The following is a 48,335-nucleotide window of genomic DNA, read 5'->3' as shown; positions in this document are numbered from 1 at the left end:
CACAAGTCTTTTGACTTGTGTTTTTTTGTTTTTAAACAGTACACGAAAGAAGTAAAGGGAATACATAAGTAATACAAACACGTTGCCCAAGAATAAATCATATTATATAAGAAATTGATGTATATTTTCCGGAAATTTGTTAAGGAATAGAGGTATATAATATGTTTACTTAAAAAGGGAGGAAAGATTATGAAATTACCAAGTGAAATTTGCATCGTTTGTGAGACAAAAAGAGGAGAAGGAATATATGTATATAATAATTTAATATGTTATGAGTGCGAAAGAAATCTGGTGAATACTGAAACAAATGACCCGAAGTATATACATTATTTAACACAACTGCGAAAATTAGAAGTATCATATTTTTAAATAGGCATTATGCCTATTATTTTTTTTGCCCTAATATCTGTATAATAGATACAGAATGAATAATAAGGAAGAGATGTATATGAATCAAAATCGTATGCCTTTATATGAGGCGTTAATGGAATTTAAAGAAAGGCGACTACTATCTTTTCATGTTCCGGGTCATAAGAATGGTTTAAACTTCCCTAAGAAAGCTTCAGGGGGGTTTAAGGACATATTATCGATTGATGTAACAGAGTTAACAGGATTAGATGATTTACATAGTCCGTTTGAATGTATAGATGAAGCACAGCAATTATTAGCTGAAGTATATGGCGTGCACAAAAGTTATTTTTTAATTAATGGTTCAACAGTTGGAAATTTAGCAATGATTTTATCTTGCTGCGGCGAACATGATATTGTCCTCGTACAAAGAAATTGTCATAAATCAATCATTAATGGTTTGAAATTAGCAGGGGCGAATCCGGTCTTTTTAAACCCATGGATTGATGAAGTACATAACGTACCAGTAGGTGTTCATGATGACATTATTAAGGAGGCAATTACAAAGTATCCAAATGCAAAAGCACTTATTTTAACACATCCTAATTACTATGGTATGGGAATTGATTTAGAGGCAAGTATTGCTTACGCACATGCACATAAAATTCCTGTTCTAGTAGATGAAGCCCATGGGGCACATTTTTGTATAGGGGACCCCTTCCCGAAGTCAGCATTAGTTTATGGTGCGGATATTGTGGTTCATTCCGCACATAAAACATTACCTGCGATGACAATGGGATCTTATTTACATATAAATAGCCGTTTAGTGAGCGAAGAAAAAGTTTCCGCCTATTTAAGTATGCTACAATCTAGTAGCCCATCGTATCCAATTATGGCTTCTCTTGATATAGCACGTTTTGCAATAGCAGTTATAAAGGAAGAGGGTCATGATGAAATTGTTGAGTTTTTACGCCGATTTAAAGAAGGATTGCGATCTATCCCACAAATAGCCATCTTGCAATATCCATCGCAAGATGAATTAAAGGTTACGGTGCAAACTCGCTGTCAGTTATCGGGGTATGAATTACAGTCTGTATTTGAAAAGGTCGGTATATATACGGAAATGGCAGATCCATATAACGTCCTATTTATATTACCGTTACAAGTAAATGAGGGGTATATGAAAGCTATAGAGATAATTCGAGTAGCTTTGCAGCAATATAAGGTAAAAGACAAGACAGCATCAATTCGTTATACTTATAAAGGGGAGATTTCCCCTTTACCGTATACGTATAAACAATTAGAGAGATACGAAACGAAGTTAGTATCTCTAGAAGAAGGCGTTGGTATGATAGCGGCAGAAATGGTGATTCCGTATCCACCTGGAATTCCATTGATCATGTATGGAGAGAGAATTACTCAAGAACATACAAAGCAAATTACTCATTTAGAGAAAACAGGGGCTCGTTTTCAAGGTAGTACGAAATATATGAACGTGTATGATATAGAAAGTAGGTTTTAGGATGAAGGGATTATTTGTAACAATTGAAGGGCCAGAAGGTTCGGGTAAAACAACATTAATTAAAAGTTTATTACCATATTTTGAGCAAAAGGCACAAAAGGTAATGGCGACCAGGGAACCGGGCGGTATTGCAATTTCTGAAGATATTAGAACAATTTTACATAAACAAGAGTATACGATGATGGAGGCACGTACAGAGGCGCTCTTATATGCTGCTGCACGTAGACAACATTTAGTGGAAAAAGTTATGCCGGCACTTGAGGAAAACTATCTTGTACTATGTGATCGTTTTATAGATAGCTCTTTAGCGTATCAAGGGTATGCAAGAGGCTTAGGTATGGATAAAGTATTTGAAATTAATCGTTTCGCAACGGAAGATTGTATGCCTAGTTTAACAATCTATTTAGATATTGAGCCAGAGGTAGGTTTAGCACGAATTGAAAAAGATGCAGGACGTGAAGTAAATCGACTAGACATGGAAGATATCTCTTTCCATAAACGTGTGCGTGAAGGGTATTTACAAGTTGTAGAGCGTTTTTCTAATCGCATTGTATTAGTAAATGCTGATCAACCAATGAAAAAACTTATAGAAGAAGTTGTTCAGATTATAGAAGATAAATTGTTATAATAGAAGGAAAGAATGAAATAAGTGAGGTATGCAGTATGATAAATACGTGGGAGCAGCTTTCTGCTATACAGCCCATCGGTGTCAAAATGTTGATGAATAGCATTGCAAAAGAGCGTATATCCCACGCTTACTTGTTAGAGGGAGGGAAAGGGACTGGGAAGTTCGCCACAGCAATTCAAATGGCAAAAAGTTTCCTCTGTTCACAAAGAAATGGTGTAGAGCCTTGTCATGTATGTACGAATTGTCGCCGAATTGATTCAGGTAACTACCCCAACTTACATATTGTAAAACCAGATGGATTATCTATTAAAAAACAGCAAATTCACGATTTACAAGAAGAGTTTTCAAAAACAGGATTAGAAGCAAATAAAAAAGTATATATTATTGAGCATGCAGATCGTATGACAGCAAATGCAGCGAATACGCTGTTAAAGTTTTTAGAAGAACCAAGTAGTGATACAACAGCTATTTTACTTACTGAACAAAATCATCAGATTTTAAATACAATTTTATCTCGTTGTCAAGTTGTTACATTTAGACCGTTGCCTACAAAATCTTTAATTAAGAGATTAGAGGAAGAGGGTATTACAGTTTCTTTATCTACACTTGCTGCGCAGCTTACAAACAGTTTTGAAGAAGCTTTATTAATGTGTAATGATGAATGGTTTGCACAAGCGAGAGCTTTAGTGATAAAATTATGTGAAGCGCTCGAAAAAGATAAGGCCTCTATTTTTTTTGTACAAGAAAAATGGGGGAAGCACTTTGGAGAGAAAGAACAATTACAGCAAGGCTTAGATATGTTACTCCTTATTTATAAGGATTTATTATATGTTCAACTTGGAGAAGAAGATCGTCTTGTTTTTCATGAGCAGAAAGAGATGTTTGAATCCTTTTCTTATGCTCAGAAGCGCATTGTATCAGCTCTCTTTAATATATTAGAGGCAAAAAATAGAATCAACGCTAATGTAAATGCGCAGCTTGTGTTCGAACAGTTAGTGTTGCGGTTGCAGGAGGGATGACCGTTTTGTATGATGTAGTAGGTGTTCGCTTTAAGAAGGCCGGAAAGGTATATTACTTTGATCCAAATCAGTTCGATATCTCAGAAAATGAGTTTGTAATTGTAGAAACGGTAAGAGGTATTGAATACGGAAAAGTAGTTATTACCAAAAAGCAAGTTGATGAAAACGACGTTGTATTACCGCTTAAAAAAGTTATTCGTATTGCAAATGAAAATGATCGTACCATTGTTGAAGAGAATAGGCATGCTGCGAAAGAAGCATATCAAGTTTGTCAACAAAAGGTAGGAGAACATAATCTTGATATGAAGCTTGTAGATGTAGAGTATACGTTCGATCGTAATAAGATTATTTTTTACTTTACTGCGGATGGTCGGATTGATTTCCGGGAACTAGTGAAAGACTTAGCGGCAATTTTTAGGACAAGAATTGAGCTGAGACAGATAGGTGTTCGTGACGAAGCAAAAATGCTTGGTGGTATTGGTCCATGTGGTCGTATGCTTTGTTGTTCTACTTTCTTAGGAGATTTTGAACCTGTATCCATTAAAATGGCAAAGGATCAAAATTTATCATTAAATCCTGCAAAAATCTCTGGTTTATGTGGTCGCTTAATGTGTTGCTTAAAATATGAGAATGATGAATATGAGGCAGCAAAGGAACAACTTCCTGATTTAGATCAACGTATACAAACACCGCAAGGTACTGGCCGTGTTATCGGATTAAATATTTTAGAAAGATTAATTCAAGTGGAACTAGTAGACAAGGAACGGATAGTAGAATATACGTTAGATGAATTAATTAATAAAGGGGTCGTTTCGAGTCAAACCACAGATTAATGAGGTGGGTGCTTGTGGAGAAAAAGGATATTTTTGCATCGGTTTCTAGTATGGAAGAGCAAATTGGACATTTATACAAACAGTTGGGAGAATTAAAACAACATCTTGCAGAATTATTGGAAGAAAACCAACATATAAAAATGGAAAATGAAAATTTGCGACATCGTTTTGAAGAAGTGCAGAACAAGGAAAAACAAAAAACTCAAAAACGCAAAGAAATGAAGGCGAAGACAGATATTGGTGAAGGCTACGATAACCTAGCGAGACTATATCAAGAAGGTTTTCATATTTGCAATCTACATTATGGAAGTGTACGTAAAGAGGGAGATTGTTTATTCTGTCTGTCATTTTTAAATAAAAAGTGAGATTACCTTTCCAATATAATTGGAAAGGTAATTTTTTATACATGAGAGTAGAATGAAATTTATTTTCACATTAATAGAGGATGAAATAGGGTAGGTTAAGTGTAAGAAAGGGAGCAATATATGAATTTATATGAAGATGAGCGTTTAGATTACTTATTAGCGCAAGATATGAAGATTGTACAAAGTCCATCAGTATTTAATTTTTCTTTGGATGCTGTTTTACTTGCAAATTTTGCTTGGGTGCCAATTCAAAAAGGTAATTTACTTGATTTGTGTACAGGTAACGCAGTTATCCCTCTTTTATTAAGTACAAGGACAAAAGGGAAAATTACAGGTGTAGAAATTCAAGAGCGCTTATATGATATGGGAATAAGAAGCGTTCAATACAATAATTTAGAAGAAAGAATTCATTTAATCCATGGAGATTTGAAAGATATGCCGGAGAAACTTGGACGTCATCAATATGATGTTGTAACATGTAATCCTCCTTATTTTCAAACACCACAAACTTCTGAGAAGAATATCAATGAACATTTAGCGATAGCTCGTCATGAAATTATGTGCACATTAGAGGATGTTGTATATGCAAGTAGCCAGTTAGTGAAACAGGGTGGGAAAGTAGCATTTGTACATCGTCCAGGTCGTTTGCTCGACATCGTCACATTAATGCGTAAATACAAAATCGAACCGAAACGTGTGCGATTTGTTTATCCTAAGGCTGGTAAAGAAGCGAATACATTGTTAATTGAAGGAATTAAGGATGGGAATGCAGATTTAAAAATCTTACCACCTCTTTTTGTATATGAAGAAAACAACGAATATACAAAGGAGCTTCGTTCAATTTTATATGGAGAAGAATAAGCATTGTTTTTATGTGGTGGAGTGTTCTGATGGAAGTTATTATGCTGGATATACAAATCATATAGAAAAACGGATTCAGACCCATAATAGTGGAAAAGGTGCTAGATATACCCGCGCTAGGCTTCCAGTTGGTTTGAAATATGTAGAGGATCATGAGGATAAACGAACGGCTATGCAAGCTGAATATCACTTTAAACAGTTAACGAGGAAACAAAAAGAAGAATATATGCAAAAAGGAGAACGCTATGTGGCAGCAAAAAAGCTTTCAGCAAAATGAAAAGGGAGTTTTATATTTAGTACCGACTCCAATCGGAAATTTAGAGGATATGACATTTCGTGCAATCCGAATTTTAAAAGAGGCAGACATTATTGCTGCGGAAGATACAAGGCAAACGAAGAAACTTTGTAATTACTTTGAAATTGAAACACCAGTTATGAGTTATCATGAGCATAATAAAGGAGTAAGTGGACGGAAAATTTTAGATAAGTTAGAAGAAGGTAAGACTGTAGCCATTGTGAGCGATGCTGGTATGCCATGTATTTCAGATCCTGGTTATGATATCGTTGTAGAGGCTGTAGCAGAACAATATCATGTTATTCCGCTTCCTGGGGCAAATGCGGCTCTTACAGCATTAATTGCATCAGGACTTGAGACAAAACATTTTTATTTCTATGGTTTCCTGCAAAGAAATAAAAAGGGACGTAAGCTTGAATTAGAAAAACTACGCTATATTCCAACTACAATGATGTTTTACGAGGCACCGCATCGTTTAGATGACACTTTAATCTCTATGCAAGAAGTATTAGGAAATAGGGAAATCGTATTATGTCGTGAGCTAACGAAAAAATTTGAAGAGTTTATTCGTGGAACAATTGAAGAAGCGATTGAGTGGACGAAGCAAAATGAAGTTCGTGGTGAGTTTTGTATTTTAGTAGCAGGTTCAACAGAAGAACCTACTCAAGAAGAACAATGGTGGGAAGCTATTTCAGTATATAATCATATTGAACATTATATAAATGAAAAAGGTATGAATTCAAAAGAAGCGATTAAAACAGTTGCTAAAGACCGAGATTTGTCGAAACGTGATGTATATCAAATCTATCATGTTGATAAAAAATAAGCTTCTCATAATTGAGAAGCTTATTTTGCTGTTTCGATATAATCTTGAAGTTCGTTTAAGACCTGTTCAGCGCCTTCTTTACTTAAGATAATTTTACCTTCAGCTAAAGATAGGTTACCATCAGATACTTCACCAGTTACTTGGCAAGTCATGTTTGGTTTATATTTCTTTAAGATGATTTTTTCTTCATCCACGTAGATTTCAAGAGCATCCTTTTCTGCAATACCTAAAGTACGGCGTAATTCGATTGGAATTACTACACGACCTAATTCATCAACTTTACGAACGATACCAGTAGATTTCATAATTCTTTTCCTCCTAAATAAATAGTTTATAAGTTTCGAGTCTATTTTTTTGATTCGTCATTTTTCGACAAAATACCCTATGGACATATGATACCAATCATTTACATTTCCGTCAATTCTTAAATTCTATATTTTTAAAAAAGATTTATAGATTTTTATACTTCTTATATATAATAGAATGTGAGTCATTTCTATAATTGTTTCGTATTATTTTTTATAATATTTATACTTTTCGGAAAAATATTGTATATTTTTTTTGAATATGAGTAATAGATGATAAAGATATCGAGCATTAACTCGTTTTTATCCCGCTATTTGCGAGCAGTAAGACTCCCACTTCAAAATTTAGCCGGAGCAAAGAAGTTAAGTGGGAGATCAACTGCTCGTAAAAGCCCGATTGGTGTGGGCTGATAATCCATGGGGGATGAACCCTCCCCACGGATTAAAGTTTCACTTTATATATGAGTTTTTGATATACTGTTTATAAATACATATGAGGTTATTCGGGAGGTCCAAAACGATGAAAGAGGAAAATAAGTCCTTTTATATTACTACCCCAATTTATTATCCAAGTGGAAAGTTACACATTGGACATGCTTATACGACAGTAGCAGGAGATGCGATGGCACGATATAAGCGTATGCAAGGATACAATGTTCATTATTTAACAGGAACTGATGAGCATGGACAAAAGATCCAAAAGAAAGCAGAAGAACTAAATGTTACACCACAAGCATATGTGGATAACATTGTATCAGGGATTAAAGAACTTTGGGAGAAGATGGATATCTCTTATGATGATTTTATTCGTACAACTGAAGATCGTCATAAAGATGTTGTTGAGAAAATCTTCAAGCAGCTAGTAGATCAAGGTGATATTTATCTTGATGAATATGAAGGTTGGTATTCTGTACAAGATGAAACATTCTATACAGCGCATCAATTAGTAGATCCAATTATGGAAGGTGACAAAGTAGTTGGTGGGAAAAGCCCAGATAGTGGTCACGCTGTAGAACTTGTTCGCGAAGAATCGTATTTCTTTAGAATGGGTAAATATGTAGACCGACTATTAAAGTTCTATGAAGATAACCCTCATTTCATTCAGCCGGAGTCCCGTAAAAATGAAATGATTAATAACTTCATTAAACCAGGATTAGAAGATTTAGCTGTTTCTCGTACTTCATTTGACTGGGGAGTTCGTGTTCCAGGTAACCCAAAACACGTTATTTACGTGTGGGTAGATGCGTTGTCTAATTACATTACTGCACTAGGATATGGAACAGAAAATGAAGAGAAGTATAAAAAATTCTGGCCAGCAGATGTCCATTTAGTTGGGAAAGAAATCGTTCGTTTCCATACAATTTATTGGCCAATTATTTTAATGGCTTTAGATTTACCACTTCCGAAGAAAGTCTTTGCTCATGGCTGGATTTTAATGAAGGATGGAAAAATGAGTAAGTCAAAAGGAAACGTAGTAGATCCAGTTACACTAATTGATCGTTACGGATTAGATGCATTGCGTTACTACTTACTTCGCGAAGTTCCATTTGGATCTGATGGAGTATTCACACCAGAAGGATTTGTTGAACGAATCAACTTTGATTTAGCGAATGATTTAGGGAACTTATTAAATCGTACAGTAGCTATGATTGATAAATACTTTAATGGGGAAATCCCTGCATTTAAAGCAAATGTAACTGAGTTCGATGAAACGCTAGTGACATTTGCCAAAGATACATTGAAAAAAGTAGAAGAGGCAATGGAGAATATGGAGTTCTCTGTAGCGTTAAGTTCCATTTGGCAATTAGTTAGCCGTACGAACAAATATATTGATGAAACGCAGCCATGGGTATTAGCGAAGGATGAGAATGATCGTGAAAAACTTGCGTCTGTAATGGCCCACTTAGCTGAGGTACTTCGTCAAACAGGTATTATGCTTATGCCATTCCTAACAGTAGCACCAAGTAAGATGTTTGCTCAACTTGGGCTTACTGAAGAGGCGCATAAATCTTGGGAAAGCCTATCTACAATTGGATGTATTCCAGCTGGAACAAAAGTAGAAAAAGGAAACCCTATTTTCCCTCGTTTGGATATGGAAGTAGAAGTGGGGTATATTAAAGAACAAATGCAAGGTTCTGCTCCTAAAGTAGAAGAGAAAAAAGCAGAAGAACCAAAGGCAGAAGAAATTACAATTGATGATTTCTTTAAAGTAGAATTACGAGTAGCTGAAGTAATATCTGCTGAACCTGTGAAAAAAGCAGATAAGTTGTTAAAAATTCAGCTTGATTTAGGTACAGAGAAGCGTCAAGTGGTTTCTGGGATTGCTAAATTCTATTCCCCAGAAGAACTAAAAGGTAAAAAGGTTATTTGTGTAACGAATTTAAAACCTGTAAAATTACGTGGTGAATTATCACAAGGTATGATTTTAGCAGGTGAAGAGAATGGCGTATTGTCATTAGCATCGATTGACCAAAATTTACCAAATGGTACAAAAATCAAGTAATTGAGACAAGAAAAGAGATGTTTCACGTGTAACATTGGTGAAGCGTCTTTTTTCTTTTTACATTCCCTTTTTTTGCATTAAAATTGTAGTATTGTTATCGTTAAGTTAGAAAGAGCGTAGTTTTCTATGAGAGAATTGATTTCAATATAAAAGGAGCTATTTATTATGTTGTTTGATACACATTCACATTTAAATGCAGAGCAATTTGAAGAAGATTTACAAGAAGTTATCGCGAGGATGAAAGAAGCGGGAGTTACCTATACAGTTGTTGTTGGATTTGATGAAGTAACGATAAAGAAAGCAATTGAATTAGCAGAGGCTTATGATTTTATTTACGCTGCAGTTGGATGGCATCCCGTTGATGCAATCGACATGAATGAAGAACATTTAGCTTGGTTAGAAGAATTAGCTGCTCACCCTAAAGTAGTTGCCATTGGAGAAATGGGATTAGATTATCACTGGGATAAGTCTCCAAAAGAAATACAGAAGGAAGTATTCCGTAAACAAATTGCATTAGCAAAAAAGGTGAAATTACCGATTATTATACATAACCGCGATGCAACTCAAGATATTGTTGATATCCTAGAGGAAGAGAATGCAGCTGAAGTAGGAGGCATTATGCATTGCTTTAGCGGTAGTGTAGAAGTAGCGCAGCGATGTGTCGATATGAACTTTTTAATTTCATTAGGTGGGCCAGTAACATTTAAAAATGCCAAGAAACCGAAAGAAGTTGCTATGGAGATTCCGTTAGAAAAATTATTGATAGAGACAGATTGTCCATATTTAACACCACACCCATTTCGAGGGAAACGAAATGAACCGAGTTATGTAAAACTGGTAGCAGAAGAAATTGCGAATTTAAAAGGAATTTCTTATGAGGAAGTAGCACAAACAACAACAAAGAATGCCAAAGCCTTATTTGGTGTTGAATAAAAAAGAATGGGGAGTCCCATTCTTTTTTTGTTTTTTGAGAAGAGAGATAATAGAAATGATAAGAACCCACTATTTACTCATAACATAAGTGTAGAAATATTGCGGATAAATTAAGATAGAGATAGAAGTGTTACAATAAGGGGAGTGAACAAAGATTTTTCTCTTCTACTTTTTAAAATGTAAGATTGGGAAAATAATAATGGAAAAGTCGTCATTTTTTTGTTTTACTAAGTAGAGATGAAACGAGTGTGGAGGCAAGCATGAAAATTAAAGAGATTATCGTTGTAGAAGGTAAAGATGATACAGTTGCGATTAAACGTGCTGTTGATGGAGATACAATCGAAACGAACGGTTCAGCAATCGGTGATCATGTTATTGAGCGAGTGAAATTAGCGCAGCAAAAACGAGGCGTTATTATTTTCACAGATCCAGATTATCCTGGAGAGCGTATTCGAAAGATTATTTCTGACAAGGTTCCTGGATGTAAGCATGCTTTTTTACCGAAGGAAGAAGCACTTGCGAAAAGGAAGAAAGGCGTTGGAATCGAACATGCTTCTAATGAGTCGATTCGCCGTGCTTTAGAGAATATACATGAAGAAATGGAAGCTTACACAAGTGAAATTAGTTGGAGTGACCTAGTCGATGCGGGCTTAGTGGGCGGAGAAATGGCAAAGAGTCGCAGAGAAAGAGTGGGTAAGCTATTAAAGATTGGTTATACAAATGCAAAACAGTTACATAAACGTTTACAAATGTTTCAAGTTTCAAAGGAATCATTTGCAGAAGCTTATAAGCAAGTAATACAGGAGGAAAAAAAATGAAGGATATCGCAACACCAAATCGTACGAAAGACATTGTTGAAAAGTATGGATTTTCATTCAAAAAAAGTTTAGGACAAAATTTTTTAATTGATACAAATGTATTAAATCGTATCGTTGATCACGCAGAAATCGGTTCAGAAAGTGGCGCAATTGAAATTGGACCAGGTATCGGTGCGTTAACAGAGCAATTGGCGAAGCGTGCTAAAAAAGTAGTGGCTTTTGAAATTGATCAGAGATTATTACCAATTTTAGACGAGACGTTAGCTCCATATAGCAACGTTACAGTTATAAATAAAGATGTACTAAAAGCAGATGTACATGAAGTGTTTAGTGAGCAATTTGAAGAAGGGCAAGATGTAATGGTAGTAGCTAACTTACCATACTATATTACAACGCCAATTTTATTTAAATTGCTTGAAGAAAAATTACCGGTTCGTGGATTTGTTGTTATGATGCAAAAAGAAGTTGGGGATCGTTTAGCTGCTAAACCAGGAACGAAAGAGTATGGTTCTTTATCAATTGCCATTCAGTATTATACAGAGGTAGAAACAGTTATGACTGTACCGCGTACAGTGTTTGTGCCACAACCAAATGTTGATTCTGCGATTATCCGTCTTCTAAAGCGTCCTAAACCAGTTGTAGAAGTGACAGATGAAACTTTCTTCTTTGAAGTAGTACGAGCAAGTTTCGCACAGCGTCGTAAAACTTTAATGAATAACTTATCAAATAATTTAAATGGTTTCCCGAAAGATAAAGAGCTGTTGGATCGAATTTTAACAGAGGTAGGAATTGATCCGAAGCGAAGAGGCGAAACGCTATCTATCGAAGAGTTTGCAACATTAAGTAATGCATTAATTCTTCATAAATTGTCATAAGAATATGAAAGGGACAGTTCAACTTGAACTGTCCCTTTTGTCACCTTTCCTTTCCTAAATTCATACTTTAAAAACAGGTAAGATGGCCTAACGAGTTTGGAGGTAGGAGAATGGCTTTACATGTTGGAGAATTAGTTGAACGATATTCTCATAATAGGGATATTCTTTTTCGTATTATAGAAATAAAAGGCGATATGGCAATATTATTTGGAGAGGAAATTAGACTTGTGGCGGATGCACCACTTGCAGATTTAGTTAGTATAGATCAACGAGAACATAAAAATAGAGTGAAGCGTGAAAAAGAAACGATGGAGCGTACTTACCGGTTGTTTCAGCAAGATTACGTGTTGATGAAACAAAGACATGAACATAATTCAACTGGTGGATATACAAGTGAAGTGAATTATTTTCAAATGCCAGGGCGTGTATTGCATATAGATGGAGATCCTTTATATTTGCGCAAGTGCTTAGATTTATATAATAAAATAGGCGTTCCTGTTCAAGGTATTCATTGTAAGGAAACGGAGATGCATGAAAAGGTAGTAGATTTAATAGATCATTTTCGCCCAGACATTTTAGTTATTACAGGACATGATGCCTATACAAAGTCAAAAGGAGTTATGGGAGATTTAGCAGCATATAGACATTCTAGACATTTTGTACAGGCTGTTCGAGAAGTGCGGAAAAAGTATCCATCATTAGATCAACTCGTTATTTTTGCTGGGGCTTGTCAATCACACTTTGAGGCGTTGATTCGAGCAGGTGCTAATTTTGCTAGTTCACCGTCTAGAATTAATATTCATGCTCTAGATCCGGTATATGTAGTTGGCAAAGTTAGTTTCACCTCATTTATGGAAAGAGTCAATGTATGGGACGTTGTGCGTAATACAATTACTGGTGAAAAGGGACTAGGAGGAATTGAAACAAGAGGGATTTTACGAACGGGATTACCCTTTCAACATTATGATGAATGAGCAAGGTACATACGTATCTTGCTTTTTTTATGTGGAAATGATTTAAATGAATCTGGATAAAAAGCGACAAGAATGTGCAGACTATACAATGATACTTGTACAATATAGTATTTCTTCTATCTATTCGAACGCATGATGCTTTTATAATGATATTGTCTGTAAATTGCGGTTAATAATTGGGATAGATATATCGTGTTTTAAGTGTTCAATCTAAATTACAGCGAGGTGTAGCAAGGTATATGTCAAAACGTTTAGATGAAATTAAAAGCGAATTAGATCACCATCTTGGACAGCGACTTGTGTTAAAGGCAAATAGCGGAAGAAGAAAAACTGTGGAGCAATCGGGTGTACTTGCAGAAACGTATCGTTCTGTGTTTGTTGTCCAGTTAGATCAGCAAGAAGATGCATTGCAACGTGTATCTTATAGTTATGCAGATGTTTTAACAGAGACAGTAGAGTTAACATTTTACGATGAACCTCATAATGAAGCATTTTATAATTAATGTGTTACTTGTTACATATATTCCCACAAATGAAAAGCTATATTATTTTGCATACTAATTATACCGTAGCAAAATAAGGAGGGACTCTGCATTGAGTAGACGAAGAGGAGTCATGTCAAATCAATTTAAAGAAGAGCTTGCAAAAGAGCTTGGCTTTTATGATGTTGTTCAGAAAGAAGGATGGGGCGGAATTCGTGCGAAAGATGCTGGTAATATGGTGAAACGTGCTATAGAAATTGCAGAACAGCAATTAATGAAGCAAAACCAGTAGTTGTAAGATACTTTCTATGCTGCGGTAGCCGAGGAGAGATTCCTCGGCTTTTTGCACGCTAAAAGGTGCCATCATTTTACATAAGTAGTTTCATTCTGAATGCTTTTCGTTATAATTAGGGAAGTGTCATCGTCTTACTATAAATTTATGGTAAAATAAACGATAAAAGATTGAGTACATAGAGTGGGTGAATAGATTGAAGCTACTAGTGAAAGCACCAGCAAAGATTAATCTGTCGTTAGATGTACTGGGAAAAAGACAAGATGGATATCATGAAGTAAAAATGATTATGACAACAATCGACTTAGCAGATCGTTTAGAGCTAATGGAATTAGCAGAAGACCGTATTGAAATTTTGTCCCATAATCGGTATGTCCCAGACGACCAACGCAACTTAGCTTATCAAGCAGCGAAATTATTAAAAGAGAAGTTTAATGTGAAAAAAGGTGTATCTATTACTATTGAAAAAACGATTCCAGTAGCAGCTGGATTAGCAGGTGGAAGTAGTGATGCAGCAGCGACATTACGCGGCCTTAATAAGTTATGGGATTTAGGGCTTACAATTAAGGAATTAGCAGAGCTTGGCGCAGAAATTGGATCAGATGTATCGTTCTGTGTATATGGCGGAACTGCAATTGCCACTGGAAGAGGAGAAAAAATTGAACATATAAAGACTCCACCTTCTTGTTGGGTTATTTTAGCAAAGCCCCACATCGGTGTATCTACTGCTGATGTGTATGGAAATTTAAAATTAAATCGTGTTACACATCCAAATGTAGATAAAATGGTTGAAGTTATTAATGACGGGGACTATAAAGGAATTTGTGATACTGTTGGCAACATTTTAGAAGATGTGACGTTTGTGATGCATCCTGAGGTTGCACGTATTAAGGCGCAGATGAAACGATTCGGTGCGGATGCCGTATTAATGAGTGGAAGTGGCCCAACTGTATTTGGTCTTGTACACCATGATTCGCGAATGCATCGTATATATAACGGTTTAAAAGGATTTTGCGAACAAGTATATGCAGTTCGTTTATTAGGAGAGCGAGAAACGCTTGAATAAAGACGTATAATACGTTATGATTTGTTTAGAATATTCGTGATTTGAGGTGAGAGTATGAAAATTAGACGAAGTACAAGATTGGTCGATCTGACTTATTACTTGCTACAAAATCCTCGTCAGCTAGTTTCCCTCACTTTTTTTGCTGAAAGGTATCAATCGGCTAAATCTTCCATTAGTGAAGATCTAGTTATTATTAAGCAAACGTTTGAACAACAAGGGGTCGGCACATTACAAACGATACCAGGAGCAGCAGGAGGAGTGAAATATATTCCCTATATAAGTGAAGAAGAGGCGAATCTGATTATTAATGAGCTTTGTAGCTTATTTGAAAAACCAGACCGTATTTTGCCTGGCGGTTACTTATATATGACGGATCTTTTAAGTAATCCTCGCCAAATTAATGGTGCAGGTCGTTTATTTGCTTCTGTTTTTGCTAGGCAACCAATTGATGCGGTTATGACGGTAGCGACAAAAGGAATTCCGCTTGCTTATGCAGTAGCGAACTACTTAGATGTACCGGTAGTAATTGCGAGAAAAGATAATAAGGTAACAGAAGGACCCACTGTTAGTATTAACTATGTATCAGGTTCCTCTAAGCGAATCCAAACGATGACTTTAGCAAAGCGTAGCCTTCCAGAAGGATCCAATGTTTTAATTATTGATGACTTTATGAAAGCTGGCGGAACCATTCAAGGCATGATGAGCATGCTAGAAGAGTTTAAAGCTAATGTTGTTGGAATTGGCGTATTAGTAGAGTCTACGGATATTGAAGAAAGACTTATTAATAACTTTGTATCATTAATTCGTCTGTCAGAAGTTGATGTGAAAGAAAAAGCGATTCAAGTGGAAAAGGGAAATTATTCACTTGCACCATTTGATAAAGGGCTTGTAGAGGCTGAGTAAAAAGGTAAAGCAGATAGCTTTACCTTTTTTTATTCCTATTTATAAATTACAAAATAGATGGACAAACTGCCTTTGGTACACTATTTTTAAAGAGTAAAAATAAATAATAAAAGGGTGAAAAGTATGAAAGTTGTTCAAACAAGCAAAGCACCACAGGCAATCGGACCATATTCACAAGGGATTATTGTAAATAATATGTTCTATAGTTCAGGACAAATTCCGTTAACGGCAAGTGGAGAACTTGTAACAGGAGATGTAACAGTACAAACAGAGCAAGTATTTGAAAATTTACAAGCGGTATTAGCAGAAGCAGGTGCTTCATTTGATACAGTGGTAAAAACAACAGTATTCTTAAAGGATATGGATGATTTTAATGCTGTTAATGAAGTATACGGTTCTTATTTCTCTACTCATAAACCAGCGCGTTCTTGTGTACAAGTAGCAAAATTACCGAAAGATGTTTCTGTTGAAATCGAAGTAATTGCCCTAGTTAAGTAACTCTTTGTAAGCGATAACCTCTACTAATCCTTATATTCAACTAACTTAAAAATTTTTATCTTAAAAATTTTTAAAAAATTAAAGGGAAAATAGAAAATTTGTGGAATTTATACAAATATATCGCTTATTTAGAAAAGGGTGGTGAACACAAGATGGAAGTGACTGACGTAAGATTACGCCGCGTAAACACAGAAGGCCGCATGAGAGCAATTGCCTCTATTACTCTAGACCATGAATTTGTTGTTCATGATATTCGTGTAATTGATGGTAATAATGGATTATTTGTAGCAATGCCAAGTAAACGTACTCCAGATGGAGAATTCCGTGACATTGCACATCCAATTAATTCTAATACACGCTCTAAAATTCAAGATGCGGTTTTAACAGAGTATCATCGTTTAGGCGAGTTAGAAGAGGTTGAGTTTGAAGAAGCAGGCGCTTCGTAAAATTCGAATGAAAAGGGCTTTTGAAAGAAAGTCTTATAATTTTGTAGCAAACTCCTGTAAGCATTTACAGGAGTTTGTTTTTTTTTTGAATAATACACGTTTCTAATTATAAAAATTCATATTTTGAAAAAATAAAGATGAAAAACTTCTAATTTTTTCAAAATCATTTAAAATAGTATAGCTTATTCCTTAAAAAAGATACTAAAGAGTAAAACATCTTATAAGAATTATGGTAAAATTTAATAGTTATAATGTGTTTCTTGAAATATATGATGATTTAGGATAATATCGTTAATGGATAAATAGGTTGCGATGGAGGGTCTATATGTCAAACAGATTTGCAGTGATTCTAGCTGCAGGTAAAGGCACACGTATGAAGTCCAAGCTATACAAAGTGCTGCATCCTGTATGTGGAAAACCAATGGTACAACATGTAGTCAATGAAGTATCTCAATTAGGATTGCAGAAACTTGTAACAGTCGTTGGACATGGTGCTGAAAAGGTACAAGAACAGCTAGGAAATGTAAGTGAGTTTGCATTACAAGCAGAACAACTTGGTACAGCTCATGCTGTCGATCAAGCTGCAAGTGTACTTGCAAATGAAGAAGGAACAACTTTAGTTATTTGTGGTGATACACCTCTAATAACTGCTGAAACGATGGAAGCATTGCTTCAGCAACACGAAGAAGCGGGAGCAATGGCGACGGTACTAACAGCGTACATAGAAGAGCCTGCTGGATATGGCCGTATCGTTCGTAATGAGAATGGTCATGTTGAAAAGATTGTTGAGCATAAGGATGCAAATGAAAAAGAATTAGCTATTAAAGAAATCAATACAGGTACGTATTGTTTTGATAATAAAGCTTTATTTGCTTCACTTTCTAAAGTTTCAAATGATAATGTACAGGGCGAATATTACCTTCCGGACGTTATTGAAATTTTAAAAAATGAGGGTCATATTGTATCAGCTTATCAAACAGAGCACTTCGATGAAACGTTAGGTGTTAACGACAGAGTCGCTCTATCGCAAGCGGAAATTATTATGAAAAATCGTATCAACCGAAAGAACATGGTAAATGGTGTTACAATTATTGATCCAAGTAACACATACATTTCTGCGGATGCAATTATTGGTAGTGATACAGTTCTTCACCCAGGAACGGTTATTGAGGGTAACACTGTAATTGGTTCGGATTGTGAAATTGGACCGCATACAGTAATTCGCGATAGTGAAATTGGAGATCGTACGGTAATTCGTCAATCTACTGTACATGACAGCAAACTTGGTACAGAAGTATCGGTTGGTCCATTTGCACATATTCGCCCAGATTCAGTTATTGGAGATGAAGTGCGCGTTGGAAACTTCGTAGAAATCAAAAAAACTGTTTTTGGTAATAGAAGTAAAGCTTCACACTTAAGTTATATCGGGGATGCACAAGTTGGAGAAGACGTGAATCTTGGTTGTGGTTCAATTACGGTGAACTACGACGGCAAGAATAAATTTAAAACTGTAATTGGTAACGGGGTATTTATTGGATGTAATTCAAATCTTGTTGCTCCTGTAACAGTTGAAGATGGTGCTTATGTGGCAGCAGGCTCTACAATAACAGAGAATGTTCCATCAAAAGCATTATCAGTAGCACGTGCACGTCAAGTTAACAAAGAAGACTATGTTGATCAATTGCTGAATAAGAAAAAATCATAATGTGGAGGGTTAATCTAGATGTCGACTCAATATCTAAATTCTAATTTGAAAGTATTCTCTTTAAACTCTAATAAGGAACTTGCTGAGCAAATCGCAAAGCATATTGGAGTAGGACTAGGAAAATGTTCTGTTGATCGTTTTAGTGATGGAGAAGTTCAAATTAACATTGAAGAAAGTATCCGTGGTTGCGATGTATTCATTATTCAATCTACAAGCTTCCCAGTAAACGAACATATCATGGAATTACTTATTATGATTGATGCATTGAAACGTGCATCTGCAAAAACAATTAATATTGTTATTCCTTACTATGGTTATGCGCGTCAAGACCGTAAAGCGCGTTCTCGTGAACCAATTACATCGAAACTTGTAGCAAACTTGCTTGAAACAGCAGGTGCAACTCGTGTAATCACTCTAGATTTACATGCTCCACAAATTCAAGGATTCTTTGATATCCCGATCGACCACTTAATGGGTGTACCGATTCTTTCAGATTACTTTGAAGCAAAAGGCCTTAAAGATATCGTAATCGTATCTCCTGATCACGGTGGTGTAACGCGTGCTAGAAAAATGGCGGATCGCCTAAAAGCGCCAATCGCTATTATTGATAAGCGTCGTCCTCGTCCGAATGTATCGGAGGTAATGAACATTATCGGTAACATTGAAGGCAAAACAGCAATTTTAATTGATGACATCATTGATACAGCTGGTACAATTACATTAGCGGCAAACGCTCTTGTTGAGAACGGTGCTTCTGAAGTATATGCTTGCTGTACACACCCAGTATTATCTGGCCCAGCAATTGAGCGTATTCAAAATTCGAATATTAAAGAGTTAGTTGTAACGAACTCTATTGTATTACCAGAAGAGAAGAAAATTGATAAAGTACATGAACTTTCAGTTGCTCCATTAATCGGAGAAGCAATCATTCGTGTATACGAAGAAGAATCTGTAAGTGTATTATTCAATTAATTGGATAGAATGAGACGTAACCAAGCTTGGTTACGTCTTTTCGTATCGAAAAAAGAAAGTAGTGGTACAAGAATGAAATTAATAGTAGGACTTGGGAACCCAGGTAGAGAATATGAATTAACAAGGCATAATATTGGATTTATGGCGATCGATGAACTTGCAAAGCGTTGGAGTATTTCTTTGAATGAACAAAAGTTTAAAGGAGTATTTGGCGCTGGCTTTGTTAATGGGGAAAAAGTAATCTTACTAAAGCCACTTACATATATGAATTTATCTGGGGAAAGTATCCGTCCGCTCATGGATTATTATAAAATTGATGTTGAGGACTTCATTGTTATGTACGATGATTTAGATATTCCTGTAGGTAAGTTACGCCTTCGCATGAAAGGTAGTGCGGGTGGACATAATGGTGTGAAATCAACAATTTCGCATTTAGGAACACAAGAATTTCAACGTATCCGTATGGGAATCGATCGTCCGAAAAATGGGATGAAAGTAGTGGATTACGTATTAGGACGTTTTACATCTGAAGAAATATCTGGCGTTAATCAATCCATTGAAAATGCAGCAGATGCATGTGAGGAATGGCTAAATAAACCTTTTCTCCAAATCATGAATACTTTTAATAGTTAAGCGCACAATCTGGAATATTTTATTTTGTTTTATCCCATACTAGTAGCAATTGGATATTTAGGAGGCTAGTATGGAAGGTTATTATTACTGTAGACATTGCGGAAGTAATGTGGGCTCCATTATCGCAGAAAAAGTATATAGCAACGTTTTGTTTCAACTAACAGAGCAAGAAGTAGTGGATATGATTCATTTTCATGAGAATGGAAATATATATATAAAAACGATTTGTGAATCGTGTCAAGAAACGCTCGCATCTTATCCTGAGTATTATGAATATGAAAAATTTCTGCAATAAAATGTTGTCGCTTTGGCATGTCCAAAGCATTTTTCTGTTTTCTTTTTCCGAAATATTTGCATAAAATATAGTAACTTGCTCTTTATGTTGAGAGGAGTTTTGAAAATGATAGGTTTATTAGAGCAATTTTATAAAAATGAAGAAATACAATCGGTTATTAATGGGCTAGAAGATGGGTTGAAAGAACAACTTGTATCGGGTATGGCAACATCCTCTCGTTCATTATTAATGGCAGCTTTATATAAAAAAACAAAGCAATCACAACTTATTGTGACGCACAATTTATACCAAGCACAAAAAGTACATGAAGATTTAGTGGCGTTACTTGGTGAAAAAGATGTTTGGCTATATCCGGTAAATGAATTGATAGCATCGGAAGTTGGTGTTGCAAGTCCAGAATTGAAGGCGCAGCGTATTGAAGTGTTAAATCGCTTAGCGGCGGGAGAGAATGGGATTATTGTAGCGCCAGTTGCAGGGCTGCGTAGGTTTTTACCAATAAAAGAATTATGGAAGCAAAGGCAAATTGAAATCAATCTAGGGCAAGAGATTGATTTAGATGCGCTCTTGCATACCTTACATCATATTGGCTACGAGCGTAAGTCGATGGTAGAAGCTCCAGGAGAGTTTAGTTTGCGCGGGGGAATATTAGATATTTACCCATTAACTGAAGAATTACCATTTCGTATTGAATTCTTTGATACACAGGTTGATTCTATTCGATTATTTGATGTGGAAGAACAGCGCTCTCAAGATAAAAGGGAAAGTGTTCGGTTTGGTCCGGCAACAGAGTTTTTATTTTCACAGGAAGAATTGAAATCGGGAATTAAGCATCTTGAAGAAGGTTTGACTAAGACGATGCAAAAGCTTTCCGATGATAAATTAAAGACTGCTGTACTTGAGACGGTTAGTCATGAAATTGAAATGTTGAAAAACGGACAAAGTATAGAACAAATGTTTAAATATTTATCTATTTTCTATAAAGAACCTGCTAGTCTGATAGATTATTTACCAGAAAACGGTGTTGTAATTTTAGATGAGATTTCCCGTATTCAAGAAACAGCATCACATCTTGAAACCGAAGAAGCGGAATGGTATATCTCACTTCTTGGCGAAGGAACAATTATTCAGGATTTATCTTTCTCCCACTCATTTGAGGAATTTCTTCATAATAAAAAAAGAAGTTTTGTATATTTAACGTTATTCTTACGCCATATAGCACACACACATCCTCAAAACATTGTGAACGTGACATGTAAAACGATGCAAGATTTCCACGGACAGATGCAGTTGTTAAAAACTGAAATTGATAGATGGAATGAAGGGCATTTTACGACCGTTGTGCTTGGAACAGATGAGGAACGCGTAAAAAAACTACAACATATTTTAAGTGATTATGATATTGATGCAGACATTGTAGAGGCCACAGATGTCTTATTGCCTGGAAGGTTACAAATTGCTGTAGGTGATTTACATGCAGGCTTTGAAATGCCGATGCAAAAGTTTGTTGTCATTACTGAAAAGGAGCTTTTTCATAAGAAGGTTAAAAAATCACAACGTAAGCAAAAGTTATCTAACGCTGAACGTATTAAAAGTTATTCGGAATTAAAAGTTGGAGACCATGTAGTTCATGTAAATCATGGTATAGGTAAATTTTTAGGTATTGAGACATTAGAGATTAATGGTGTTCATAAAGATTATTTAAATATTAAATATCAAGGTAATGATAAGTTATACGTTCCAATTGAACAAATTGATCAAGTGCAAAAATACGTAGGGTCTGAAGGTAAGGATCCAAAAGTTTATAAATTAGGCGGAAATGATTGGAAGAAGGTCAAAACGAAAGTTGAAAAATCTGTACAAGACATTGCAGATGACCTAATTAAATTATATGCCGAGCGTGAAGCTTCGAAAGGTTATGCATATACACCAGATACGGCAGAACAACAGGAATTTGAATCCTCTTTCCCATATCAAGAGACAGAGGATCAATTACGTTCTATTGAAGAGATTAAGAAAGATATGGAACGCGGACGTCCGATGGATAGGCTTCTTTGTGGCGACGTAGGATATGGAAAGACTGAAGTAGCTATTCGTGCGGCATTTAAAGCAATTATGGATGAAAAACAAGTTGCGATTTTAGTACCGACAACAATCCTTGCACAACAACACTATGAAACAATTCGAGAGCGTTTTCAAGATTACCCGATTAATATAGGGTTACTAAGTAGATTCCGCACACGAAAACAACAAAATGAAACGATTAAAGGTTTAAAAGATGGAACGGTGGATATTGTAATCGGAACACATCGTATTTTATCTAAAGATGTTACGTATAAAGATTTAGGACTTCTTATTATTGATGAAGAACAAAGATTCGGCGTTACACATAAAGAAAAAATTAAACAATTGAAAGCAAATGTTGACGTGTTAACATTAACGGCAACTCCGATTCCACGTACACTTCATATGTCTATGCTTGGTGTGCGCGATTTATCTGTTATTGAGACACCACCAGAGAATCGTTTCCCAGTACAAACATATGTAGTAGAGTATAATCCAGCGTTAATGAGAGAAGCGATAGAGCGAGAGTTGGCAAGAGGCGGTCAAATTTACTTCCTATATAACCGTGTGGAGGATATTGAAAGAAAAGCAGATGAAATTTCGATGTTAGTTCCAGATGCTCGTGTAACATACGCACATGGGAAAATGAATGAAGGTGAATTAGAGTCTGTTATGCTATCGTTTTTAGAAGGGCAGCATGATGTTCTTGTAAGTACAACAATTATCGAGACGGGTGTAGATATTCCGAATGTAAATACATTAATTGTATTTGATGCAGATCGTATGGGATTATCGCAGTTGTATCAGCTTCGTGGGCGTGTTGGACGTTCTAATCGCGTCGCGTATGCCTACTTTGCATACAAACGTGATAAAGTGTTATCGGAAGTTGCAGAGAGGCGTCTGCAGGCAATTAAAGAGTTTACAGAGCTTGGATCTGGTTTCAAAATTGCGATGAGAGACTTATCAATTCGTGGTGCGGGTAATTTGTTAGGGGCAGAACAACATGGATTTATTGATTCTGTCGGATTTGATCTATATTCTCAAATGTTAAAAGATGCAATTGAGCAACGTAGAGGGACAGATGGAGTTGAAAATACCGTTAATGTTGAAATTGATTTAGAAGTAGACGCATATTTACCGGATGCGTATATTTCAGATAGTAAACAAAAAATTATGATGTATAAACAATTTAGAGGTATTTCTGCAATTGAAGATATTGAAGAGTTGCAGGAAGAGATGATCGACAGATTTGGTGATTATCCACAAGAAGTTGGTTATTTATTACAAATTGCAAACATTAAAGTGTTGGCGATGAAAGAACAAATTGAGTTAATTAAGCAAAATAAGTTTGAAGTAACATTCCTGTTTTCTGAACAAGCGAGCCAAAATATAGATGGTGGAAAATTATTCATGCTAGGAAGTAGTTTTGGTCGTATGATCGGTCTTGGTATGGAGGGGTCACAATTGAAAATTGTGATGAAAACGAATGGATTAGAGACATCGAAATGGTTAACAATTGCTGAAAATTTATTAAAAGGCTTACCAGATGTAAAAAAAGAAGTAATAAATGCCTAATATAAGATAAAAAATACAATTCGACGTGCATAGAAGAACTAATGTGTAAAATACTATGTTTAATAGTTGGTGATTTTTACATGAACAGGTAAATTCACCACTTTGATCATCAGTAGAAAGTGAGGCAGCATAGAATGAAAGCAACTGGAATCGTACGTCGAATTGATGATTTAGGCAGGGTAGTAATCCCAAAGGAAATTCGTAGAACTTTACGTATTCGAGAAGGGGACCCACTAGAAATATTTGTTGATCGCGATGGAGAAGTCATTTTAAAGAAATATTCTCCGATTAGTGAACTAGGTAATTTTGCAAAAGAATATACGGAAGCTTTATATGATAGCTTAGGACATAATGTGCTTGTATGCGATCGTGATTCTATTATCGCAGTAGCAGGCGTATCTAAAAAAGAATACTTAAATAAAAGTGTTGGCGATTTAATTGAGAAGACAATGGAAGAGCGCAAGTCTGTAATTATGACAGATGAAAGTGAAATTTCAATTATTGATGGAGTAACAGAAAAAGTCAGCTCCTATACAATTGGCCCGATTGTTGCGAATGGGGATCCAATTGGGGCTGTTGTTATCTTTTCTAAAGAGGCTATTATAAGTGAAGTAGAGCATAAGTCAGTAAATACAGCTGCAAGCTTTTTAGCGAAACAAATGGAGCAGTAGTGAAGTGTAATTTCTATAAGTAGCAATCTTTCCTAATTATGATATTTCTATTTGAGAAATTAACTATTTGGAGATATAAGCATTGAATGAAGGTAGCGCTTTGCTACCTTTTTTCATTGAGTATTTTTGCTGTTGAAAGAAGTCAGTGAATGTAAGGAATATGAAGGAGAGACAGTTTTTCTTTGTGATATAATACGAGGGGTGAGAATAGAAAAAGGAGTTTTCTTGTATGGAAGCGAAGAAGTACCAAGCCTTTTGGCGTGGGGCTATTATATTAACAATCGCAAGTTTTGTTACAAAGGTATTAAGCGCTTTTTACCGTATTCCATATCAAAATATAGCGGGTGATGTTGGTTTTTATATTTACCAACAAATTTATCCATTTTATGGATTTTGTTTAATTTTAGCCACTTATGGGTTTCCCATTATTATTTCAAAAATGGTCGCAGAAAGATTAGAACGAGGAAAACAAAAAGAAGCAGAAGAAATTATTTGTGTATCTTTTTGGTTTTTATTAGGAATTGGATTTATAGGTTTTTTTACATTATTCTTTGGGGCCGAAACAATTGCATCGGCTATGGGCGATATACATTTAGATAAATTATTACGTGTTATTTCGTTTTCATTCCTACTAATGCCATTTTTATCTGTAGCGAGAGGATATTTTCAAGGATTCAATAATATGATGCCGACGGCTGTTTCGCAAGTAATTGAACAAGCGATTCGTGTTTCTATTATTGTATTTTTATCACTATTCCTTATTGCTCATGGATTTGATTTATATACAGTTGGTGCGGGTGCTATGCTAGGTTCAATTGCAGGCGGGCTTATTGGGATTATCGTACTTTTACTTTATATGCGTCATGATTTCCATGCGATTTTCTTTAAAAGTTGGAAGAGAATTGGAGATAAAAAAAGGATTATTCGAATCCTTTTTTGGCAGGGATTAGCGATTTGTGTTAGTAATTTAGTCCTTATTTTTATACAAATGGCGGATTCTATTTCCTTTTATACTTTGCTTATTCGTGCGGGAGAGCAAGTTGAAAATGCGAAGGTACTAAAAGGTGTTTATGATAGAAGTATCCCGCTTATGCAATTAGGTACTGTTGTGACAACTTCTTTCTCATTGTCACTTATTCCTATTATTACAGCGGCGAAAGAAAGAGGAGATCTTTCATTTATTCAAGAAAAGGTAAAGTTAGCAATGAAAATAACATTTGTTATTGGGTTTGCAGCTGCTATTGGATTAACTTGTATTATTCAACCTACGAATATTATGTTGTTTGAAAATAGTGATGGATCAGATGTGTTATCGATTTTATCTTTATCTATTTTATTTAGTTCATTGTCAATTACAACTGCTTCTATTTTGCAAGGAGTGGGACAAACATTAAAACCAGCAATATTCGTTGTATTTGGAGGTTGTTTGAAGCTAGCTTTAAACTATATATTAATGCCGTATTTTGGTGTGAAGGGAGCTGCAATTGCAACTTTAGTTGCGCTTATTGTAATTGCCTTGCTAAATAGTGTGTTACTTATGCGAGCTGTATCGGAGCCGCTTATTGATAGGCGGAATATGTTAGGTGTGGCTATTAGTGGTATCGGTATGGGGTTTGTATTAATAATCTTTATGCGTATATTGCGAATGTCTGGATTAGTAATTGATACAGGACATAGAGGGATTGCGACGCTTGAAGCGCTGTTAGGTGTAGCTATCGGCGGATTAGCATATATGTTTTTAATTTTAAAATTACGTGTATTTACAAAAGAAGAATTAGGAACCGTTATGAAAAAAGAGAAAAAAGAAGGTTCATTGAAGAAGAGTGGATAGAGGTGACTGGTTGTGAGTGGAATTATTACTATTTTAGGATTAGGTGCTGGTGAGTTAGATCAGTTAACGATGGGCGTATATCGAAAGATAAAAGAAGCGGACCATATGTTTGTTAGAACGAAGGAACACCCAGTTATAGAAGAATTGGAGCAAGAAGGTATAAAGTATACAGCCTTTGATAATGTATATGAGGCACATGATACATTTGAAATCGTATATGAAACAATCGCGAATACATTGCTAGAACAAGCGAAAGGTGCAGAAATTATTTATGCTGTTCCAGGTCATCCGCTTGTAGCAGAAAGAACAGTTCAGCTACTTTTGGAAAAAGGAGAAGTAGCAAATATTGAAGTGCGAATTGAAGGTGGACAAAGTTTCCTTGATCCGATGTTTGCAAGTCTAAAAATTGATCCGATTGAAGGGTTCCAATTAATTGATGCTACATCATTTGAAAGAGGACAATTAGAATTACGTCAACATTTAATCTTTTGCCAAGTGTATGATGCGTTCGTTGCTTCAGATGTGAAACTGATGTTAATGGAGATGTTGCCAGATGATTATGAAGTGTATATCGTAACAGCTGCAGGAACTTCATTTGAGCAAGTAAAAAAGGTACCGTTATACATGTTAGATCATGAAACGGAGTTAAATAATTTAACGAGTGTATATGTACCCCCGGTTAAGGAACGTGCGTCTTTGTATCAGCAGTTTGATGTGCTTAGAGCAATTATTGCGGAACTGCGTGGACCGAATGGTTGCCCGTGGGATAAAAAACAAACTCATCAATCTTTAAAGAAGTACTTAATTGAAGAAGCATATGAAGTGCTAGAAGCAATTGATGAAGAGGATGATGATCATTTAGTAGAAGAACTGGGTGATATATTATTACAAGTTATGCTTCATGCTCAAATTGGAGAGGATGAAGGTTGGTTCTCTATAGATGATATTATTCGGACTTTAGCTGAGAAAATGGTCCGTCGTCATCCGCATGTGTTTGGGAATACGGATGTAAATAATGCTGATGAAGTGATTGCAAATTGGGAAGAAATTAAAAAACAAGAAAAGGGATTCGTGAAAGAATCTGTTTTAGAGGGTATTCCAAAAAGCTTGCCACAGCTAATGCGTGCTTATGAAATTCAGAAGAAAGCTGGAAAGGTTGGATTTGATTGGGTTGATGTGCAGCCGATGATAGAGAAGGCCTTAGAAGAATGGCAAGAATTCCAACAAGAAGTTGTAAACATGGATGAGAAAAAGATGCTAGGTGAATTTGGTGATTTACTATTTGCATTTGTTAATATAGCCCGTCATTATAAATTAGATCCAGAAGAAGCGTTACGTTCAACTAATGAGAAATTTATGGCTCGCTTTTTATACATGGAAGCAAAAGTAGCTGAAATGAATAAGGAAATGCAAGATTTATCATTAGAACAGTTAGATATTTTATGGGAAGAGGCAAAACAAACAGAGCGTTAATAGGGGGATTTGATATGCGTCTAGATAAATTTTTGAAAGTATCACGTTTAATTAAAAGAAGAACATTAGCAAAAGAAGTGTCTGACCAAGGAAGAATTTCGATTAATGGCCAAGTGGCAAAAGCGAGTTCAGATGTGAAGGTAGAGGATGAATTAACAATTCGTTTCGGGCAAAAAATAGTAACTGTGAAAGTAAATGAATTGAAAGAAACAACTAAAAAAGAAGATGCAGCAAACATGTATAGTCTCGTTCGTGAGGAAAAAGTGAAAGCGGAAGAAGGCTTGTTCTAAAATAGGTTAGCCCCTCATACATTACTATTAGCTAGTATAAAGCTATGGGGGGATTTTCGTGAATAATGGTTACTCACCTATGTCTTCTAATCAACAAAATGTTTCTGTAGAGCATGATATTATCATGCGTGGCAGGCGTGTAATCGATATTACTGGTGTAAAGCAAGTAGAGAGTTTTGATAGCGAAGAGTTTTTACTTGAGACTGTAATGGGTTTTTTAACAATTCGTGGTCAAAATTTGCAAATGAAGAATTTAGATGTAGAAAAGGGTGTTGTATCAATTAAAGGGAAAGTTCATGAAATGCTGTATATTGATGAGAACCAAGGGGAGAAAACTAAAGGCTTCTTTAGTAAGTTGTTTAAATGAGCCTAACAATTCAGTTGTATACAATGCTTTCAATGATTGGAATGGGTGCTTGGATTGGTGCTTCTTTAGATACATACCAACGGTTTTTAAAACGCCAAGAGCGTAAACGTTGGCTTGTATTTATACATGATATACTATTTTGGATTGTCCAAGCATTATTCGTTTTTTATGTATTACTGCGTGTAAATGAAGCCGAACTACGTATATATGTATTTTTGGCGTTACTATGTGGTTTTGCAGCATATCAAAGCTTATTGAAAGCACTATACATGAAGATGTTAAATTTTCTCATCTATATTTTTGTACAAACAACACAATTTTTTGTTCGAATTATACAGCTACTCATGATAAAACCTGTTATTATTATAGCACAGCTATTTATTGCATTTATATTATTCTTATTTCGTATACTGCTTTCAATTGGACATGTGTTATGGAAAATGGTGATTTGGATATTACTTTTCATATGGAAAGTTTTTTTCTCGCCTGTTCGGTTTATTGCTTCGCTCATATGGAAACTTCTCCCTAATCGTGTTAAACTTTTTATAATGAAGCATGTAGGGTTCCTGCAATATGTAGCAAAATTGAAGGGACATATCTTCCAATTATGGGTGCGTATAAAAAAGAAGTTAGGGGGACCTCGGAAATGAGGGAACTGAGACAAAGAACAATCGAAAAACAGAGTCCAAATCCTGTTAAAGAACATATAATACAAACGGATGAGAACAGGAAGCGACTTTATCGCCGTTTAGCGGTTTTTCTTGTCTTTGCTTTTACAATTATTGCTAGTATTAGTGTGACGTTTTATCAACAAAACAGTTCCATTAAAGCAAAAGAAGCGAAAGTTAAGGACATGAAAAAAGAACTGGATTCATTAACGAAAAAAGAAAAGAATCTAAAAGATGAAGTTCAAAAGTTGAATGATGAAGAGTACGTTTTAAAGATTGCTAGAAGGGATTATTTCTTCTCCGGAAAAGGGGAGATAATTTTTCCTGTTTCTAAGTAGAGTATGTCTTATTGACACTGTATTTTAGGATTATATATAATAAAGTAAAATTTGACTTTTTAACCACTAAGGAGGAGCATTTTTTTTATGTCAATCGAGGTAGGCAGCAAGTTACAGGGTAAAGTAACAGGTATTACAAATTTTGGGGCTTTTGTGGAGCTGCCAGAAGGCTTAACAGGTCTTGTTCATATTAGTGAAGTTGCTGATAATTATGTGAAAGATATTAACGATCACTTAAAAGTAGGCGACCAAGTAGAAGTAAAAGTTATCAATGTTGAAAAAGATGGCAAAATTGGCCTATCTATTAAGAAAGCGAAAGAACGCGAAAAAACAGAAGGAGATCGTCCACGTGGTGAATACCAACGTGGTGGTGATCAACAACGTTCTGGACGTCCACAACGTAATAATAATCGTTCTTCCAACAGAGATAACCGCGGTGGCGGTAACGAACGAGCTCCAAAAGAAACATTTGAGCAAAAGATGGCACGCTTTTTAAAAGATAGTGAAGATCGTTTAACTTCTTTAAAGCGTAACACAGAATCTAAACGTGGTGGCCGTGGCGCACGTCGCGGATAATAAGTCCGTTTAATTCTTAACATATAGAGAGGTACCCAGAGTGATTACTCGGGTACTTTTTTATGTGAGAGAATATATTTTAAAAAAAGTTTTTGAGATGTGTTGACTTTAAAACGTATCTGATGTAAGATACTAATTGTCCGTTAAATACGACGACATGGCGGTGTAGCTCAGCTGGCTAGAGCGTACGGTTCATACCCGTGAGGTCGGGGGTTCGATCCCCTCCGCCGCTATATTTAATTTAACGGCCCGTTGGTCAAGTGGTTAAGACACCGCCCTTTCACGGCGGTAACACGGGTTCGAATCCCGTACGGGTCATCTAAAAAGATCATGCAAATTTGCATGATCTTTTTTTGTTAAATATAAATTAAGACGTACAATACTTCTACAAAATCACCCTATATTTTCTGAACATTCTTTCAACTTTCTTTAAATAAATTAAATACTATGTATATATGTAGATTTATTTCGAATAAAAAGTCGAACGATTATAAAAGTCAAAACTGTTGTTTTGACAAAAATCCCAATAATCATCTTTTATAATAACAGTAATTAAACTATGCAGGTGGTGTTAAAAATATGCCTAAAGCAGGAAGGAATACTATGAACACAAGTGCATTGGCGATGAATGAAAGTCAGCTTGGAACAATAAAGTGGACGAGTAAGTTGCGAATGAAGTTTGAACAAGTTTTCTTTAGATGGGGATTCATTATTGCTGTTATTGGTTTTCTTTTGGGACGAGCATATATATTAACAAACATTTTACCGTTTGCATTGCCGTTTTTTGCTGCTGTTTATGTTATGAAGCGAGATAAAATGCCGCTCGCGTTTTTAGCCCTAATGGGGGGGGCACTTTCAGTTTCAATAGACAATTTATTTTTTACTTTTGCATCTATCTTTACCTTCTTTATTTATAATATCTTCTTTAGTCGGTTTACACGTAAAACTGTTGGACTTGTACCATTCCAAGTATTTATCTCCGCATTAACCGCACATTTAGTTGTTGTATATTTTGCACAGCAAACCGTCACCATGTATGATCTGCTCGTCAGTACGATCGAAGCGGGGCTTAGCTTCGTATTAACGATGATATTTTTACAAAGTGTTCCGCTTTTAGTGGAAAGGAAAGGGAAGCAACAAGCGTTAGAAACAGAAGAAATTGTTTGTTTAATTATATTACTAGCATCTGTTTTAACGGGCACAACGGATTGGTTTGTTTATGATGCTTCTATTCAACATATTTTTACTAGATATTTAGTATTAGTATTTGCCTTTATTGCAGGGGCAGCTACAGGGTCCACAGTAGGAGTTGTCACCGGGTTAATATTAAGTTTAGCGAATGTGGCTAGCTTGTCTCAACTTAGTCTCCTTGCCTTTTCAGGATTGCTCGGGGGATTGTTAAAAGAAGGGAAGCGTATAGGAGTTAGTTTAGGTTTATTAATTGGTACAAGCTTAATTACATTATATGTAGACAAGCAAACAAGTATCGTAACAACTTTAATTGAATCTGGTGTAGCAATTGTTTTCTTCTTATTAACACCGAAGCTTGTTATGGATCGTATTGCTAAATTTATGCCAGGTACACAGGAGCATTCACAAGATCAACAACAATATTTAAGAAGAGTGCGCGATGTTACAGCGAACAAAATCAATCAATTTGCTAATGTATTTGCTGCTTTGTCCAATAGCTTTTCTGTATATGGGTATGTGGAGGAGGAAGATAAAGAAACAGAAGCTGATTTATTTTTAAGTACAATTACTGCAAAAACATGTCAAACATGCTTTAAGAAGGATCAATGTTGGGTAGTTAATTTTGATAAAACATACGATTATATGAAACAAATAATGAGTGAAACAGAAGAAGGAACGCTGCAGCATAATCGGAAGTTAGTTCGTGAATGGGACAAGCATTGTGTGAGAGGGAAGAAAGTAACGGATTTAGTAGCGGGTGAATTAGATCACTTCTATGAGGGGCAGAAATTAAGAAAACAAATGAAGGAAAATCGTAGAATTGTAGCGGAGCAATTACTAGGTGTATCAAAAGTGATGGAGGATTTCGCTAAGGAGATACAACGAGAAAGAGAGAACCATCAAGCGCAGGAGGAGCAAATTTTACAAGCGTTTCGTGATTTTGGTGTCGAAGTGGAGCATGTTGATATTTATTGTTTAGATAGAGGAAGTATTGATATTGAAATGTTGATTCCGGCTGCATCTAATGAACATGGGGAATGTGAGAAGTTGGTTGCTCCAATGCTTTCAGATATTTTAAAAGAGAATATCGTCGTTAAGCATGAAGAGAAATCCTCATATCCAAATGGGCACAGTTTAATATCATTTGGTTCAGCGAAGACGTATTCTCTTGATACAGGATTGGCCACAGCTGCAAAAGGTGGTGGGTTTGTTTCAGGTGATTCCTACGCGATGATGGATCTGAGCGTTGGTAAATATGCACTTGCGATTAGTGATGGTATGGGAAATGGACAAAGGGCTCATATGGAGAGTAGGGAAACGGTAAAATTATTACAAAAGATACTTCAATCAGGTATTGATGAAGAAATAGCGATTAAGTCCATCAATTCGATTCTTTCTTTAAGGACGACAGAGGAGATGTATACAACGCTTGACTTGGCTATGGTAGATTTACGGGATGCGAGTGCGAAGTTTTTAAAGATTGGATCGACGCCGAGTTTTGTTAAACGCGGAAATAATATTTTGAAAATTGAGGCAAGTAATTTGCCGATGGGAATCATTGAAGATGTTGAAGTTGATGTGGTTGGTGAGCAATTAAAAACGGGTGATCTTCTTATCATGATGAGTGACGGCATTTTTGAGGGAGCGCAACATGTGGAGAATCACGAATTATGGATAAAACGTAAAATTAAAGAACTACAAACAGAGGATCCACAGGAAATTGCTGATATTATTATGGAAGAAGTAATTCGCTCGGGTGATGGTTATATAAATGATGATATGACTATTGTGGTAGCGAAAGTAAAGAAAAATATGCCGAAGTGGGCTACGATTCCGATAGTAGGAATGCAGGCGCAATAAAATAATCAAAAAAACCTAGGTAGATGCCTAGGTTTTTTTGATTAAAAAGGTAATGTGATTACTTTGTTAAATATGCAGGAGGGATGTAAGATAAAAATGTGGATTTTTTACATCTTTTTTTTGCACAATGTTTGTAAAAGTTGTACCATTATATACAAGGTAACTAATGTTGTTGTTCTTGTTTAATGAAAGGTGATTGCGAAGTTGAAAGATGCATTTGTTGAAAAAGTAGATGACTTTGTAAAGCAGCATGATGTATTAAAGAAACATTCAACAATTGTTGTAGGGGTTTCTGGTGGTCCTGACTCTTTGGCTCTTTTATATTATTTGTTAGAAAAAAGGGCAGAAAAACAGCTCGAAATTGTAGTAGCACATGTGGACCATATGTTTAGAGGTAATGAATCTTATGAGGATTTACAGTTTGTACAGGGTCTTTGCAAAGAGCTAGGAGTTATTTGTGAAACGCTAAGGATTAATGTGTCGCAATATCAACAGCAATATGGAATGAATGCACAAGTTGCAGCTAGAGAATGCAGATATGCATTTTTGGAAAGAATAATGAAGAAATATGATGCGAGATATGTAGCTCTTGGTCACCATGGAGATGATCAAGTAGAGACGATTTTAATGCGCCTTGTACGAGGGAGTACTCCGAAAGGATACGCAGGAATTGCAGTGAAGCGATCTTTTCATAATGGATATTTAATTAGGCCGTTACTTGGGGTAACTAAGGAAGAAATTGTTGATTACTGTAATAAATTAAAAGTTATTCCGCGTATAGATCCGAGTAATAAAAAAGAAGTATATACAAGGAATCGATTACGTAAATATGTCCTTCCTTATTTGAAAGAAGAAAATCCACAAATGCATGAGAAATTTCAAAAATTTAGCGTGCAGATGCAAGAGGATGAGGCTTATTTGCAGGAATTAGCTTTTGAGAAAATGAATAAAGTAATTACAAAAAAAAGCGATAAACAAATTAGCTTATCAATTCCTGCCTTTGAATCCATGTCTATGCCTTTACAAAGAAGAGGGATTCAACTAATATTAAACTATCTTTATGAACATAAGATTCCATCTTCGCTTTCTTCTATACATATTGACAAGGTGATTGAATTTTTTAAGCGGGCACAACCTTCAGGTTCACTAGATTTTCCAGGTGGTTTGAAAATTGTTCGCACATACGAAGAATGTGGTTTTGGATTTAAACAAGAAATTGTTTCTCCTTTTTCGCAAGATTTATCAGTACCTGGGACAATTATATTGCCGAATGGGGATAAACTTGTAACAGAGGTGAGCGAAGATATACCGAGTAACATGAATGAAACAGTATTTGTTGCTAAGTATAATGATATATCGTATCCACTTCGTATTCGGTCTAGGGAAAATGGAGATCGCATGTCAATGCAAGGTATGGATGGTACAAAAAAGATAAAAGCTGTTTTTATCGAAGCGAAAGTACCAAAAGAAAAAAGAGAAGAATGGCCGATCGTTTGTGACGCAAGTGGAAATATTATTTGGGTACCCTTGTTGAAACGATCTGCATTTGCTACTTCGAAAGAGCTAGCAAAGAAGGGTAAATACATGATTATTCACTACAAAAGCAAGGAGTCTTCCGGGAGGATAATGAAATGATGAATCAAGATATCGAAAAAGTATTAATTTCTGAAGAACAAATACAAGAAAAGGTGCACGAACTAGGTGCAGTTATTGCAGAGGATTACAAAAATACAATACCTCTTGCGATTGGTGTACTAAAGGGCGCAATGCCATTTATGGCAGATTTATTAAAGAGAACAGATACATATCTTGAAATGGATTTTATGGCTGTATCTAGCTACGGTCACTCTACAGTTTCGACAGGCGAAGTAAAAATCTTAAAAGATCTTGATACTTCGGTAGAAGGTCGCGATATTTTAATCGTTGAAGATATTATTGATAGCGGTCTTACACTAAGCTATTTAGTGGACCTGTTTAAATATCGTAAAGCGAAATCTGTAAAAATTGTTACGTTATTAGATAAGCCAACAGGCCGTAAGGTTGATCTGAAAGCAGATTATGTTGGATTTACTGTTCCTCATGAATTTGTTGTAGGATATGGATTAGATTATAAAGAGCAGTACCGTAATCTTCCTTATGTAGGAGTATTAAAACCAAGTGTTTACTCAAATTAATTAAATATAGGCGTTACAATTGTATAGGAAATTTTTTCTGTGTTACGATTTACTATAGTGTTTATGCCGTGAGAGGAGGTTAGGAATGAATCGTATCTTCCGTAATACCATCTTTTATTTACTGATATTCTTAGTAGTAATTGGGATCGTAAGCTATTTTAATGGTTCGACGCAAAAAACGACATCAGTTAGCTACGATAAATTCATTACTCAACTTGAAAAAGGTGAAGTGCGTAATGTGCAGCTTCAACCGAAAAATGGTGTGTTTGAGGTAAAGGGACAATTCAAGACTTCTAGCCAAGGAGAACAATTTGTTACTTATGCACCAAATACTGAGGAATTACAAAAGAAAATTAATGATAAAGCGCAAGGGGCTGAAGTTAAGTATCAACCAGCAGAAGAAACAAGTGCTTGGGTAACGTTCTTCACTTCCATCATTCCGTTTGTCATTATCTTCATTTTATTCTTCTTCTTATTAAATCAAGCTCAGGGCGGCGGTAGCCGTGTTATGAACTTCGGGAAAAGTAAGGCGAAGCTATACAATGATGAAAAGAAAAAAATTCGTTTCAGAGATGTTGCTGGAGCGGATGAAGAGAAACAAGAACTTGTTGAGGTAGTTGAATTCTTGAAAGACCCTCGTAAGTTCGCTGAAGTTGGTGCCCGTATTCCGAAGGGTGTTCTATTAGTAGGACCTCCAGGTACAGGTAAAACTTTACTAGCACGTGCTGTTGCAGGTGAAGCAGGCGTTCCGTTCTTCTCTATTAGTGGTTCTGACTTCGTAGAGATGTTCGTCGGTGTCGGTGCATCCCGTGTACGTGATTTATTTGAAAATGCAAAGAAAAATGCTCCTTGTATCATTTTCATTGATGAAATTGATGCAGTAGGACGTCAACGTGGCGCGGGTCTTGGCGGTGGTCATGATGAGCGTGAACAAACGTTGAACCAATTGCTTGTTGAAATGGATGGATTCGGTGCAAACGAAGGTATTATTATCATCGCTGCGACAAACCGTCCTGATATTCTTGATCCAGCGTTATTACGTCCAGGTCGTTTTGACCGTCAAATTACAGTAGATCGTCCAGATGTAAATGGTCGTGAAGCTGTACTTAAAGTACACGCTCGTAATAAACCGCTTGATGAGAATGTCAACTTAAGAGCAATTGCAACTCGTACACCAGGATTCTCTGGTGCCGATCTTGAAAACTTATTAAACGAAGCTGCTTTAGTAGCTGCGCGTCAAGATAAGAAGAAAATTGATATGAGTGACATCGATGAAGCGACGGATCGTGTTATTGCAGGTCCAGCTAAGAAAAGTCGTGTTATCTCTGAAAAAGAACGTAATATTGTTGCATTCCATGAGGCTGGTCATACTGTAATTGGTGTTGTCCTTGATGAAGCAGATATCGTTCATAAAGTAACAATTGTCCCTCGTGGTCAAGCTGGTGGATATGCGGTAATGCTTCCGAAGGAAGATCGTTACTTCATGACAAAACCAGAGTTACTTGATAAAATCACTGGTTTACTTGGTGGTCGAGTAGCTGAGGAGATTGTATTTGGTGAAGCAAGTACAGGTGCTCACAACGACTTCCAACGTGCGACTGGTATTGCAAGACGTATGGTTACAGAATTCGGGATGAGTGATAAGCTTGGACCGATGCAATTTGGTAGCTCACAAGGTGGTCAGGTATTCTTAGGAAGAGACTTCCATTCAGAACAAAACTACAGTGATGCAATCGCGCATGAAATTGATGTGGAAATGCAAATAATTATTAAAGACTGTTATGCTCGTGCGAAACAAATTCTTACTGAAAAACGAGATAAGCTTGATATTATCGCGAAAACGTTACTTGAAGTAGAAACATTAGATGCAGAGCAAATTAATCATTTATATGATTATGGCAGATTACCTGAGCGTCCAACATCTTCAGATGATGTGAAAGTAAACATCAATATGAAGAAAGACGATGAAGATACAGAAGATAAGTAAGAAACGAAGGAGTGACAATAGTCACTCCTTTTTTTTGTGGAATGAATGTAAGTGGCAAAAAAATTAAATGAAACTATTATTAAAAATTGAAATAGAGAGTAATCTTTTTGTACAATGATGAGTATAGAAAAACTGATTATATAAGTATGTGTGATATGATGTTTTTATAAGTTTTATACATACTGCGCAAATGTAGATTAAATAAGATAAGTGGTGAGAATATGATTTTTGTATTGGATGTAGGGAACACAAATGCGGTACTAGGTGTGTTTGAAGAGGGGAAACTTCGTCAGCATTGGCGCATGGAAACAGATCGTCATAAAACAGAAGATGAGTATGGGATGCTTGTAAAGCAGTTACTTGAGCATGAAGGTCTTTCTTTTGAAGATGTGAAAGGTATTATTGTGTCTTCAGTCGTACCGCCAATTATGTTCGCTTTAGAGCGTATGTGTGAAAAGTATTTTAAAATTAAACCGCTTGTAGTGGGGCCTGGGATAAAAACTGGCTTGAATATTAAATATGAAAATCCACGTGAAGTAGGCGCGGACCGAATTGTAAATGCAGTAGCAGGAATCCATTTGTATGGAAGTCCGCTTATTATTGTTGATTTTGGTACGGCTACTACATATTGTTATATTAACGAAGAGAAGCATTATATGGGTGGCGTCATTACGCCAGGAATTATGATTTCGGCAGAGGCTTTATATAGCAGGGCAGCAAAGCTTCCTCGTATTGAAATTACAAAACCAGGTAGTGTTATCGGGAAGAATACAGTAAGTGCAATGCAATCAGGTATTCTTTATGGATACGTTGGACAAGTGGAAGGTATTGTTAAGCGTATGAAGGAAGAAGCTAAGCAAGAACCGAAAGTTATTGCAACAGGTGGATTAGCAAAATTAATTTCAGAAGAATCAAATGTAATTGATATTGTAGATCCGTTTTTAACGTTAAAAGGTTTGTATATGTTATATGAACGTAATGCAAATTTACAACATGAGAAGGGTGAATAAATAAGTATGAAAGATTATTTAGTAAAAGCGTTAGCGTTTAATGGAGAGGTTCGTGCTTATAGTGTACGTACAACAAATACAGTAAGTGAGGCGCAAAAACGTCATGATACATGGAGAACAGCTTCAGCGGCACTTGGTCGTTCTTTAACTGCGGGTACAATGATGGGTGCTATGTTAAAAGGCGAGCAGAAGTTAACGATTAAAGTAGAGGGTAACGGCCCGATTGGTCCTATCTTAGTCGATGCTCATGCAAATGGGGATGTACGTGGTTATGTAACGAATCCGCATGTTGATTTTGAAGGAACGGAACAAGGGAAATTACGTGTATATCAAGCGGTAGGTACAGAAGGATTTGTAACGGTAATTAAAGATATCGGTATGCGTGAACCATTTATCGGTCAATCTCCAATTGTTTCAGGAGAACTAGGGGAAGATTTCACATATTATTTCGCGGTTTCTGAGCAGACACCTTCTTCTGTAGGTGTTGGTGTTCTTGTAAATGGAGATGATAGCGTATTAGCCGCGGGTGGATTTATTCTTCAAATTATGCCAGGTGCGCAGGAAGAAACAATTTCATTTATTGAAGAGCGTCTGCAACAAATCCCGCCGGTATCACAATTAATCGAACAAGGTCTTTCTCCAGAAGAATTACTGTATGAAGTGCTTGGAGAAGATAAAGTGAAAGTGCTAGAAACAATGGATGTTCAATTTAATTGTACATGTTCACGTGAGCGTATTGAAAGTGTGCTAATTAGTTTAGGTAAAGCGGAGTTAGAACAAATTCGTGCAGAAGAAGAAGAGACGGAAGTTCACTGTCACTTCTGTAATGAACGACATAAATTCGCTAAAGAAGATATTACAAGTCTAATTGAGAACCTGTAATAAAGAAGTTTAGGTGGAGAATCAGCCGCCCAAATAGATTGACAAAAAGGGAATTTTCTGACAAAATCTAAATATAGATAAAACCAATAAAAATACTCGGTGTTAGGAGTGACAGGAATGCGAGTGGCACAATCAGTTTCAGAATTAATCGGGAAAACGCCGATCGTTAAGTTGAACCGCATCGTAGAATCAGACAGCGCAGATGTATACTTAAAATTAGAATTTATGAATCCGGGGAGCAGTGTTAAAGATCGTATCGCGTTAGCTATGATTGAAGATGCTGAAAATAAAGGATTATTAAAAGAGGGCGATACAATCATTGAGCCGACAAGTGGTAACACAGGTATTGGCTTAGCGATGGTAGCAGCTGCTAAAGGATATAAGGCAATTTTAGTAATGCCAGAAACAATGAGTATTGAGCGTCGTAATTTATTACGCGCTTACGGTGCTGAATTAGTATTGACTCCAGGACCTGAAGGAATGGGCGGAGCAATTCGAAAGGCAACTGAATTAGCAGAAGAACATGGGTACTTTATACCACAACAGTTCCAAAACCAAGCGAATCCAGAAATCCATCGTATAACAACAGGTCCAGAAATTGTTGAACAGATGGGGGATCAATTAGATGCGTTTATCGCAGGTATTGGTACAGGTGGAACGATTACAGGTGCCGGTGAAGTGCTGAAAGAAGCTTATAAAGATATCAAAATTTACGCGGTAGAACCTGCGGATTCACCAGTATTATCTGGTGGAAAGCCAGGACCACATAAGATCCAAGGAATTGGAGCGGGGTTTGTTCCGGAGACATTGGATGTAGAGGTATATGATGAAATTATTCAAGTGAAAACGGAGCAAGCGTTCGAATATGCGAGAAGAGTGGCTAGAGAAGAAGGTATTTTAGTTGGTATCTCTTCGGGAGCAGTCGTTTATGCGGCGACAGAAGTTGCGAAGAAATTAGGTAAAGGGAAAAAGGTACTTGTTATTATCCCAAGTAACGGTGAACGTTATTTAAGTACACCACTTTATCAATTTGAGTCATAATTGAATGTGATTTGAAAAGCATCCTTAAAAAAGGATGCTTTTTCTTTTTTGATTGGAAAAAGGAAAAGAGTGAATGACTAGAAAACTTCATGTAAAATAAGAAGTAGTATAATTAATTTATTTTCACTAGCCCTCAAGTATAATCATTCTCTATATAAATAATTTTATGTAGTTTGAGTTGATTGGCTTAAGAGGGTGGGATAACAGAAGACGGGGTGTTGATATGCAACGAAGAAAATCTTTAGCGCTTTCTATTCCATATCAGTTAGATTTCTTTAAGCAATATAAATTTCTTTCTCAGGATAAGCCGCAACATATTTTGTTAGAAAGTGGACGTGGTGGTCGTTATAACATTGTTGGGCTGGATCCAGTAGCGGTAATTCAGGGTAAGAATGAGACGTTACATATAAGTGAAAGTGGTAAGGAAACAATAAAGCGAGGGAATCCACTAGATTTAATGCAAGCGTATATGGAGAAATGGAAAACGGATTATAATCCGGAGTACCCACCTTTTCAAGGTGGGGCAATTGGATACTTTAGTTATGATTGTATCCGTTATATTGAAAAACTTTCTTCTCTTGCGAAGGATGATATTAATATACCTGACATATTCTTTTTGTTATTTGATGACGTGTTTGTGTATGATCAACAGGAGAGAGTATTATGGATTATTACTCATTATGTAGATGAGTGTGAAGAGGCAGAAGAGCGATTAAATGAATGGAAGGGTCTTTGGATGAAAGAAGCACCCAAAGTGACTATGCCGTTTGAATGTCCTGAAAAGAAAAATGAAGCAGTCGCTTTTACGGAAGAGGGCTTTATGAAGGCCGTTGAACGTATTCAAGAATATATTGGAGCGGGTGATGTGTTTCAAGTAAACTTGTCGACAAGACAAGAAAGAACATTACAAACACATCCACTAGAAATATATACAAGTCTTCGTGAAATTAATCCATCTCCATATATGGGTTACTTGGAGTTTGGAGATTTTCAAATTGTTAGTGCTTCGCCTGAATTACTAATTAAAAAGCAAGGAAAAGAAGTGAGTACAAGACCAATTGCCGGTACGCGCTCTCGAGGAGCAAGTGAGCAAGAGGATGAGGAATTAGCGAAAGAATTAATTGAAAACGAAAAGGAAAGAGCAGAGCATGTAATGCTTGTGGATTTAGAACGAAATGACTTGGGCCGTGTTTGTAAATATGGCACTGTTGAAGTAGATGAATTTATGGTAATTGAAAAATACTCACACGTTATGCATATTGTTTCTAATGTGCGTGGTGAGGTGGAAGCAGATAAAGATGCTTTCGATTTGGTGAAGGCTGTATTTCCTGGTGGGACAATTACCGGTGCCCCGAAAATACGTACGATGGAAATTATTGAAGAATTAGAACCTGTTCGCCGAGGGATTTATACGGGTTCAATTGGTTGGATTGGTTATTCTGGAGATACGGAATTGAATATTGTAATCCGAACACTACTTGCTAAAGATGGACAAGCGCATGTGCAAGCTGGAGCGGGTATTGTGATTGATTCAAATCCAAAAAATGAATATAAAGAGTCGTTAAAAAAAGCAATCGCTTTATGGCGTGCAAAAGAAAGTAGCGAAGAAACGGTTAGGTGAGAGAAATGATATTAATGATTGATAATTATGATTCTTTTACATTTAATTTAGTGCAGTTTCTTGGAGAACTTGGACAAGAGCTTGTTGTTAAGCGTAATGATGAAGTGACTATTTCGGATATTGAGAATATGAAACCGGATTTTTTAATGATTTCGCCAGGTCCATGTAGTCCTAATGAGGCGGGAATCAGTATGGATGTTATTAAATATTTTGCAGGTAAGCTTCCGATTTTTGGGGTCTGTCTTGGACATCAATCCATTGCACAAGTATTTGGAGGGGATGTTGTCAGGGCAGAGCGTTTGATGCATGGAAAAACATCTTTAATGTATCATGATGGGCAGACGATTTTTTCTGATATTCCAAATCCATTTACCGCGACACGTTATCACTCTCTTATCGTAAAAAAAGAGACGTTACCGAATTGTTTAGAGATAACATCTTGGACTGAAGAAGGTGAAATTATGGCGCTTCGTCATAAAACGTTGCCGATTGAAGGGGTACAATTCCATCCGGAATCTATTATGACTTCTCACGGGAAAGAGTTGCTACAGAATTTCATTCGCAAATATAGCCCAAGTGTGACATCGTGTTAATTTACGTAAATGGTACGTATGTAGAAGCGAGTGAAGCGAAAATTTCTCCGTATGACCACGGTTACCTATATGGGCTTGGGGTTTTTGAGACGTTTCGTATTTATAATGGTCATCCCTTTTTATTGGATGATCATTATGAACGCTTAATGGGTGCGCTCGATATATTGCAAATCAAATGGACAATGACAAAAGATGAAGTGATGCTTATTTTAAAGAATCTACTCGTTAAGAATAGGTTAAAGCATGCATATGTGCGCTTAAATGTATCGGCGGGTATAGATGAAATAGGATTACAAACGGAAGTATATGAAGAACCGTCTGTTATTGTTTTTATAAAACCTTTAGCAGCTCCAGGGAATGTAGTGGAAAAAGAAGGAGTTATGTTAAAGCAAGTGAGAAATACACCAGAGGGTGCATTTCGCTTGAAGTCCCATCATTATTTAAATAATATTTTAGGGAAACGCGAAATTGGAAATGTTGTGAATAAGGAAGGTATTTTTCTTACCGAAACAGGTTATGTTGCAGAGGGTATTGTTTCGAATCTCTTTTTTGTTAAAGGGGATATTTTATATACTCCTTCATTAGAAACAGGGATTTTAAACGGAATCACTCGTGCGTTTATTATAAAGGCTGCTGAAGAGCTAGATATAGAAGTAAAGGAAGGTTTCTTTACAAAAGATGAATTGCTTTCAGCGGATGAAGTGTTCGTAACGAACTCTATTCAAGAGATTGTCCCCCTTTATCGTATAGAGGAGAAAGATTTCCCGGGTAAAGTGGGAGTGGTTACAAAAAGACTTATGGATCTTTATGGAGTGCAGAGAGAGAAATTGTGGAGCAGAAATGAATTGCGAAGAGGAGATGTGTAGTTTGAAGTGGGATTATGATTTGCGCTGCGGCGAATATACATTGAACTTAAATGAAAAGACATTAATTATGGGGATTTTAAATGTAACGCCAGATTCATTTTCTGATGGTGGGAGTTACAACGAAGTAGATGCTGCAGTGCGACATGCGAAAGAAATGAAAAATGAAGGTGCTCATATTATTGATATTGGCGGCGAATCTACTCGGCCAGGTTTCGCTAAAATTTCAGTAGAAGAAGAAATAAAGCGAGTTGTTCCAATGATTCAGGCAGTGTCAAAAGAAGCAAAGCTACCTATTTCTATTGATACGTATAAAGCTGAAGTTGCGAAACAAGCGATTGAAGCTGGTGCTCATATTATTAATGATATTTGGGGAGCGAAGGCGGAACCGAAGATTGCTGAAGTTGCAGCTTATTATGATGTGCCTATTATCTTAATGCATAACCGAGATAATATGAACTACCGCAACTTAATGGCTGATATGATTGCTGATTTGTATGAGAGTATTAAAATTGCTAAAGATGCGGGCGTGCGAGATGAGAATATTATTTTAGACCCAGGTATTGGCTTTGCGAAAACACCTGAGCAAAATTTAGAAGCGATGCGTAATTTGGAGCAGTTAAATGTACTGGGTTACCCAGTACTATTAGGTACTTCAAGAAAGTCCTTTATTGGCCATGTATTAGATTTACCAGTGGAGGAACGTCTTGAAGGAACGGGCGCTACCGTTTGTCTTGGTATTGAAAAGGGCTGTGAGTTTATCCGTGTTCATGATGTGAAAGAAATGGCGCGTATGGCTAAGATGATGGATGCAATGATTGGTAAGGGGGCAAAGTAATTGGATAAAATTTATATCCATGATATGGAGTTTTACGGTTATCATGGTGTATTCCCGGAAGAAAATAAATTGGGTCAGAGATTTAAAGTCGATTTAACGGTGGAGTTGGATTTAAAACGTGCAGGAGAAAGTGACGACTTAGAGCATTCTGTCAATTACGGGGAGCTTTTCGAACTATGTAGAAAAGTTGTTGAAGATAGAACGTATAAGCTTGTAGAAAGTATCGCTGAAAATATCGCTACAGATATATTGAAACAATATGAGGGTATTTCACAATGTACAATTAAGGTAATTAAACCAGATCCGCCGATACCGGGGCATTATCGTGCTGTAGCGGTAGAAATTACGAGAGAACGTCCATGAATAATATAGCGTACATTGCATTAGGTTCGAATATTGGGGAGCGTTATATTTATTTAACTGAAGCAATTCAGTTTTTAAATAAAAACCAGCATATCCAAGTCGATGATGTTTCGTCTGTATATGAAACTGATCCGGTTGGCTATACTGACCAAAATTGCTTTTTAAATTTAGTTATAAAAATTTCTACCAATTTATCACCGCAAGAATTATTGAAAGTAACGCAAAAGGTAGAGAATGACCTAGGAAGAAAAAGGGAAATTAGATGGGGCCCGAGGACCATCGACCTTGACATTTTACTATATAATCAAGAAAATATTGAAGCAGAGAATCTTATTGTTCCGCATCCGCGGATGTTCGAAAGAGCTTTTGTTATCGTTCCGTTGTTAGAGATTAATCAAGATATAAAACAAAACATTTCACGTTCACAAGTAGAAGAAATGAAAAGGCGAGAGGGAGTAACGGTATGGAAGCAGAAAAATGGGGAAGACGCATTCGTGCTTTTCGAAAGCTAAAAGGCTATACGCAAGAAGGTTTTGCGAAAGAATTAGGGGTATCTGTATCGGTTTTAGGTGAAGTTGAGAGGGGCAATAGATCACCTTCCCAAGATTTTGTAGTAGAAGTCGCTAAAACATTAAACGTTTCAATAGACGAATTGATGCCAAAGTGACCGTAAAGGAAGGAGTAAGTCGGGTGTTAAAGATTGCAAATATTGAGATGAAAAATCCAGTTGTACTAGCACCGATGGCGGGAGTGTGTAACTCTGCATTCCGTTTGACAGTAAAAGAATTTGGTGCAGGTTTAGTTTGTGCTGAAATGGTAAGTGATAAGGCAATATTACTTAATAACAAAAGAACATTAGATATGTTATATATCGATGAGAGAGAAAAGCCATTAAGTTTACAAATTTTTGGTGGAGAGAAAGAAACTCTTGTAGATGCTGCGAAATACGTAGATAAATATACGACAGCAGATATTATTGATATTAATATGGGTTGCCCAGTACCGAAAATCACTAAGTGTGATGCGGGAGCAAAGTGGCTTTTAGACCCAAATAAAATATATGAGATGGTAGCGGCAGTTGTAGATGCAGTTGAAAAACCAGTTACAGTTAAAATGCGTATTGGTTGGGATGAAGATCATATTTTTGCAGTTGAAAACGCTAGAGCTGTTGAGCGTGCCGGTGGGCAAGCTGTAGCAGTTCATGGACGTACACGAGTGCAAATGTATGAAGGGAAAGCGGATTGGGATATTATTAAACAAGTAAAGCAATCTGTGAATATCCCGGTTATCGGAAATGGTGATGTGGAAACACCGCAAGATGCAAAGCGTATGCTTGATGAAGTTGGTGTAGATGGAGTTATGATTGGTCGCGCTGCTCTTGGAGACCCGTGGATGATTTATCGTACGGTAAAGTATTTAGAGACAGGTGAATTAATGCCGGAACCAACAGTGCGTGAGAAAATTGATGTATGTATGTTGCATCTAGATCGTCTTATCGATTTAAAGAACGAAAATGTCGCTGTAAGAGAGATGAGAAAGCATGCAGCTTGGTATTTAAAAGGTGTTCGTGGTAATGCGAGTGTGCGCAATGGTATCAATATTTGTAACACACGTGAGGACCTTGCGAATTTATTAGGTGCATTTGTAGAAGAAGTAGAAGCGAAACAACAAACAATTTATGTTGGTTAATAAGGGGACATAGGAGATTGACATTCTTCTATACACTTCCTATAATTACGTGAAAGAAAGAAGAACTGCCAGTTGGTTGCTGGCAGTTTTTCTAGTTGAGTAGAAAATGCTATACTGTATATATTGTAAAATTTAATAGAGCTGGAGTGATATCAATATCATGGATAACATGAACCACGAAGAATTAAACGACCAATTGCTTGTTCGTCGTGAAAAGCTACATAATTTACGTGAGCAAGGAATCGATCCGTTCGGTAAACGATTTGAACGCACAAATTCAACAACGGACTTAGTAAGTCTATATGGAGAATTCTCTAAAGAAGAATTAGAAGAGAAAGAAATCACTGTTTCTATCGCTGGTCGTATTATGACAAAACGCGGTAAAGGAAAAGCGGGATTTGCGCACATTCAAGATTTGCAGGGGCAAGTTCAAATTTATGTTCGTAAAGATACTGTTGGAGATGAAGAGTACGAGTTATTTACGACAGCAGATTTAGGTGACTTAGTAGGTATTGAAGGTAAAGTGTTCAAAACAAACGTTGGAGAACTTTCAGTAAAAGCAACAGGATTTACACTTTTAACGAAATCTCTTCGTCCATTACCGGATAAATATCATGGATTAAAAGATGTTGAACAACGCTACCGTCAACGTTACTTAGACTTAATTACAAGTATGGAAAGTCGTGAAACGTTCGTTACCCGTAGTAAAATCATTCGTGAAATGAGAAGATATTTAGATGACAACGGTTATCTTGAAGTAGAAACGCCTATGATGCACGCGATTGCAGGTGGAGCATCTGCTCGTCCTTTCACTACGCACCATAATGCGTTAGATATGGAATTGTATATGCGTATCGCAATTGAACTTCATTTAAAACGTCTTATTGTGGGCGGATTAGAAAAAGTTTATGAAATCGGCCGTGTATTCCGTAATGAGGGTGTATCAACTCGTCATAACCCTGAGTTTACGATGATTGAATTATATGAAGCGTACGCTGATTATAATGATATTATGAAACTAACAGAAAATATGGTTGCTCATATCGCGAAAAAAGTATTGGGTACAACAACAATCCAATATGGTGATTATGAAATTAATTTAGAACCAGAATGGACACGTCTTCATATGGTAGATGCAATTAAGCAACACTCTGGAGCGGATTTCTGGAATCCAATGAGTGTAGAAGAAGCGCGTGAACTTGCAAAAGAACATAATGTAGAAATTAAGGATACAATGGAAGTTGGTCATATTATTAATGAATTCTTCGAACAAAAAGTAGAAGATAAATTAATTCAACCGACATTTATTTACGGTCATCCGGTAGAGATTTCACCACTTGCGAAAAAGAATGATGAAGATCCACGATTCACAGATCGTTTCGAATTATTCATTGTTGCTCGTGAACATGCGAATGCATTCACTGAGTTAAATGATCCAATCGATCAAAAGGAACGTTTTGAAGCTCAATTAAAAGAGCGTGAGCAAGGTAATGATGAAGCTCATATGATGGATGATGACTATATCGAAGCTCTTGAGTATGGTATGCCTCCTACGGGCGGATTAGGAATCGGTATTGATCGTCTTGTTATGTTATTAACAAACGCACCATCTATTCGTGACGTACTATTATTCCCAGCTATGCGCCATAAACAAGACTAAGCTTTGGAGATTTCTCCAAAGCTTTTTTTATTTCTTTATTTGAGGGGAGAGAAACCTTCTATTAAAAAGAAAGTGAGATTATTGCTCGTTGAATGGATGCCAGATTAAAAAACTATATTTATATAGAAGAAAGGTGCTGTTTTTATGCTTTTTTACTAAGTTGAAAATTTTATTAGAAAAACTATTGCATTTCATTTTTCTACATGATATATTAATAACCGTCGCTGATGCGGAAACGCAGAAAACGACAAAAAAGAAATTAAAAAACTTAGTTGACATCGAAAAATGAAGATGTTAACATAAGGAAGTCGCAAAC

At 36.3% G+C, this 48,335-nt stretch carries 50 protein-coding genes and 2 tRNA genes; 51 read left to right on the top strand and 1 reads right to left on the bottom strand.

The annotated features are described in order from the left end of the window. Window positions 1-189 precede the first annotated feature (189 nt). The 9 genes from JTF23_RS24765 (at window position 190) to rsmI (ending at window position 6,697) form a co-directional block, all read left to right on the top strand. The gene (locus JTF23_RS24765; RefSeq protein ID WP_002159645.1) at window positions 190-369 is read left to right on the top strand and encodes a sigma factor G inhibitor Gin; all 180 of its coding nucleotides are present in this window, start codon (window positions 190-192) and stop codon (window positions 367-369) included. 79 nt (window positions 370-448) lie between these two features. Beyond that, window positions 449-1,870 (top strand): aminotransferase class I/II-fold pyridoxal phosphate-dependent enzyme, encoded by a 1,422-nt coding sequence (locus JTF23_RS24760; RefSeq protein ID WP_204209998.1) that lies wholly within the window; start codon window positions 449-451, stop codon window positions 1,868-1,870. 1 nt (window position 1,871) lies between these two features. Beyond that, window positions 1,872-2,498 (top strand): dTMP kinase, encoded by a 627-nt coding sequence (gene tmk / locus JTF23_RS24755; protein ID WP_002107283.1) that lies wholly within the window; start codon window positions 1,872-1,874, stop codon window positions 2,496-2,498. Between the two features lie 35 nt (window positions 2,499-2,533). Then, entirely contained in the window at window positions 2,534-3,517 is a 984-nt protein-coding gene (holB, locus tag JTF23_RS24750; RefSeq protein ID WP_204209997.1) for a DNA polymerase III subunit delta', read from the top strand. Between the two features lie 5 nt (window positions 3,518-3,522). Beyond that, window positions 3,523-4,350 (top strand): PSP1 domain-containing protein, encoded by an 828-nt coding sequence (locus JTF23_RS24745; RefSeq protein WP_002144546.1) that lies wholly within the window; start codon window positions 3,523-3,525, stop codon window positions 4,348-4,350. A 14-nt stretch (window positions 4,351-4,364) separates the two neighbouring features. Beyond that, the gene (gene yabA, locus JTF23_RS24740; RefSeq protein ID WP_002009639.1) at window positions 4,365-4,715 is read left to right on the top strand and encodes a DNA replication initiation control protein YabA; all 351 of its coding nucleotides are present in this window, start codon (window positions 4,365-4,367) and stop codon (window positions 4,713-4,715) included. Between the two features lie 120 nt (window positions 4,716-4,835). After that, entirely contained in the window at window positions 4,836-5,576 is a 741-nt protein-coding gene (locus JTF23_RS24735) for a tRNA1(Val) (adenine(37)-N6)-methyltransferase (RefSeq protein ID WP_002113257.1), read from the top strand. Further along, window positions 5,563-5,853, top strand: coding sequence for a GIY-YIG nuclease family protein (locus JTF23_RS24730; protein ID WP_002107287.1), 291 nt, complete (start codon window positions 5,563-5,565; stop codon window positions 5,851-5,853). The genes JTF23_RS24735 and JTF23_RS24730 overlap by 14 nt, the downstream gene beginning before the upstream one ends. Further along, complete coding sequence (rsmI, locus tag JTF23_RS24725; protein WP_002159640.1) at window positions 5,822-6,697, top strand: 16S rRNA (cytidine(1402)-2'-O)-methyltransferase; 876 nt, start codon at window positions 5,822-5,824, stop codon at window positions 6,695-6,697. The genes JTF23_RS24730 and rsmI overlap by 32 nt, the downstream gene beginning before the upstream one ends. Before the next feature lie 20 nt (window positions 6,698-6,717). Here the strand turns inward: rsmI and JTF23_RS24720 are convergent, their stop codons facing one another. Further along, window positions 6,718-7,002 (bottom strand): transition state genes transcriptional regulator AbrB, encoded by a 285-nt coding sequence (locus JTF23_RS24720; RefSeq protein ID WP_002063374.1) that lies wholly within the window; start codon window positions 7,000-7,002, stop codon window positions 6,718-6,720. A gap of 520 nt (window positions 7,003-7,522) precedes the next feature. Between JTF23_RS24720 and metG the strand changes: the two genes are divergently transcribed. The 42 genes from metG (at window position 7,523) to lysS (ending at window position 48,019) form a co-directional block, all read left to right on the top strand. Further along, the gene (gene metG, locus JTF23_RS24715; RefSeq protein ID WP_252188046.1) at window positions 7,523-9,505 is read left to right on the top strand and encodes a methionine--tRNA ligase; all 1,983 of its coding nucleotides are present in this window, start codon (window positions 7,523-7,525) and stop codon (window positions 9,503-9,505) included. 165 nt (window positions 9,506-9,670) lie between these two features. After that, a complete protein-coding gene (locus tag JTF23_RS24710) occupies window positions 9,671-10,438 on the top strand; it encodes a TatD family hydrolase (protein ID WP_002159638.1) in 768 nt (255 codons plus the stop codon). Between the two features lie 260 nt (window positions 10,439-10,698). After that, entirely contained in the window at window positions 10,699-11,256 is a 558-nt protein-coding gene (gene rnmV, locus JTF23_RS24705) for a ribonuclease M5 (RefSeq protein ID WP_002159637.1), read from the top strand. Beyond that, the gene (rsmA, locus tag JTF23_RS24700; RefSeq protein ID WP_002091590.1) at window positions 11,253-12,131 is read left to right on the top strand and encodes a 16S rRNA (adenine(1518)-N(6)/adenine(1519)-N(6))-dimethyltransferase RsmA; all 879 of its coding nucleotides are present in this window, start codon (window positions 11,253-11,255) and stop codon (window positions 12,129-12,131) included. The genes rnmV and rsmA overlap by 4 nt, the downstream gene beginning before the upstream one ends. Before the next feature lie 110 nt (window positions 12,132-12,241). Next, a complete protein-coding gene (gene yabG / locus JTF23_RS24695; RefSeq protein ID WP_002107293.1) occupies window positions 12,242-13,105 on the top strand; it encodes a sporulation peptidase YabG in 864 nt (287 codons plus the stop codon). A 239-nt stretch (window positions 13,106-13,344) separates the two neighbouring features. Then, window positions 13,345-13,608: a biofilm formation stimulator Veg gene (gene veg, locus JTF23_RS24690; protein ID WP_002107294.1), complete on the top strand. Its 264-nt coding sequence runs from the start codon at window positions 13,345-13,347 to the stop codon at window positions 13,606-13,608. Window positions 13,609-13,699: 91 nt separating this feature from the next. Beyond that, the gene (gene sspF / locus JTF23_RS24685; RefSeq protein ID WP_001985066.1) at window positions 13,700-13,879 is read left to right on the top strand and encodes an acid-soluble spore protein SspF; all 180 of its coding nucleotides are present in this window, start codon (window positions 13,700-13,702) and stop codon (window positions 13,877-13,879) included. 196 nt (window positions 13,880-14,075) lie between these two features. Next, window positions 14,076-14,945 (top strand): 4-(cytidine 5'-diphospho)-2-C-methyl-D-erythritol kinase, encoded by an 870-nt coding sequence (gene ispE, locus JTF23_RS24680; protein ID WP_131232837.1) that lies wholly within the window; start codon window positions 14,076-14,078, stop codon window positions 14,943-14,945. 54 nt (window positions 14,946-14,999) lie between these two features. Beyond that, entirely contained in the window at window positions 15,000-15,848 is an 849-nt protein-coding gene (gene purR / locus JTF23_RS24675; protein WP_002159635.1) for a pur operon repressor, read from the top strand. A 123-nt stretch (window positions 15,849-15,971) separates the two neighbouring features. Beyond that, window positions 15,972-16,346, top strand: coding sequence for a RidA family protein (locus JTF23_RS24670; RefSeq protein ID WP_000869819.1), 375 nt, complete (start codon window positions 15,972-15,974; stop codon window positions 16,344-16,346). Window positions 16,347-16,498: 152 nt separating this feature from the next. Next, window positions 16,499-16,792 (top strand): septation regulator SpoVG, encoded by a 294-nt coding sequence (gene spoVG, locus JTF23_RS24665; RefSeq protein ID WP_000454042.1) that lies wholly within the window; start codon window positions 16,499-16,501, stop codon window positions 16,790-16,792. Between the two features lie 325 nt (window positions 16,793-17,117). Beyond that, window positions 17,118-18,497, top strand: coding sequence for a bifunctional UDP-N-acetylglucosamine diphosphorylase/glucosamine-1-phosphate N-acetyltransferase GlmU (gene glmU / locus JTF23_RS24660; RefSeq protein ID WP_002091584.1), 1,380 nt, complete (start codon window positions 17,118-17,120; stop codon window positions 18,495-18,497). 18 nt (window positions 18,498-18,515) lie between these two features. Further along, window positions 18,516-19,469 (top strand): ribose-phosphate diphosphokinase, encoded by a 954-nt coding sequence (locus JTF23_RS24655; protein WP_002091580.1) that lies wholly within the window; start codon window positions 18,516-18,518, stop codon window positions 19,467-19,469. 72 nt (window positions 19,470-19,541) lie between these two features. Next, the gene (pth, locus tag JTF23_RS24650; protein ID WP_002144538.1) at window positions 19,542-20,102 is read left to right on the top strand and encodes an aminoacyl-tRNA hydrolase; all 561 of its coding nucleotides are present in this window, start codon (window positions 19,542-19,544) and stop codon (window positions 20,100-20,102) included. A 70-nt stretch (window positions 20,103-20,172) separates the two neighbouring features. Continuing rightward, entirely contained in the window at window positions 20,173-20,397 is a 225-nt protein-coding gene (locus tag JTF23_RS24645) for an anti-sigma-F factor Fin (RefSeq protein ID WP_204209995.1), read from the top strand. A gap of 105 nt (window positions 20,398-20,502) precedes the next feature. Continuing rightward, window positions 20,503-24,033: a transcription-repair coupling factor gene (mfd, locus tag JTF23_RS24640; RefSeq protein WP_078181057.1), complete on the top strand. Its 3,531-nt coding sequence runs from the start codon at window positions 20,503-20,505 to the stop codon at window positions 24,031-24,033. Between the two features lie 134 nt (window positions 24,034-24,167). Continuing rightward, window positions 24,168-24,704, top strand: a complete 537-nt coding sequence (spoVT, locus tag JTF23_RS24635) for a stage V sporulation protein T (protein WP_000648312.1) — start codon at window positions 24,168-24,170, stop codon at window positions 24,702-24,704. Window positions 24,705-24,933: 229 nt separating this feature from the next. Beyond that, window positions 24,934-26,535 carry a putative polysaccharide biosynthesis protein gene (locus JTF23_RS24630; RefSeq protein ID WP_204209994.1) on the top strand — a complete coding sequence of 534 codons (1,602 nt, stop codon included), beginning with the start codon at window positions 24,934-24,936 and terminating at the stop codon, window positions 26,533-26,535. Window positions 26,536-26,547: 12 nt separating this feature from the next. Beyond that, window positions 26,548-28,008 (top strand): bifunctional methyltransferase/pyrophosphohydrolase YabN, encoded by a 1,461-nt coding sequence (gene yabN / locus JTF23_RS24625; RefSeq protein ID WP_204209993.1) that lies wholly within the window; start codon window positions 26,548-26,550, stop codon window positions 28,006-28,008. A 14-nt stretch (window positions 28,009-28,022) separates the two neighbouring features. Next, window positions 28,023-28,298: an RNA-binding S4 domain-containing protein gene (locus JTF23_RS24620; RefSeq protein ID WP_002009677.1), complete on the top strand. Its 276-nt coding sequence runs from the start codon at window positions 28,023-28,025 to the stop codon at window positions 28,296-28,298. Window positions 28,299-28,356: 58 nt separating this feature from the next. Continuing rightward, window positions 28,357-28,665 carry a sporulation protein YabP gene (gene yabP / locus JTF23_RS24615; RefSeq protein WP_001059101.1) on the top strand — a complete coding sequence of 103 codons (309 nt, stop codon included), beginning with the start codon at window positions 28,357-28,359 and terminating at the stop codon, window positions 28,663-28,665. Next, on the top strand, window positions 28,662-29,315 hold the full coding sequence (gene yabQ / locus JTF23_RS24610) for a spore cortex biosynthesis protein YabQ (RefSeq protein WP_002091573.1): 654 nt from the start codon (window positions 28,662-28,664) through the stop codon (window positions 29,313-29,315). Before yabP ends, yabQ begins: the two co-directional genes overlap by 4 nt. Further along, window positions 29,312-29,671, top strand: coding sequence for a cell division protein DivIC (divIC, locus tag JTF23_RS24605; RefSeq protein ID WP_002124547.1), 360 nt, complete (start codon window positions 29,312-29,314; stop codon window positions 29,669-29,671). Before yabQ ends, divIC begins: the two co-directional genes overlap by 4 nt. An 87-nt stretch (window positions 29,672-29,758) precedes the next feature. Continuing rightward, window positions 29,759-30,247, top strand: a complete 489-nt coding sequence (locus JTF23_RS24600) for a S1 domain-containing RNA-binding protein (protein ID WP_002063394.1) — start codon at window positions 29,759-29,761, stop codon at window positions 30,245-30,247. A 159-nt stretch (window positions 30,248-30,406) separates the two neighbouring features. Further along, window positions 30,407-30,480 (top strand) — tRNA-Met (locus tag JTF23_RS24595). A gap of 13 nt (window positions 30,481-30,493) precedes the next feature. Beyond that, window positions 30,494-30,565 (top strand) — tRNA-Glu (locus tag JTF23_RS24590). A gap of 261 nt (window positions 30,566-30,826) precedes the next feature. Next, window positions 30,827-33,298, top strand: coding sequence for a stage II sporulation protein E (gene spoIIE / locus JTF23_RS24585; protein ID WP_002107303.1), 2,472 nt, complete (start codon window positions 30,827-30,829; stop codon window positions 33,296-33,298). A 204-nt stretch (window positions 33,299-33,502) separates the two neighbouring features. After that, window positions 33,503-34,933, top strand: a complete 1,431-nt coding sequence (gene tilS, locus JTF23_RS24580) for a tRNA lysidine(34) synthetase TilS (RefSeq protein WP_204209992.1) — start codon at window positions 33,503-33,505, stop codon at window positions 34,931-34,933. After that, the gene (gene hpt, locus JTF23_RS24575; protein WP_002107307.1) at window positions 34,930-35,472 is read left to right on the top strand and encodes a hypoxanthine phosphoribosyltransferase; all 543 of its coding nucleotides are present in this window, start codon (window positions 34,930-34,932) and stop codon (window positions 35,470-35,472) included. Before tilS ends, hpt begins: the two co-directional genes overlap by 4 nt. Window positions 35,473-35,557: 85 nt before the next feature. After that, on the top strand, window positions 35,558-37,459 hold the full coding sequence (gene ftsH, locus JTF23_RS24570; RefSeq protein ID WP_002091565.1) for an ATP-dependent zinc metalloprotease FtsH: 1,902 nt from the start codon (window positions 35,558-35,560) through the stop codon (window positions 37,457-37,459). A gap of 221 nt (window positions 37,460-37,680) precedes the next feature. Then, the gene (locus tag JTF23_RS24565; RefSeq protein ID WP_002107309.1) at window positions 37,681-38,469 is read left to right on the top strand and encodes a type III pantothenate kinase; all 789 of its coding nucleotides are present in this window, start codon (window positions 37,681-37,683) and stop codon (window positions 38,467-38,469) included. Between the two features lie 6 nt (window positions 38,470-38,475). Continuing rightward, the gene (gene hslO, locus JTF23_RS24560) at window positions 38,476-39,351 is read left to right on the top strand and encodes a redox-regulated molecular chaperone HslO (RefSeq protein WP_002091564.1); all 876 of its coding nucleotides are present in this window, start codon (window positions 38,476-38,478) and stop codon (window positions 39,349-39,351) included. A 117-nt stretch (window positions 39,352-39,468) separates the two neighbouring features. After that, window positions 39,469-40,392 (top strand): cysteine synthase A, encoded by a 924-nt coding sequence (gene cysK / locus JTF23_RS24555; protein WP_002107314.1) that lies wholly within the window; start codon window positions 39,469-39,471, stop codon window positions 40,390-40,392. Between the two features lie 223 nt (window positions 40,393-40,615). Beyond that, a complete protein-coding gene (gene trpE, locus JTF23_RS24550) occupies window positions 40,616-42,013 on the top strand; it encodes an anthranilate synthase component I (RefSeq protein ID WP_002107316.1) in 1,398 nt (465 codons plus the stop codon). 5 nt (window positions 42,014-42,018) lie between these two features. Further along, the gene (gene pabA, locus JTF23_RS24545; protein WP_204209991.1) at window positions 42,019-42,606 is read left to right on the top strand and encodes an aminodeoxychorismate/anthranilate synthase component II; all 588 of its coding nucleotides are present in this window, start codon (window positions 42,019-42,021) and stop codon (window positions 42,604-42,606) included. Continuing rightward, entirely contained in the window at window positions 42,600-43,472 is an 873-nt protein-coding gene (gene pabC, locus JTF23_RS24540; RefSeq protein WP_204209990.1) for an aminodeoxychorismate lyase, read from the top strand. Before pabA ends, pabC begins: the two co-directional genes overlap by 7 nt. After that, window positions 43,447-44,307: a dihydropteroate synthase gene (gene folP, locus JTF23_RS24535; RefSeq protein WP_204209989.1), complete on the top strand. Its 861-nt coding sequence runs from the start codon at window positions 43,447-43,449 to the stop codon at window positions 44,305-44,307. Before pabC ends, folP begins: the two co-directional genes overlap by 26 nt. Beyond that, a complete protein-coding gene (gene folB, locus JTF23_RS24530; RefSeq protein ID WP_002159624.1) occupies window positions 44,308-44,670 on the top strand; it encodes a dihydroneopterin aldolase in 363 nt (120 codons plus the stop codon). Further along, window positions 44,667-45,182, top strand: coding sequence for a 2-amino-4-hydroxy-6-hydroxymethyldihydropteridine diphosphokinase (folK, locus tag JTF23_RS24525; RefSeq protein WP_002144510.1), 516 nt, complete (start codon window positions 44,667-44,669; stop codon window positions 45,180-45,182). The genes folB and folK overlap by 4 nt, the downstream gene beginning before the upstream one ends. After that, the gene (locus tag JTF23_RS24520; protein ID WP_002009706.1) at window positions 45,134-45,337 is read left to right on the top strand and encodes a helix-turn-helix domain-containing protein; all 204 of its coding nucleotides are present in this window, start codon (window positions 45,134-45,136) and stop codon (window positions 45,335-45,337) included. The genes folK and JTF23_RS24520 overlap by 49 nt, the downstream gene beginning before the upstream one ends. A 23-nt stretch (window positions 45,338-45,360) precedes the next feature. Then, entirely contained in the window at window positions 45,361-46,359 is a 999-nt protein-coding gene (dusB, locus tag JTF23_RS24515) for a tRNA dihydrouridine synthase DusB (RefSeq protein ID WP_002159621.1), read from the top strand. Between the two features lie 160 nt (window positions 46,360-46,519). Then, the gene (gene lysS, locus JTF23_RS24510) at window positions 46,520-48,019 is read left to right on the top strand and encodes a lysine--tRNA ligase (protein ID WP_071771810.1); all 1,500 of its coding nucleotides are present in this window, start codon (window positions 46,520-46,522) and stop codon (window positions 48,017-48,019) included. Window positions 48,020-48,335 lie beyond the last annotated feature (316 nt).

This window comes from Bacillus sp. RIT 809 (assembly GCF_016892495.1).
GTDB lineage: Bacteria > Bacillota > Bacilli > Bacillales > Bacillaceae_G > Bacillus_A > Bacillus_A cereus_U.
Note: the sequence above shows the minus strand (reverse complement) of the source record. Positions and strands in the feature narration are given on the sequence as shown.

Coding starts and splice junctions, on each gene's coding strand:
- JTF23_RS24765 (WP_002159645.1), top strand. CDS start 190: ATGAAATTACCAAGTGAAATTTGCATCGTTTGTGAGACAAAAAGAGGA.
- JTF23_RS24760 (WP_204209998.1), top strand. CDS start 449: ATGAATCAAAATCGTATGCCTTTATATGAGGCGTTAATGGAATTTAAA.
- tmk (WP_002107283.1), top strand. CDS start 1,872: ATGAAGGGATTATTTGTAACAATTGAAGGGCCAGAAGGTTCGGGTAAA.
- holB (WP_204209997.1), top strand. CDS start 2,534: ATGATAAATACGTGGGAGCAGCTTTCTGCTATACAGCCCATCGGTGTC.
- JTF23_RS24735 (WP_002113257.1), top strand. CDS start 4,836: ATGAATTTATATGAAGATGAGCGTTTAGATTACTTATTAGCGCAAGAT.
- JTF23_RS24730 (WP_002107287.1), top strand. CDS start 5,563: ATGGAGAAGAATAAGCATTGTTTTTATGTGGTGGAGTGTTCTGATGGA.
- rsmI (WP_002159640.1), top strand. CDS start 5,822: ATGTGGCAGCAAAAAAGCTTTCAGCAAAATGAAAAGGGAGTTTTATAT.
- JTF23_RS24720 (WP_002063374.1), bottom strand. CDS start 7,002: ATGAAATCTACTGGTATCGTTCGTAAAGTTGATGAATTAGGTCGTGTA.
- metG (WP_252188046.1), top strand. CDS start 7,523: ATGAAAGAGGAAAATAAGTCCTTTTATATTACTACCCCAATTTATTAT.
- JTF23_RS24710 (WP_002159638.1), top strand. CDS start 9,671: ATGTTGTTTGATACACATTCACATTTAAATGCAGAGCAATTTGAAGAA.
- rnmV (WP_002159637.1), top strand. CDS start 10,699: ATGAAAATTAAAGAGATTATCGTTGTAGAAGGTAAAGATGATACAGTT.
- rsmA (WP_002091590.1), top strand. CDS start 11,253: ATGAAGGATATCGCAACACCAAATCGTACGAAAGACATTGTTGAAAAG.
- yabG (WP_002107293.1), top strand. CDS start 12,242: ATGGCTTTACATGTTGGAGAATTAGTTGAACGATATTCTCATAATAGG.
- veg (WP_002107294.1), top strand. CDS start 13,345: ATGTCAAAACGTTTAGATGAAATTAAAAGCGAATTAGATCACCATCTT.
- purR (WP_002159635.1), top strand. CDS start 15,000: ATGAAAATTAGACGAAGTACAAGATTGGTCGATCTGACTTATTACTTG.
- JTF23_RS24670 (WP_000869819.1), top strand. CDS start 15,972: ATGAAAGTTGTTCAAACAAGCAAAGCACCACAGGCAATCGGACCATAT.
- spoVG (WP_000454042.1), top strand. CDS start 16,499: ATGGAAGTGACTGACGTAAGATTACGCCGCGTAAACACAGAAGGCCGC.
- glmU (WP_002091584.1), top strand. CDS start 17,118: ATGTCAAACAGATTTGCAGTGATTCTAGCTGCAGGTAAAGGCACACGT.
- JTF23_RS24655 (WP_002091580.1), top strand. CDS start 18,516: ATGTCGACTCAATATCTAAATTCTAATTTGAAAGTATTCTCTTTAAAC.
- pth (WP_002144538.1), top strand. CDS start 19,542: ATGAAATTAATAGTAGGACTTGGGAACCCAGGTAGAGAATATGAATTA.
- JTF23_RS24645 (WP_204209995.1), top strand. CDS start 20,173: ATGGAAGGTTATTATTACTGTAGACATTGCGGAAGTAATGTGGGCTCC.
- mfd (WP_078181057.1), top strand. CDS start 20,503: ATGATAGGTTTATTAGAGCAATTTTATAAAAATGAAGAAATACAATCG.
- spoVT (WP_000648312.1), top strand. CDS start 24,168: ATGAAAGCAACTGGAATCGTACGTCGAATTGATGATTTAGGCAGGGTA.
- JTF23_RS24630 (WP_204209994.1), top strand. CDS start 24,934: ATGGAAGCGAAGAAGTACCAAGCCTTTTGGCGTGGGGCTATTATATTA.
- JTF23_RS24620 (WP_002009677.1), top strand. CDS start 28,023: ATGCGTCTAGATAAATTTTTGAAAGTATCACGTTTAATTAAAAGAAGA.
- yabQ (WP_002091573.1), top strand. CDS start 28,662: ATGAGCCTAACAATTCAGTTGTATACAATGCTTTCAATGATTGGAATG.
- divIC (WP_002124547.1), top strand. CDS start 29,312: ATGAGGGAACTGAGACAAAGAACAATCGAAAAACAGAGTCCAAATCCT.
- JTF23_RS24600 (WP_002063394.1), top strand. CDS start 29,759: ATGTCAATCGAGGTAGGCAGCAAGTTACAGGGTAAAGTAACAGGTATT.
- spoIIE (WP_002107303.1), top strand. CDS start 30,827: ATGCCTAAAGCAGGAAGGAATACTATGAACACAAGTGCATTGGCGATG.
- hpt (WP_002107307.1), top strand. CDS start 34,930: ATGATGAATCAAGATATCGAAAAAGTATTAATTTCTGAAGAACAAATA.
- ftsH (WP_002091565.1), top strand. CDS start 35,558: ATGAATCGTATCTTCCGTAATACCATCTTTTATTTACTGATATTCTTA.
- JTF23_RS24565 (WP_002107309.1), top strand. CDS start 37,681: ATGATTTTTGTATTGGATGTAGGGAACACAAATGCGGTACTAGGTGTG.
- hslO (WP_002091564.1), top strand. CDS start 38,476: ATGAAAGATTATTTAGTAAAAGCGTTAGCGTTTAATGGAGAGGTTCGT.
- cysK (WP_002107314.1), top strand. CDS start 39,469: ATGCGAGTGGCACAATCAGTTTCAGAATTAATCGGGAAAACGCCGATC.
- trpE (WP_002107316.1), top strand. CDS start 40,616: ATGCAACGAAGAAAATCTTTAGCGCTTTCTATTCCATATCAGTTAGAT.
- pabA (WP_204209991.1), top strand. CDS start 42,019: ATGATATTAATGATTGATAATTATGATTCTTTTACATTTAATTTAGTG.
- folP (WP_204209989.1), top strand. CDS start 43,447: ATGAATTGCGAAGAGGAGATGTGTAGTTTGAAGTGGGATTATGATTTG.
- folK (WP_002144510.1), top strand. CDS start 44,667: ATGAATAATATAGCGTACATTGCATTAGGTTCGAATATTGGGGAGCGT.
- JTF23_RS24520 (WP_002009706.1), top strand. CDS start 45,134: ATGGAAGCAGAAAAATGGGGAAGACGCATTCGTGCTTTTCGAAAGCTA.
- lysS (WP_071771810.1), top strand. CDS start 46,520: ATGGATAACATGAACCACGAAGAATTAAACGACCAATTGCTTGTTCGT.